The organism is Limosilactobacillus avium, assembly GCF_947381485.1.
GTDB classification, from domain to species: Bacteria; Bacillota; Bacilli; order Lactobacillales; family Lactobacillaceae; genus Limosilactobacillus; species Limosilactobacillus avium.
The window spans coordinates 114,390-172,060 of the sequence record NZ_CANCWN010000001.1; the positions used below are offsets into that span (position 1 = coordinate 114,390).

The 57,671-nt window shown below is 48.8% G+C and carries 56 protein-coding genes and 1 riboswitch (2 of these 57 cut by a window edge); of the genes, 49 read left to right on the forward strand and 7 right to left on the reverse strand.

The window, feature by feature from the left end:
- Positions 1–836 carry the 3' portion of an aspartate--tRNA ligase gene (aspS, locus tag QOS01_RS00600; RefSeq protein WP_283620632.1) on the forward strand. 952 nt of this gene lie to the left of the window's left edge, so only the last 836 of its 1,788 coding nucleotides appear in the window; the start codon falls outside the window, past its left edge; the stop codon is at positions 834–836.
- Between the two features lie 58 nt (positions 837–894).
- Here aspS and QOS01_RS00605 read toward each other — a convergent pair whose 3' ends face one another.
- From QOS01_RS00605 to QOS01_RS00615, 3 genes are read right to left on the reverse strand one after another with little or no spacing between them, the layout of a single operon-like run.
- A complete protein-coding gene (locus tag QOS01_RS00605) occupies positions 895–1,350 on the reverse strand; it encodes a GNAT family N-acetyltransferase (RefSeq protein WP_283620633.1) in 456 nt (151 codons plus the stop codon).
- A 59-nt stretch (positions 1,351–1,409) separates the two neighbouring features.
- Positions 1,410–2,150 (reverse strand): amino acid ABC transporter ATP-binding protein, encoded by a 741-nt coding sequence (locus tag QOS01_RS00610; protein WP_283620634.1) that lies wholly within the window; start codon positions 2,148–2,150, stop codon positions 1,410–1,412.
- A complete protein-coding gene (locus QOS01_RS00615) occupies positions 2,140–3,663 on the reverse strand; it encodes an ABC transporter substrate-binding protein/permease (protein WP_283620635.1) in 1,524 nt (507 codons plus the stop codon). Before QOS01_RS00615 ends, QOS01_RS00610 begins: the two co-directional genes overlap by 11 nt.
- Positions 3,664–3,968: 305 nt before the next feature.
- On the opposite strand from QOS01_RS00615, the gene rpsU reads away from it, so the two are divergent.
- The 18 genes from rpsU (at position 3,969) to pepT (ending at position 23,209) form a co-directional block, all read left to right on the forward strand.
- Entirely contained in the window at positions 3,969–4,160 is a 192-nt protein-coding gene (rpsU, locus tag QOS01_RS00620) for a 30S ribosomal protein S21 (RefSeq protein ID WP_047770440.1), read from the forward strand.
- 62 nt (positions 4,161–4,222) lie between these two features.
- On the forward strand, positions 4,223–4,672 hold the full coding sequence (locus QOS01_RS00625) for a GatB/YqeY domain-containing protein (RefSeq protein WP_283620636.1): 450 nt from the start codon (positions 4,223–4,225) through the stop codon (positions 4,670–4,672).
- A 118-nt stretch (positions 4,673–4,790) separates the two neighbouring features.
- The gene (gene bsh / locus QOS01_RS00630) at positions 4,791–5,768 is read left to right on the forward strand and encodes a choloylglycine hydrolase (RefSeq protein ID WP_283620637.1); all 978 of its coding nucleotides are present in this window, start codon (positions 4,791–4,793) and stop codon (positions 5,766–5,768) included.
- Between the two features lie 209 nt (positions 5,769–5,977).
- Complete coding sequence (locus QOS01_RS00635; RefSeq protein WP_283620638.1) at positions 5,978–7,213, forward strand: argininosuccinate synthase; 1,236 nt, start codon at positions 5,978–5,980, stop codon at positions 7,211–7,213.
- Positions 7,203–8,585, forward strand: a complete 1,383-nt coding sequence (gene argH, locus QOS01_RS00640) for an argininosuccinate lyase (protein ID WP_283620639.1) — start codon at positions 7,203–7,205, stop codon at positions 8,583–8,585. Before QOS01_RS00635 ends, argH begins: the two co-directional genes overlap by 11 nt.
- Positions 8,586–8,743: 158 nt before the next feature.
- Positions 8,744–9,751, forward strand: a complete 1,008-nt coding sequence (locus QOS01_RS00645) for a PhoH family protein (protein WP_283620640.1) — start codon at positions 8,744–8,746, stop codon at positions 9,749–9,751.
- 2 nt (positions 9,752–9,753) lie between these two features.
- Positions 9,754–10,233 carry an rRNA maturation RNase YbeY gene (ybeY, locus tag QOS01_RS00650; protein WP_283620641.1) on the forward strand — a complete coding sequence of 160 codons (480 nt, stop codon included), beginning with the start codon at positions 9,754–9,756 and terminating at the stop codon, positions 10,231–10,233.
- The gene (locus QOS01_RS00655; protein ID WP_283620690.1) at positions 10,217–10,612 is read left to right on the forward strand and encodes a diacylglycerol kinase family protein; all 396 of its coding nucleotides are present in this window, start codon (positions 10,217–10,219) and stop codon (positions 10,610–10,612) included. The genes ybeY and QOS01_RS00655 overlap by 17 nt, the downstream gene beginning before the upstream one ends.
- A 10-nt stretch (positions 10,613–10,622) precedes the next feature.
- Entirely contained in the window at positions 10,623–11,528 is a 906-nt protein-coding gene (gene era / locus QOS01_RS00660; RefSeq protein WP_283620642.1) for a GTPase Era, read from the forward strand.
- Between the two features lie 21 nt (positions 11,529–11,549).
- Positions 11,550–12,335: a DNA repair protein RecO gene (recO, locus tag QOS01_RS00665; protein ID WP_283620643.1), complete on the forward strand. Its 786-nt coding sequence runs from the start codon at positions 11,550–11,552 to the stop codon at positions 12,333–12,335.
- A 284-nt stretch (positions 12,336–12,619) separates the two neighbouring features.
- On the forward strand, positions 12,620–13,618 hold the full coding sequence (gene glyQ / locus QOS01_RS00670; RefSeq protein WP_235803798.1) for a glycine--tRNA ligase subunit alpha: 999 nt from the start codon (positions 12,620–12,622) through the stop codon (positions 13,616–13,618).
- A 1-nt stretch (position 13,619) separates the two neighbouring features.
- The gene (glyS, locus tag QOS01_RS00675) at positions 13,620–15,695 is read left to right on the forward strand and encodes a glycine--tRNA ligase subunit beta (protein WP_283620644.1); all 2,076 of its coding nucleotides are present in this window, start codon (positions 13,620–13,622) and stop codon (positions 15,693–15,695) included.
- A 139-nt stretch (positions 15,696–15,834) separates the two neighbouring features.
- Positions 15,835–17,712, forward strand: coding sequence for a DNA primase (gene dnaG, locus QOS01_RS00680; protein WP_283620645.1), 1,878 nt, complete (start codon positions 15,835–15,837; stop codon positions 17,710–17,712).
- Between the two features lies 1 nt (position 17,713).
- Positions 17,714–18,856 (forward strand): RNA polymerase sigma factor RpoD, encoded by a 1,143-nt coding sequence (gene rpoD, locus QOS01_RS00685; protein WP_283620646.1) that lies wholly within the window; start codon positions 17,714–17,716, stop codon positions 18,854–18,856.
- A gap of 235 nt (positions 18,857–19,091) precedes the next feature.
- Positions 19,092–20,276, forward strand: coding sequence for an aminotransferase class I/II-fold pyridoxal phosphate-dependent enzyme (locus QOS01_RS00690; protein WP_283620647.1), 1,185 nt, complete (start codon positions 19,092–19,094; stop codon positions 20,274–20,276).
- Positions 20,277–20,422: 146 nt separating this feature from the next.
- The gene (locus QOS01_RS00695; protein WP_283620648.1) at positions 20,423–21,124 is read left to right on the forward strand and encodes a tRNA (adenine(22)-N(1))-methyltransferase; all 702 of its coding nucleotides are present in this window, start codon (positions 20,423–20,425) and stop codon (positions 21,122–21,124) included.
- Positions 21,117–21,944 carry a Nif3-like dinuclear metal center hexameric protein gene (locus tag QOS01_RS00700; protein WP_283620649.1) on the forward strand — a complete coding sequence of 276 codons (828 nt, stop codon included), beginning with the start codon at positions 21,117–21,119 and terminating at the stop codon, positions 21,942–21,944. Before QOS01_RS00695 ends, QOS01_RS00700 begins: the two co-directional genes overlap by 8 nt.
- A gap of 14 nt (positions 21,945–21,958) precedes the next feature.
- Positions 21,959–23,209: a peptidase T gene (gene pepT / locus QOS01_RS00705; RefSeq protein WP_283620650.1), complete on the forward strand. Its 1,251-nt coding sequence runs from the start codon at positions 21,959–21,961 to the stop codon at positions 23,207–23,209.
- A gap of 67 nt (positions 23,210–23,276) precedes the next feature.
- On the opposite strand, the gene QOS01_RS00710 is transcribed toward pepT, so the two are convergent.
- Positions 23,277–23,480, reverse strand: a complete 204-nt coding sequence (locus tag QOS01_RS00710) for a DUF2929 family protein (protein WP_047770015.1) — start codon at positions 23,478–23,480, stop codon at positions 23,277–23,279.
- Between the two features lie 119 nt (positions 23,481–23,599).
- Here QOS01_RS00710 and dnaE point away from each other — a divergent pair, with 119 nt between their 5' ends.
- From dnaE to QOS01_RS00795, 17 genes are all read left to right on the forward strand, one after another.
- Positions 23,600–26,947, forward strand: coding sequence for a DNA polymerase III subunit alpha (gene dnaE / locus QOS01_RS00715; protein WP_283620651.1), 3,348 nt, complete (start codon positions 23,600–23,602; stop codon positions 26,945–26,947).
- A gap of 168 nt (positions 26,948–27,115) precedes the next feature.
- Positions 27,116–28,537 (forward strand): pyruvate kinase, encoded by a 1,422-nt coding sequence (pyk, locus tag QOS01_RS00720; RefSeq protein WP_283620652.1) that lies wholly within the window; start codon positions 27,116–27,118, stop codon positions 28,535–28,537.
- Positions 28,538–28,671: 134 nt separating this feature from the next.
- A complete protein-coding gene (locus QOS01_RS00725; RefSeq protein WP_283620653.1) occupies positions 28,672–29,553 on the forward strand; it encodes a CvfB family protein in 882 nt (293 codons plus the stop codon).
- Positions 29,553–30,440, forward strand: a complete 888-nt coding sequence (locus tag QOS01_RS00730) for a tyrosine-type recombinase/integrase (RefSeq protein WP_283620654.1) — start codon at positions 29,553–29,555, stop codon at positions 30,438–30,440. Before QOS01_RS00725 ends, QOS01_RS00730 begins: the two co-directional genes overlap by 1 nt.
- Before the next feature lie 12 nt (positions 30,441–30,452).
- Positions 30,453–30,809, forward strand: coding sequence for a reductase (locus tag QOS01_RS00735; protein ID WP_283620655.1), 357 nt, complete (start codon positions 30,453–30,455; stop codon positions 30,807–30,809).
- Positions 30,802–31,590 (forward strand): segregation and condensation protein A, encoded by a 789-nt coding sequence (locus QOS01_RS00740; RefSeq protein WP_283620656.1) that lies wholly within the window; start codon positions 30,802–30,804, stop codon positions 31,588–31,590. Before QOS01_RS00735 ends, QOS01_RS00740 begins: the two co-directional genes overlap by 8 nt.
- Positions 31,553–32,158: an SMC-Scp complex subunit ScpB gene (gene scpB, locus QOS01_RS00745; RefSeq protein WP_283620657.1), complete on the forward strand. Its 606-nt coding sequence runs from the start codon at positions 31,553–31,555 to the stop codon at positions 32,156–32,158. Before QOS01_RS00740 ends, scpB begins: the two co-directional genes overlap by 38 nt.
- On the forward strand, positions 32,158–32,874 hold the full coding sequence (locus QOS01_RS00750; RefSeq protein ID WP_283620658.1) for a pseudouridine synthase: 717 nt from the start codon (positions 32,158–32,160) through the stop codon (positions 32,872–32,874). Before scpB ends, QOS01_RS00750 begins: the two co-directional genes overlap by 1 nt.
- A 118-nt stretch (positions 32,875–32,992) precedes the next feature.
- A riboswitch (FMN riboswitch) is annotated at positions 32,993–33,112 on the forward strand.
- Between the two features lie 88 nt (positions 33,113–33,200).
- Positions 33,201–33,779, forward strand: a complete 579-nt coding sequence (locus QOS01_RS00755) for an ECF transporter S component (RefSeq protein ID WP_283620659.1) — start codon at positions 33,201–33,203, stop codon at positions 33,777–33,779.
- 107 nt (positions 33,780–33,886) lie between these two features.
- Positions 33,887–34,918, forward strand: a complete 1,032-nt coding sequence (locus QOS01_RS00760) for a helix-turn-helix domain-containing protein (protein ID WP_283620660.1) — start codon at positions 33,887–33,889, stop codon at positions 34,916–34,918.
- On the forward strand, positions 34,911–36,353 hold the full coding sequence (locus QOS01_RS00765) for a RecQ family ATP-dependent DNA helicase (RefSeq protein ID WP_283620661.1): 1,443 nt from the start codon (positions 34,911–34,913) through the stop codon (positions 36,351–36,353). Before QOS01_RS00760 ends, QOS01_RS00765 begins: the two co-directional genes overlap by 8 nt.
- A gap of 86 nt (positions 36,354–36,439) precedes the next feature.
- Positions 36,440–37,018 (forward strand): SAG1386/EF1546 family surface-associated protein, encoded by a 579-nt coding sequence (locus QOS01_RS00770; protein ID WP_283620662.1) that lies wholly within the window; start codon positions 36,440–36,442, stop codon positions 37,016–37,018.
- Between the two features lie 20 nt (positions 37,019–37,038).
- Entirely contained in the window at positions 37,039–37,725 is a 687-nt protein-coding gene (gene cmk, locus QOS01_RS00775; RefSeq protein ID WP_283620691.1) for a (d)CMP kinase, read from the forward strand.
- Positions 37,726–37,797: 72 nt separating this feature from the next.
- Positions 37,798–39,039 (forward strand): 30S ribosomal protein S1, encoded by a 1,242-nt coding sequence (rpsA, locus tag QOS01_RS00780; RefSeq protein ID WP_283620663.1) that lies wholly within the window; start codon positions 37,798–37,800, stop codon positions 39,037–39,039.
- Positions 39,040–39,122: 83 nt separating this feature from the next.
- Positions 39,123–40,436, forward strand: a complete 1,314-nt coding sequence (gene der / locus QOS01_RS00785) for a ribosome biogenesis GTPase Der (RefSeq protein ID WP_283620664.1) — start codon at positions 39,123–39,125, stop codon at positions 40,434–40,436.
- 192 nt (positions 40,437–40,628) lie between these two features.
- Positions 40,629–40,904: an HU family DNA-binding protein gene (locus tag QOS01_RS00790; RefSeq protein ID WP_047770053.1), complete on the forward strand. Its 276-nt coding sequence runs from the start codon at positions 40,629–40,631 to the stop codon at positions 40,902–40,904.
- A 177-nt stretch (positions 40,905–41,081) separates the two neighbouring features.
- On the forward strand, positions 41,082–42,344 hold the full coding sequence (locus QOS01_RS00795; RefSeq protein ID WP_283620665.1) for a tetratricopeptide repeat protein: 1,263 nt from the start codon (positions 41,082–41,084) through the stop codon (positions 42,342–42,344).
- 53 nt (positions 42,345–42,397) lie between these two features.
- Here the strand turns inward: QOS01_RS00795 and QOS01_RS00800 are convergent, their stop codons facing one another.
- A complete protein-coding gene (locus QOS01_RS00800; RefSeq protein WP_283620666.1) occupies positions 42,398–43,225 on the reverse strand; it encodes a phage integrase N-terminal SAM-like domain-containing protein in 828 nt (275 codons plus the stop codon).
- A 148-nt stretch (positions 43,226–43,373) separates the two neighbouring features.
- Here QOS01_RS00800 and QOS01_RS00805 point away from each other — a divergent pair, with 148 nt between their 5' ends.
- From QOS01_RS00805 to QOS01_RS00820, 4 genes are read left to right on the forward strand one after another with little or no spacing between them, the layout of a single operon-like run.
- Entirely contained in the window at positions 43,374–44,582 is a 1,209-nt protein-coding gene (locus tag QOS01_RS00805) for a CCA tRNA nucleotidyltransferase (protein ID WP_283620667.1), read from the forward strand.
- A 14-nt stretch (positions 44,583–44,596) separates the two neighbouring features.
- On the forward strand, positions 44,597–46,495 hold the full coding sequence (locus tag QOS01_RS00810; protein ID WP_283620668.1) for an ABC-F family ATP-binding cassette domain-containing protein: 1,899 nt from the start codon (positions 44,597–44,599) through the stop codon (positions 46,493–46,495).
- Positions 46,496–46,513: 18 nt separating this feature from the next.
- Positions 46,514–47,476 (forward strand): thymidylate synthase, encoded by a 963-nt coding sequence (locus QOS01_RS00815; protein ID WP_283620669.1) that lies wholly within the window; start codon positions 46,514–46,516, stop codon positions 47,474–47,476.
- Positions 47,477–47,487: 11 nt separating this feature from the next.
- Complete coding sequence (locus QOS01_RS00820) at positions 47,488–47,985, forward strand: dihydrofolate reductase (protein ID WP_283620670.1); 498 nt, start codon at positions 47,488–47,490, stop codon at positions 47,983–47,985.
- On the opposite strand, the gene trhA is transcribed toward QOS01_RS00820, so the two are convergent.
- Complete coding sequence (trhA, locus tag QOS01_RS00825; RefSeq protein WP_283620671.1) at positions 47,965–48,603, reverse strand: PAQR family membrane homeostasis protein TrhA; 639 nt, start codon at positions 48,601–48,603, stop codon at positions 47,965–47,967. The genes QOS01_RS00820 and trhA overlap by 21 nt on opposite strands.
- Before the next feature lie 193 nt (positions 48,604–48,796).
- Here trhA and QOS01_RS00830 point away from each other — a divergent pair, with 193 nt between their 5' ends.
- The 9 genes from QOS01_RS00830 to QOS01_RS00870 all read left to right on the forward strand — a co-directional run bounded on the left by QOS01_RS00830 (position 48,797) and on the right by QOS01_RS00870 (position 57,359).
- A complete protein-coding gene (locus tag QOS01_RS00830) occupies positions 48,797–49,639 on the forward strand; it encodes a DegV family protein (protein ID WP_283620672.1) in 843 nt (280 codons plus the stop codon).
- Between the two features lie 114 nt (positions 49,640–49,753).
- The gene (locus QOS01_RS00835) at positions 49,754–50,671 is read left to right on the forward strand and encodes an SGNH/GDSL hydrolase family protein (RefSeq protein WP_283620673.1); all 918 of its coding nucleotides are present in this window, start codon (positions 49,754–49,756) and stop codon (positions 50,669–50,671) included.
- 8 nt (positions 50,672–50,679) lie between these two features.
- A complete protein-coding gene (locus QOS01_RS00840; protein WP_283620674.1) occupies positions 50,680–51,279 on the forward strand; it encodes a YpmS family protein in 600 nt (199 codons plus the stop codon).
- Positions 51,280–51,297: 18 nt separating this feature from the next.
- Positions 51,298–51,522 (forward strand): YozE family protein, encoded by a 225-nt coding sequence (locus QOS01_RS00845; RefSeq protein WP_283620675.1) that lies wholly within the window; start codon positions 51,298–51,300, stop codon positions 51,520–51,522.
- A 10-nt stretch (positions 51,523–51,532) separates the two neighbouring features.
- Positions 51,533–52,405, forward strand: a complete 873-nt coding sequence (gene ylqF / locus QOS01_RS00850) for a ribosome biogenesis GTPase YlqF (RefSeq protein WP_283620676.1) — start codon at positions 51,533–51,535, stop codon at positions 52,403–52,405.
- Positions 52,398–53,165, forward strand: coding sequence for a ribonuclease HII (locus QOS01_RS00855; RefSeq protein ID WP_283620677.1), 768 nt, complete (start codon positions 52,398–52,400; stop codon positions 53,163–53,165). The genes ylqF and QOS01_RS00855 overlap by 8 nt, the downstream gene beginning before the upstream one ends.
- 49 nt (positions 53,166–53,214) lie before the next feature.
- The gene (dprA, locus tag QOS01_RS00860) at positions 53,215–54,075 is read left to right on the forward strand and encodes a DNA-processing protein DprA (RefSeq protein WP_283620678.1); all 861 of its coding nucleotides are present in this window, start codon (positions 53,215–53,217) and stop codon (positions 54,073–54,075) included.
- Positions 54,076–54,203: 128 nt separating this feature from the next.
- Complete coding sequence (topA, locus tag QOS01_RS00865) at positions 54,204–56,339, forward strand: type I DNA topoisomerase (protein ID WP_283620679.1); 2,136 nt, start codon at positions 54,204–54,206, stop codon at positions 56,337–56,339.
- 144 nt (positions 56,340–56,483) lie between these two features.
- Positions 56,484–57,359 carry an aldose 1-epimerase family protein gene (locus QOS01_RS00870; RefSeq protein ID WP_283620680.1) on the forward strand — a complete coding sequence of 292 codons (876 nt, stop codon included), beginning with the start codon at positions 56,484–56,486 and terminating at the stop codon, positions 57,357–57,359.
- A gap of 68 nt (positions 57,360–57,427) precedes the next feature.
- Here the strand turns inward: QOS01_RS00870 and plsY are convergent, their stop codons facing one another.
- On the reverse strand, positions 57,428–57,671 hold the 3' end of the coding sequence (gene plsY / locus QOS01_RS00875) for a glycerol-3-phosphate 1-O-acyltransferase PlsY (RefSeq protein ID WP_283620681.1). The gene runs 383 nt beyond the window's last position; the window shows 244 of its 627 coding nt (coding positions 384–627); its start codon lies off the right edge, out of view — the gene reads right to left on this strand; the stop codon is at positions 57,428–57,430.

Below are 57,671 nucleotides of genomic sequence, written 5' to 3' on the forward strand. Positions count from 1 at the left end.
ACGGTGGCTTTGTCCGGGCCATCTGTGTGCCTGGTGGTGCTGATAAGTACTCCCGGAAGGACATTTCCAAGAAGGAAGAATATATCAAGCGTTATGGTGCCAAGGGATTAGCCTGGGTTAAGGTAACTGCTGATGGCTACAGCGGTCCCGTTGCCAAGTTCTTAAATGACAAGGCTGATCAAATTAATGCTGAAATGGGCGCAAACGAGGGGGACCTGATTCTCTTTGTAGCGGCTAGTTTCCACGTTGTTTGTGACTCTTTGGGTTACCTGCGGCGGGCAATTGCCAAGGAAATGGACATGATTAAGCCGGGGCAATGGAACTACCTCTGGGTTGTTAACTGGCCAATGTTTGAATATGACGAAGGCTTTGGGAAGTGGATCGCTGCGCACCACCCGTTCACCATGTTGAACGAAGAAGACCTCCACTACCTTGAAGACGGCGAAGATCCGCACAAGGCACACGCCCAAAGTTATGACATTATCCTGAACGGCCAAGAAATTGGTGGTGGGTCAATCCGTATCCACGATCCAAAGGTCCAAGAAAAGGTTCTGAAGGCCCTGGGTTACACCAAGGAACGTGCTGAAGCGCGCTTCGGCTTCTTACTGAAGGCCCTGACGATGGGGATGCCACCAGAGGGTGGACTGGCATTTGGCCTGGACCGGTGGGTAATGCTGCTGGCCGAAGCTGACAATATCCGGGACGTCATTCCATTCCCAAAGAACTCCAAAGCCGTCGAACCACTGACGGCCGCACCAGGGAAGGTTAGCCAACAACAACTGGATGACTTGAAGATCAAGTTTGACGATGACGTTGATTACCACCTCGATAAATAAGAATACTAAAGGGACTACCGTGCTGGGCTTCACGGTAGTCCCTTTAACATGTTTAAAGTCAAGCAATATTCGTTTTGAGAACGATCATGTCCCGTAAGCGAAGGCGGTTTTCAAAAATTGGCTTAACGTAATTATCAGTGAAGAAGTCGCTTTTAATCGCCACCGGCCGGAAGCCCACCTTTTGGTAAAGGTAGAGCTGCTTAAAGCTTGTTGATCCGGTACCAATGATTAGCTCATGGTAGTGGTGTTGGTGAGCGTACTCCTTGGCAAAAGTAAGTAAGAATGTGGCTAGTCCACGGTTTTCAAATTGGGGTGAAACGGCCAGGTTTTTAATCTCTAATTGGGACGTACTGGCTGGTAGGAGGACGAGGGTCGCAAGCAATCGTGGACCCTGCCGAAGCTCAAATACGGCCCCGTGCTTCAGATAAGCAGTCACTAGCTTCCGACTGGGGTCTGCCCGCAAGAATAGTTGCCAGTGGGCAGCGGTGATCTTATTGGCCTTAATTACTTTCATTAACTTCTCCTTTAACATAAAAAGAGGTTGGGCATCTTATGTCCAGCCTCTTTAATGATTTATTTAAGAACTTTCTTCAGGAATTCCTTTGCCCGGTCACTAGTTGGGTGACTGAAGAAGTCCTCCGGCTTGCCGCTTTCCTGGATGTAGCCATCGGCCATAAACCAGATTTGGTCGGCCACTTCCTTGGCAAAGCCCATTTCGTGGGTAACAACGACCATCGTCATTCCAGAATCAGCCAATTCTTGCATAACGTTCAGTACTTCGTCAACCATTTCGGGGTCCAGGGCACTCGTCGGTTCGTCAAACAGCATCACTTCGGGATCCATTGCCAAGGACCGGGCAATGGCAACCCGCTGCTTTTGACCACCAGAAAGGCTGTCCGGATAGACGTTCGCCTTGTTTTCAAGGCCAACCTTTTTGAGGAGTTCCATTGCGGTCTTAGTAGCTTCTTCTTCGCTTACCCCCTTAACCTTGATGGGGGCAATCTTGATGTTGTCAACAACGGTCATATTAGGGAAGAGGTTGAAGCCTTGGAAGACCATCCCCATCTTCTCCCGCAACTTATCTAATTCAGGATCGGAAATGTTAGTCAGGTCCTGGCCCTCAAAAAGGACCTTACCAGCGGTCGGCTTTTCAAGGACGTTCAGGCACCGGAGAAAAGTACTCTTCCCGGCACCGGAAGGACCAATCACACAAATTACCTGTCCCTTGTCGACTTCTTCAGAAATGTCTTTGAGGACTTCGTTACCATTAAATTCTTTTTTCAAGTGTTGAATTTCAATCATTTTAGTGGGCATGTTTCATTCTCCCTTCGAAGTAGTTCAGGATTCTTGTCAGCGTAAACGTCAGAATGAAGTAGATCATCATAGTGATGAATAGTGGTAAGACACCCTTGTAAGTATCAGCTTGAACTAACTGGGTCTGGTACATCAATTCACCAACACCAATTGTGGAAACCAATGAACTATCCTTTAACAGGGTAATAAATTCGTTCCCCAGTGCGGGCCAAATGTTTTGTAGTGCCTGTGGCATGATGATGAATCGGAATGTCTGCTTCTTCGTCATCCCAAGGCTTCGTGCGGCTTCAGTTTGGCCGATTGGCAGGGACTGAATACCAGAACGAATAACTTCGGCAACGTAGGCACCAGAGTTGACCGATACGGCGATAATCCCGGCAACTAGGGCAGGAAGAGATTGAATGATTGCACCAATGCCGAAGTAGACGAACATAATTTGAACCAGCATTGGTGTTCCCCGAATAAATTCAATGTAGCAAACGGCAATTCCGTGGAGGATCTTGTTTTGTGACAACCGCATCAATGCAAACAGGGTCCCGAGAAGGAAACCAAAGAAGACAGCGATAACGGTGATAATCAGGGTGTATTCAACCCCTTTAGCGAAGAAGGTCCAGTATGAAGCGACGGTGTTGTGCTTCTTATAAGACTTCATGTACTTAGAAGCTTGTGGTAACCATTTCTTATTAATGAGATCCTTCTTCTGCACCTTGTCAATCGTCTGGTTAGCAGCGGTCTCTAAGGACTTGTCACCCTTGGCAAAGGCCATTGCCTTCGCACCAGAGTTGCTGCTTGCAAGGTGAGAGTTAAAAGTTGCTAAGTTAGAATTATTATTTGCGTAAGCCCGGGCAGTTGGTTCATCTAATAAGACCCCGTCAACCTTATGTGATTGGAGGGCAATTACTAAGGATGATACCTTTGCCAACCCCCGCATGTGGGCGTATTTCATTTTTTGCTTGGCGAGATTGTATTGTGTTGTCCCGTTTTGAACTCCAACTGTTTTTCCCGTAAAGCTCTTTGCGGACTTGTACTTACTCTTATCGGCCTTGTTAATCAGGAAGAAGTTATTTCCCTTGTAGTAAGGCTTAGAGAAGTCAACATTCTTTGCCCGTTCGGGAGTGACATTCATTCCGGCAATAACTGTATCGACTTTGTGGGTTTCAAGGGCAACCAGCAAGGAATCGAAGTCCATGTTCTTAATAACCAACTTGACTCCTAAATCCTTAGCGAATTGTCTAGCTAACTGCATTTCAAAGCCGACATACTTAGTTTTCCCATTTTGCTTGGTAGTAAACTCAAACGGTGGGTAATCGGCACTGGTCCCCACGACCAGTGTCCCCTTTTGTTTAATCCTTTGTAGTGAATCATCGGTCGCTGCATTGGTCGAGCTTATAGTAGAACTAGAACTCGAGCTTGTGCTGCTTGAACTAGTTGCGGCAGCAAACGCATTGAGCGGCGCGAGGAACACTGAAACACAAAGAATACACAGCATTAATAATTGCTTGAAGTGCTTCATAATTCTTAATCTCCTTTGCCAATAGAATTCAAATAATTATTGTAAATGAATATACACCCTATTCAGTATTTATGCAATACTGTTTCGAAAATACGGCATAAATATTCACTAACTAAGGGTGGTCGTTAAGGACTAAATATTTTTTCTTCATTAAATATGGGGAAAGATAATTAATTTAAAAATAGTTATTGATAAATACAGAGTAAATGTTGACACTGGGGGTGGAATTAGGTACAATACCTTTTGTAGTGAAAGGTGTAAGTAGCCTTGAAACGTAACTTTAAGCTCGGAGGGAGGGAATCAAAATGTCAAAAACAGTCGTTCGTAAGAATGAATCTTTAGACGACGCTCTTCGACGCTTTAAACGTTCAGTTTCGCGCAATGGGACTTTGCAAGAATACCGGAAGCGTGAATTCTACGAAAAGCCTAGTGTTCGGCGTAAGTTAAAATCTGAAGCAGCACGGAAGCGCAAGAACAAGCGTGGTCGTCGCTACTAAAATGTTTGCTCCTACCTTCGATGCGGTGGGAGCTTTTTTCTTAATATGAGGGGGACCTGAAGATGGCATTATTAAAGCAATTATCAGCAGATATGATTACGGCAATGAAGAATCGTGATAAGGAAACCTTGGCGGTTGTCCGGATGTTGAAAGCAGCGGTTCAAAACGCCCAGATTGAGGCTGGCCATGACCTGACACCTGACGAAGAGGTAGCGGTCATGTCACGGGAATACAAGCAACGCAAGGAGTCACTGGCCGAATTTGAAAAGGCTGGTCGCCAAGACCTGGTGGACAAGACGAATGCTGAACTTAAGATTGTGGCCAAGTACATGCCAAAGCAACTTTCCGAAGACGATGTATTAAAGATTGTCAACGACACAATTGCCCAGGTGGGTGCCACGAGCATGAAAGACTTCGGCAAGGTCATGGGAGCAGTGATGCCGAAGGTTAAGGGCCAAGCCGATGGGAAGGTTGTTAACCAGGCTGTTAAGAAAGCACTGAGCAACAAATAATTTTATGCTTAATTAAGCCAATCACCCTGATGGATGGTTGACTTTTTGCTTTTTAAATCACCATTTTTATGATAAAAGAGTAAAATAGAAGTTACTAAAGAAAAAGAGGGTATTTAACATGTGTACATCGATTCTCTATACTGCGGGCGACCATTACTTTGGTCGTAACCTAGATTTGGAAGTCTCATTTGGTCAAGAGGTGGTTGTTACCCCGCGCGACTATCCATTTGATTTTCGCAAGATGCCAACTTTAAACCACCACTACGCCATTATCGGGATGGCCCTGGTCAAGGATAACTACCCCTTGTACTTTGACGGGGCCAATGAAGAGGGCCTGGGGATGGCTGGTCTAAACTTTGCCGGGCTGGCCCACTTCTTCCCGGTTGAAGACGGCAAGGATAACGTCTCACCATTCGAATTTATTCCCTATGTTTTGGGTCAATGTAAAGATGTTGCCGAGGCAAAGAAACTACTTGCCAACCTTAACTTGGTAAATATCAACTTCTCTGACCAACTCCAGCTTTCCCCGCTCCACTGGTTGATCGCCGACCGACAAGGAGCATCGATTGTTGTTGAATCCACTCAGAGCGGTCTTCACGTTTACGATAATCCAGTGGGTGTTTTAACCAATAACCCCGAGTTCCCATCCCAGATGACGAACCTAGCAAATTACCAGAGTGTTTCGCCAGCTGACCCGGTTAACACCTTGATGCCAAAGAAGGAACTCAAGACATACAGCCGGGGTCTCGGCTCCCACATGCTGCCAGGGGGGATGGATTCCGAAAGCCGTTTTGTTAAGGAATGCTTTACCCTACATAATGCACCGGCGGGTGGCAGTGAGTTGGAAAATGTTACCAACTACTTCCACTGCCTGCATGCGGTAGAACAGCAGAATGGGCTCGACGAGGTTGCACCGGATACTTTTGAATACACAATCTACTCCGATGGGATCAACCTGGCTACGGGGACCTTCTACTACACGACCTATGAAAATAACCAGATCAATGCTGTTCAGATGCACAATGTTGATTTGGACGCCAAGGAACTTGCCCAGTTCCCACTGGTTAAGGAACAAGCCATCAATACCCAAAATTAAATAAGAATATTTAAAAAGCGGTTTGATTATTCGTAAGCACGGGTAGTTAAACCGCTCTTTGATTATTTAAATGTCGTCATTCCAGCTTGACTATACATTATTTTGAATAAAATACAGAAAATTTACAAAAATACTTGATATATATTCAATAACGGTGTATATTAATTGCAATTAATAAATATGCAAATAAATGAATGGAGACGATAATAATGAGTAAAGAAAAAATTGTTTTAGCTTATTCCGGTGGCCTTGACACCTCTGTTGCAATTGCCTGGTTAAAGAACAAGGGCTATGACGTAATTGCCTGCTGTATTGATGTGGGCGAAGGCCTTGACCTGGAAGCCATCAAAAATAAGGCGGCGGCAATTGGTGCCTGGAAGTCAGTTGTGATTGATGCCAAGCTGGACTTTGCGGAACAGTTTGTTCTTCCCGCATTGCAAGCCCATGCAATGTACGAACAAAAGTACCCACTGGTTTCGGCACTTTCACGGCCACTGATTGTCCAGAAGTTGGTTGCCACTGCCAAGCAGTACGGGGCTACTGCAATTGCCCACGGTTGTACCGGGAAGGGGAATGACCAGGTCCGGTTCGAAGCTGGTATTCATGCCCTGGCTCCTGAAATGAAGATTGAAGATCCTATCCGGGACTGGCACTGGTCACGGGAAGAGGAAATCCAATACGCAAAGGACAATAATATTCCCGTGCCGATTACCAAGGCAAGCCCATACTCAATCGATCAGAACCTGTGGGGACGGGCCAATGAATGTGGGATTCTTGAAGATCCTTGGGCAGCGGCTCCTGAGGATGCCTACGAACGGACAACCCCAATCGAAGAAACTCCTGACCAGCCAACCGTAATGGAAATTACCTTTAAAGAAGGGGTCCCAACCGCCCTTGATGGTGAAAAATTACCCCTGGACCAGTTGATTATGAAGCTTGACAAGATTGCTGGTGATAACGGGATTGGCCGGATTGACCACGTTGAGAACCGGTTAGTTGGTATCAAGTCACGGGAAATTTACGAATGCCCCGCCGCAACCGTCTTACTTGCTGCCCACAAGGACCTTGAAGACCTGACTCAAGAGCGGGAAGTTGCCCACTTCAAGCCGGTAATTGAAGGCAAGATGGCTGAAATCATTTATAATGGACTGTGGTACTCACCTTTGATGAAGGCGTTAGTATCGTTCATTGACGAAACACAAAAGGTGGTTAACGGTGTTGTCCGGGTAAAGATGTTCAAGGGGAACGTCATTTGTGAAGGACGGAAGTCACCAAACTCCTTGTACGACAAGAACTTGGCAACTTACACCTCTGCGGACGAGTTTGATCAAGAGGCCGCAACTGGCTTCATTAAGCTCTGGGAATTACCCGACAAGGTCTATGCCCAGGTCCAAGAAAAAGCTAACCACCATTCACAGAAAGGGGAAGTAACGGATGCCTATTAAGAAGATGTGGGGTGGCCGGTTTGAAAAGGGCGGCGACCAGCTCGTCGACCAATTCGGTGCCTCCATTTCCTTTGACCAGGAGATGGCAAAAGAAGATATTATGGGCTCACTGGCCCATGTGAAGATGCTAAAGAAGACCCAGATTTTACCTGGGGCGGACGCTGACAAAATTATTGGCGGGTTAAATGATTTAATGACCGAACTTGAGGAACATGGCCTACCGTTTGACGTGGAGAATGAAGATATTCATATGAATATTGAGGCCCTCTTGACCAAGAAAATTGGTTCAGTTGCCGGTAAACTCCATACCGGACGGAGTCGTAATGACCAGGTGGCAACCGATTTCCACCTTTACGTTAAAGAGCGGCTGCCTAAGATCATCTTCGCCCTCAAGGATCTTCAACAGGCCCTAGTCAACCTTGCCGAAAAGAACGTGGAAACCATCATGCCGGGTTATACCCACATGCAACACGCCCAGCCAATCTCTTACGGTCAATACTTAATGGCTTACTTTCAAATGTTTCAGCGGGATGTGGAGCGCTTTACCTTTAACAAGCAGCATACCGACCTCTCGCCGCTAGGGGCCGCGGCCCTTGCCGGGACGACCTTTCCGATTGACCGGGAAATGACGACGGCACTCCTCGGCTTCAAGAAACCGTACGCTAACTCGTTAGATGCCGTCAGTGATCGGGACTTTGCACTGGAGTTTTTGAGTAACGCCAGTATCTTGATGGTGCACCTTTCCCGCTTATGTGAGGAGATTATTTACTGGTGCAGTTATGAGTTTAACTACATTGAATTATCGGATGCCTATTCAACCGGTAGTTCCATCATGCCCCAGAAGAAGAATCCGGACATGGCAGAGCTGATTCGGGGGAAGAGCGGCCGGGTGTTCGGCAGCTTGATGGGACTTTTGACCACCATGAAGGGTCTGCCACTGGCGTACAATAAGGATATGCAAGAGGACAAGGAAGGGGTCTTTGATACTGTCAAGACCATTCTACCGTGTTTGAAGGTTATGACCGGGATGATTGAAACCCTGCATGTCAATAAGGATAAGATGGCCCATGCCACCCACCACGATTTCTCCAACGCCACTGAGTTGGCTGATTACCTAGCAACCAAGGGGATTCCGTTCCGGCGGGCCCATGAGATCGTTGGTGAGTTGGTCCTCAAGGGGATTAAGACCGGCACCGATCTAGCAGACATTCCGCTAAGCGAGTTTAAGCAGATTGACCCGCGGGTCGAAGACGATGTCTACCAGGTCTTGAAGCCAGCCGTTGCAGTTCAGCGGCGGAACTCGCTCGGTGGGACCGGCTTTGACCAGGTTAAGGCCCAGATTTCTGCCGCCAAACAAATATTAAATAAGTGATATATAAGATTAAAGGCCCTGATGACTTACTTGCCGTCAGGGCCTTTTGGTGTCTTCTTGAAGGCGGTTGGGTGCGCTTTAGTTATTAACCCGGGGGAAGCTATGATATAATCAATCTGAAAAAGCGTAATTTAATCGTTAAAGGAGAATTGAATAATTTGGCAGAAAGTACGCAAGAATATGAACAAGTATTTCAAATTGACCAGCCAGTAATCGAGGTTGGTATTTTAGGGCCCCAGGATAAGTTTGTCAGCCTGATTGAGCAGGGGATGGAGGTTACCCTAAACCCCTTTGGCGGCAATTTGAAGGTTAGTGGACGTCGGGAGGACGTTAAACTGACGATTGACGTCTTCCATGCCCTGGTAAACCTTCTTCAACAGGGAATCCACCTGCACAGCACCGATATTGTCAGCGCAATGAAGATGGCCCACCGGGGAACACTAGAATACTTTGCGGACCTTTACAGTGAGACCATTATCAAGGATCGCAAGGGGCGTGCGGTCCGGGTTAAGAACTTTGGCCAGCGCCAGTACGTCAACGCAATGAAGCATAATGACATCACGTTTGGGATTGGCCCGGCCGGAACGGGGAAAACCTACCTGGCAGTTGCGATGGCGGTAGCGGCCTTAAAGCGCGGTGAAGTTGAACGGATTATCGTTACCCGCCCGGCCGTTGAAGCTGGGGAGAGCCTCGGCTTTCTTCCTGGTGACTTGCAGGAAAAGGTTGATCCATACTTGCGGCCAATTTACGATGCCCTAAACGATATCTTGGGTTCTGACCATACCCAGCGCCTGATGGAACGAGAAATCATTGAAATCGCCCCATTGGCATACATGCGGGGACGGACATTGGACGGTGCCTTCGTTATTCTCGATGAGGCGCAAAACACCACCAACGCTCAGATGAAGATGTTTTTAACCCGTCTGGGATTTGGCTCTAAGATGGTCGTTAACGGTGATATCTCACAGATTGACCTGGCCCATGGTGTGCGGAGCGGGCTGGTGAGTGCGCAGCGCATCTTGAAGGATATCCAGTCAATCAAGTTTGTTCGCTTCAGTGCCGAAGACGTTGTTCGGCATCCAGTTGTCGCCCGAATCATCACGGCATATGAAGAGCACGCAACCAAAAAAGTAAGCAAGGATAAAAAGACGTCAAAGGAGGAATAGTGGTGGACCTGACAGTGTATGATGAGACTGGTGGCCAGGTAAGTGAGGATCAATTGGCCCTGGTTAAGGACGTTTTGCAATTTGCTGCCCGTAAGTTAGCCCTTAAGGACAACACCGAAATGTCAGTAACCCTGATGACTAATCCCGCAATCCGCAAACTTAACAAACAGTACCGGGGAGTTGACCGGGCAACCGACGTTTTAAGCTTTGCTGCGGAGGAGAGTGGGGACGAAACCCCCATCATCATGGACCCAGCGTTGGCAGCCGAACTACCGGAGAACCTCGGCGACCTCTTTGTCTCAATTGATAAGGTCGCAGAACAGGCTAAGTTTTTGGGCCATTCAAGCGACCGAGAACTGGGCTTCCTGGTTGTCCATGGATTCCTTCATTTAAACGGCTATGATCATGAAAAAACGGCCGATGAGAAAAAAATGTTTGCATTACAACGGGAGATACTAGATGAGTATGAGCTCAAGAGATAAGCACCAAGTAACCAAAAATAATCACCTCCTGCAGGCGATGAGCCACGCCTTTGATGGAATCATCACGATGCTGCGTGAGGAACGTAACATGCGTTACCACGTCCTGGCCGCATTTTTGGTCGTCCTCGTCGGAATATTCTTTCATATTCGGGCGACAGACTGGCTATGGCTCCTCCTGGTGATTTTTTTAGTCTTTGCCGCTGAATTCCTAAACACCGTCACTGAGGCTGTCACCGACCTCTTGGTGAGCCACCACTATGATGTTGAAGTAAAGAAGGCAAAGGACGTGGCCGCCGGGGGTGTCTTGATTGCGGCGTGCTTTGCCGTCTTAGTGGGTCTGATAATATTTGGCCCATACGTTATGCAGTTATTGAAGTAGGGAGAAGAAAATGGATAATCCAAACTATAAATCAGGTTTTGTTGCGCTAATTGGCCGGCCCAACGTTGGTAAGTCAACCTTATTGAACTACATTGTTGGTCAAAAGGTCGCAATCATGAGTAACGTTGCGCAGACGACCCGGAATAAGATCCAGGGGATCTACACGAGTCCCGAAGCTCAGATCGTCTTTATTGATACGCCCGGTGTCCACAAGCCGGTTACCAAGCTCGGCGATTTCATGGAGCGGTCGACCCTCTCCGCTTTAGACGAGGTCGATGCCGTGGTTTATGTCGTCAGTGCTAGTGAGAAACGGGGCCCCGGTGACAACTTTATTATTGAAAAGTTACAGCAGGTTAAAAAACCGATTTACTTGGTTGTTAATAAGATCGACCAGGTCCACCCCAACGAACTACCCGACATCGTTGACCAGTACAAGGATGATCTTCCCTTCAAGCAGATCATTCCGGTCTCTGCCCTCCAGGGGAACAACGTGAATGAGTTAATCAACCAGTTAGTTAAGGGCCTCCCCCACGGCCCTCAGTACTACCCAGATGATCAGATTTCCGACCACCCCGAACGCTTTGTCATCGCCGAAATGATCCGGGAAAAAGTATTTATGCTGACCAGGGATGAGGTTCCCCATTCCGTTGCCGTCGACGTCACTTCTGTTAAGCGTGAGGACGAAGAGCACGTCCATATTTCCGCTAACATTGTTGTCGAACGGCCGGGGCAAAAGGGGATTATCATTGGCAAAAAGGGTCAGATGCTCAAGAAGATTGGGACAATGGCTCGTAAGGATATTGAGCGCCTGCTTGGTGACCATGTCTTCCTCCAGCTGTGGGTCAAGGTTGTGCCGAAGTGGCGCGATAAGTCGGCAATGCTTAAGGACTATGGCTACCGCAATAAGGACTACTAATCACTTCAAGGGGGCTTAATGATGGCCCGGGAGACCACTGATTTTACAGGGATAATTATCTACCGGCGGGACTACCGGGAGCGGGACCTGCTCGTCAAGATGTTGACGGATAAAATTGGCCCGGCAATGTTTTACATCCGTGATGGCAAGAAACGGGGCTTTCGCATGGCGAGCGACTTTTTGCCGTTTACGCACGGAACCTATATTGGAGCGCTCGACAATCAGGGGCTTAGTTTTGTGAACACGGCGAGTGAAACGCACCAGTACCAGGGGATTGCTACCGACCTGCGGCGTAATGCCTACGCCACCTACATTCTTTCCCTGGTTGACCATGCCTTCACAGATGGCCAGGGGATTGGCGGTTGGTTTAACCAGGTGGCGGCGGCCCTTGACCTAATTAACCGGGGACAAGACGAGCAGGTTGTTACCAATGTAATCGAGACCCAGCTGCTGACGGTCTTTGGGGTTGCCCCGACCTGGGACCGGTGCGTTATTTGTGGCGAACGCCACCGTCCTCTTGATTTTTCGGAACAGTATGGTGGAATGCTGTGTGACCGTCATTGGTACCTTGACCAGCGGCGCTTTCACCTTGACCGCCGGACTGCCTATTATTTGCAGCAGTTTGCAGTCCTAAACCTCCAGCAGGTGAACACCATTAAAATTAACTCCTTTACCAAGGAGCGCCTTCAGTACGTCTTGGATACCCTTTACAATGACCAGGTGGGCCTCCGCTTGAAGAGTAAACGATTCATCAACCAGATGAACCGTCTGGAACAAAAAATGGGTAAATTGTCGACTGACGATTGACAATTTGAGAAAGTTTATCTATCATAAACAATGTTTATTGGTAACACTTAATTTGAATATTGGTTGACGTTGACGGAGAAAAGCAACGGTTACGCCTTTATCAAGCGAGTAGGGGAGAGTGAAAGCCCTACTAAAGGTTCCGTTGTAGGCCCTCTACCAGTCATCTTTAACTAAGCTGTTTTGCAGAAATGCAAAAAAGCAGGGTGGAACCGCGATGTAATCTCGTCCCTGCAGTTACTATTCCGTAACTGTAGGGACTTTTTGATATGAAGGGAAGTATTCAGATGACAACAAAGAAGCTGAGTGTTCAGGATATCATCTTCACGCTTGAACAGTACTGGGCAAAGCAGGGCTGCATGCTGATGCAGGCCTACGATACGGAAAAGGGTGCCGGGACAATGAGCCCATACACCTTTTTACGGGCAATCGGCCCAGAACCATGGAACGCTGCATATGTCGAGCCATCCCGGCGGCCGGCTGACGGTCGTTATGGTGAAAACCCGAACCGGCTTTACCAGCACCACCAGTTCCAAGTAATCATGAAACCATCACCGGATAATATTCAAGACCTGTACTTGGGGAGCTTGAAGGAACTCGGAATTGACCCGCTTGAACACGATATTCGGTTCGTGGAAGATAACTGGGAGAACCCATCCATGGGTTGTGCCGGTGTTGGTTGGGAAATCTGGCTTGACGGCATGGAAGTTACCCAGTTTACCTACTTCCAAGTCGTTGGTGAACTGCCGATGAACCCAGTGGCTTCAGAAGTTACCTATGGTTTGGAACGGCTCGCTGAATATATTCAAAATGTTGACTCTGTTTACGACCTGGAATGGGCGGACGGGGTCCTGTATGGTGATATCTTTAAGGAGCCAGAATACGAGCACTCCAAGTACGCATTCGAGGAAAGCAACCAGGATATGTTGCTGGCAGCCTTTAACGATTACGAAACCGAGGCTAAGCGGCTCATTAAACTGGGCTTAGTTCACCCGGCATATGACTATGTTCTGAAGTGCAGTCATACCTTTAATCTCTTGGATGCCCGGGGAGCAGTTTCCGTTACTGAACGGGCGGGTTACCTCCACCGGATTCGGATCATGGCAAAGTCAATTGCGAAGGCCTTTGTCGAAGAGAGGCGGAAACGGGGCTTCCCATTGATTCACGACGATAAACTACGGCAAAAGACACTCGATGAGTACACCAAGAAGGCTGAGAAGGCCAAGCAACGCGCGGCTAAACAAGCAGCCAAGAAGGCTAAAAAAGCGCAGAAGGGGGACAAGTAAGATGGCTAATTCATATTTACTAGAAGTGGGCGTTGAAGAAATGCCTGCGCATGTTGTTACGCCAAGTATTAAGCAACTTCACCAGCGGGTAGCTGATTACCTGAAGGAACAACGGATTTCATTTGATGACATTCAAGAATATGCAACCCCACGGCGGCTGGCCCTTTTAATCAGTGGCCTTAGCGACAAGCAACCAGATGTTGATGAATCCGTCAAGGGCCCTGCTAAGAAGATTGCTCAGGATGCTGATGGTAACTGGACGAAGGCGGCAATCGGTTTTACCCGGGGCCAAGGGGCCAGCGTTGATGACATCGAATTTAAGGACGTCAAGGGTGTTGAATACGTCTTTGTTGAAAAGCACATTGCCGGAAAGCCAGTTGCCGAAGTGCTGAAGGGCTTACCAGACGTGATTACCGCAATGACCTTCCCAACACTGATGAAGTGGGGTTACCACAACCTACAATTTATTCGCCCAATTCGGTGGTTGGTTTCCCTGCTTAATGACCAGGTGGTCCCGTTTAAGATTCTTGATGTTGAGGCTGGTCGGACCACCTGGGGACACCGTTTCTTAGGGCATGACATCGAATTACAAAAGGCCACTGATTATGTCGATGCCCTGTACAAGGATTACGTAATCGTTGACCCAGTTAAGCGTAAGCAGGTAATTAATGACCAAATTGATGCCATTGTTGAAGAACACGACTGGGTAATTGATAAGGATCCAGACCTCTTGGAAGAGGTTAACAACCTGGTGGAATGGCCAACTGCTTTTGCGGGATCCTTTGATAAGAAGTACCTGGTGCTGCCAGATGAGGTCCTGATTACTTCCATGAAGGATAACCAGCGGTTCTTCTACCTTCGCGACCATGACGGTAACCTCTTGCCAAACTTCATTGCCGTCCGGAACGGGAACAAGGAATACCTAGAAAACATCATCAAGGGGAATGAACGGGTCCTGGTTCCGCGACTTGAAGATGCTAAGTTCTTCTACGAGGAAGACCAAAAGCTGACGATTGACCAGTACGTTGACCGCCTGAAGCGGGTTAGCTTCCATGACAAGATTAGTTCGATGTACGACAAGATGCAGCGGACAGCCGTGATTGCACAGTTAATTGGCAAGCGGCTTAACTTAACGGATGATGAGCTGGCGGACCTTGACCGTGCTGCCCATATCTACAAGTTTGATCTGACCACCCAAATGGTCGGCGAGTTTGCCGAACTTCAAGGGGTAATGGGTGAAATCTATGCTAAACTCTTCGGCGAAAAGGACGACGTTGCAACTGCTATTCGGGAACACTATATGCCAATTTCTGCTGAGGGTGAGCTACCACAGACCAAGTTAGGAGCTGTCCTTGCAATTGCCGATAAGCTTGATAGCATCTTGAGCTTCTTTGCAGTGGGGATGATTCCTTCTGGTTCAAACGACCCGTATGCTCTGCGTCGTCAGGCATTTGGAATTGTGCGGATCATTAATGACCGGAATTGGCACTTGCCATTGCTCGGCATCCAAGCAGCCATTATCAAAGCCCTTGCTGCGGCTAACATTAAGACTAGTTTTGACCTTTCAAAGAATGCCGATGCTGTTCGTCAATTCTTCTTAGATCGGGTCAAGCAGGCGCTGAGCGAACGGAAACTTCGTCACGATATCATTGATACCGTTAGTGATACGAAGGTTAATGACCTGGCGAACATCTTTGCGGCGGCCCAGGCAATTGATGAGCATAAGGATGATGGTGACTTTAAGGCCGCCATTGAGGCTCTGACCCGGGTCCTGCGCATCGCCAAGAAGGGTAACCAAGGTTCAGCTGCCCAGGTTAACCCTGAACTATTTGAAAACCCGTCCGAACAAAAGCTTTATGATGCGGTTAATGACCTGGAAAAGCAGGCTAAAGACCGGACGGTTGCGGAGAACTTTGCTGCATTACGTTCCTTAGAACCAGTGATTACCAGTTACTTTGACGAGAACATGATTATGGACAAGAACGAAGATATCCGTAACAACCGGCTCACTCAGCTGGGGATTCTCGCCCGGCTTGCTGGCGTTATGGGGAACCTAAACGATTTAATTGTTAAGTAAGCTTTTTGATTGTTTTACCGCTGACTTGTGGTATCATATATATTAAGTGAATTATGTGTTGATAAGTAGAGGAGGGTCGCATTCCGTATGGTTGCGACCTTTCGTTACTGTACGCAGATTAATCAAGTGGGGTGGTTCAATGGCGCGCATACCACGTGATACAATCGATCGGGTACGTAATTCGGTTGATATTGTTGACGTAATTGGGCGGTACGTTCAGTTAAAAAAAGCGGGGAAGAGCTTTACCGGCCTATGCCCCTTTCATGAGGAGCAGACCCCGTCGTTCTCAGTGAACGAAGAGAAGCAGTACTACCACTGTTTTGGCTGTGGACGAAGCGGAAATGTTTTCCAATTTCTAATGGATTACCTGCATATTGGCTTTGTTGAGGCGGTGCAAAAAATTGCCAAGGACAGCGGAATTGACCTGCCACAGCAGTACCAAGAGTCAACCGGTCAGGCCACTTCCCAATTTGCTAATAGTGAGGCTGGCCAATTGATCGCCCTGCACCAAAAGGCCGCCCAGCTCTACCACCACATTCTGGTTAATACCCCTGCTGGCGCTGTTGCCCGGGCCTACCTCAAACGACGGGGAATGACCGATGACCTGGTGGAACAGTTCCAGCTTGGTTATGCTCCGGAGCAACGGGTATTGAAGGCATTTTGTGACCAGCAAAAGATTGACTACCAGATTCTCCGTAAGTCGGGATTGTTTACGGAGGACCAGGTGGGGGAACTACACGACCGCTTTGTTGACCGGGTGATTTACCCGATAAAAAACCAGCGGGGGCAAGTAATTGCCTTTTCTGGGCGCCTACTCAGTACTGCAAACAATGACCTGCCAAAGTACTTGAACAGTCCGGAAACCCCAATCTTTAATAAACGGCGGACGCTTTTTAACCTTGACGTTGCCCGTAAGGATGCAAAGCAAACGGGCAAGATGTACCTGTTTGAAGGTTTTATGGACGTCATCTCAGCATACGGTGCCGGTGTCTTAAACGGGATTGCCTCAATGGGGACCAGTTTTACTGAGGAACAGGTGGCCATTATCCAGCGGTCAACGCCCCAGCTTGATATTTGTTATGATGGTGATAGCGCGGGGCAAAATGCGATTGACCGGGCAATTAAGTTGGTTGACCAGGAAGCTACCGGCAATATGGTCACCAGGATTGTCCAACTGCCGGCGGGAATTGATCCCGACGAGTACGTCCAAAAATATGGTGGTGAGAAGTTTAAGCAGTACCTCAGCCAGCACGAAGAAACGGTGGTTGACTTTTACCTGCGCTTCTTCCGTAATGACCGTAACTTAGGCCAACAGAGTGAGTTGATCAATTACCTTGACCAGTCGTTAAAGGTGATTGCGAAGGTAACATCGCCGGTTGAACAAGATATGTACTTGGGACGGCTTGCTGATGAATTTTCCCTTGATAAGGCGGCGCTCAAGAGTCAGCTGACCCAGCTGTCGGAAGAACTGGGGATTCATCCGCAAACACCGGGACAGAGTTACCAACAGCGGGTGGTATCACGCCAAGAGTACGCCCAGCCCGCAAGCCAGGAGTCGGAAAAGGCAGTCAGTCGGACGGAACTGGCCGAACGAATGCTCCTGTATTACATGCTTCATAGCCAAGAGGTGTGGGCGCACGTTACGGCGGAAGATGACTTTCATTTTGTTCATGAACGTTATCAGACACTGTACCTGTTAGCAGCAAGCTATTTTACGGAGCATGGGGACTATTCGGTGGCGGACTTCTTGAACTACCTGAACGAGGATGACCTGCGCAACACCCTCAGTTTGATCGAGCAGTTGAATGTCAACCCGGTAATTAAGATGCCGGTAATTGACGATTGTGTGCGGATCATCATGCACCAGACGCCGCTCGCCACACAAATTGACCAGGTACAAAGAAAGCTGAAGGAAGCTAATACTTTGAACAATAATGAGTTGGTGATGCAGCTAACGGTTAAGTTAGTTGGCCTATTGAAAAAGCAGCAACAGTATAAAGCAGAGGAGACTAATTAATATGGCAAAGAGTAAGAAAAAGAATCTTGTTATTTCAAACAGTGATGATTTTGACCAACAAGAATACGATACTGCTGTTGGGAAGCTGATTCGTCAGTACAAGAAGAAAAAGGAAATCCGCTATGACGAATTAACAGAAAAGCTGGCAAAACCATACGAGCTGAACGCCGATGGTATCGATAACCTGTTGCAAAATGTCGAGGATGCCGGTATCAGTGTGGTTGACGAAAACGGTGACCCTGATCCCCGGGCACTTAAGGCAACGGAAAAGCTGTCACAGAAGGCAATGAAGGATACTTCTGCGCCAACCGGGGTTAAGATCAATGACCCTGTCCGGATGTACCTCAAGGAAATTGGCCGGGTCAACCTCTTAACGGCGGACGAGGAAGTTCAACTGGCCCTGCGGATTGAGCAGGGAGATGAGGTTGCCAAGCAGGAACTGGCTGAGGCAAACCTCCGGCTGGTGGTTTCCATTGCCAAGCGTTACGTTGGCCGGGGGATGCAGTTCCTTGACCTGATTCAAGAAGGTAACATGGGGCTGATGAAGGCCGTTGAAAAGTTTGACTACCGGCGGGGATTCAAGTTCTCAACCTACGCAACTTGGTGGATTCGGCAGGCGATTACCCGGGCAATTGCTGACCAAGCCCGGACAATTCGGATTCCTGTCCACATGGTTGAAACCATTAATAAGCTGATTCGGATCCAACGGCAACTGCTCCAGGACCTTGGCCGGGAACCAATACCGGAGGAAATTGGTGCTGAGATGGACATGCCAACCGAAAAGGTCCGGAACATCCTTAAGATTGCCCAAGAACCGGTTTCATTGGAAACACCAATTGGTGAAGAGGACGATTCCCACCTGGGTGACTTTATTGAAGACCAAGATGCCACAAGCCCGGCTGACCATGCCGCTTACGAAATGATGAAAAAACAGTTGGAAAACGTCTTGGATACGTTAACTGACCGTGAAGAAAACGTCTTACGGCTGCGGTTTGGCCTTGATGATGGCCGGACCCGGACCCTCGAAGAAGTAGGGAAGGTCTTTGGTGTCACTCGTGAACGGATTCGGCAGATTGAAGCCAAGGCCCTGCGGAAGCTTCGCCACCCATCACGTTCTAAGCAACTCAAGGACTTCTTGGAATAAGCCGTCCTAGTTAATATATACGTAAAACAATTGAACAGGTGCCTAAATAGCTAAAAACACTATTGGGTGGGCACAGATAAGCCTTCAGTTTACAGATCTTTTCTCTAAACTGAAGGCTTATTTTATTTTTAAAATAAGATTAAAATATTGTTAGAAAATCCTTGACGCATTTTTCACATAATAATAGAATTAAAGCAAGTTGTTTATAGTTTGTTTGTACAAAAGGAGAACGAATATGCCTGAATTATCATCAGATCTTTATGGTACCGTTAGTCATAAGTTGAATGCTTTGAAGCCCTCGGGGATTCGGGCATTCAATAAGGAAGTCTCTAAGATTCCGGGAATTATTAAGTTGACCATCGGGGAACCCGATTTCAACGTCCCGGAACACGTTAAGCAGGCGGCCATTAAGAGTATTGAAAATAACGATTCCCACTATGCACCGCAGGCCGGTAAGCCGGAACTGCTCCAGGCGATTAGTAACTATATCCAAAAGACACGCCAGGTAAACTACAATCCGGATGATGAAGTCGTGGTTACGGTGGGGGCAACTGAGGCCCTCGACTCGACCTTCTTTGCGCTCTTCAATACTGGTGATAAGGTAATCGTTCCTACCCCAACCTTTGCCCTTTACTTCCCGTTGATTTCAATGACGGGCGCCACCGGGGTCCAAGTTGACACCTCTGCTGATAATTTTGTCCTGACCCCCGAACGGTTAGAAAAGACGCTCGAAAAGGAGGGTGACGGTGTCAAGGCAGTCTTGCTGAATTACCCAACTAACCCAACTGGCCGCGAATATCCAAAGGAAGTCTTGGAGGGGTTAGCAAAGGTAATTGCCAAGCACCACCTCTACGTAATTGCGGACGAAATATATAGCGAGCTAGTTTACGATGTCCAGCACTATTCAATCGCATCAATTATTCCAGAACGGACGATTCTGATCTCCGGACTCTCAAAGTCACACGCGATGACCGGTTATCGGATTGGTTATGTTGCCGCTCCAGCAAAGATTGCGAAGAAGATTTTGCAGATGCACGAATACCTGGTTACCACGGTTACGGATAACACCCAGGTAGCGGCTGCCGAAGCCCTCACGAACGGTCTGGATGACCCAATTGCCTTCCGGAAGGCATACCAGCGGCGCCGGGACATGATCATTGCCGGGCTAACCAAGGCGGGCTTTGAAATGGCAACTCCCCAGGGGGCCTTCTACATCTTTGCTAAGATTCCGCAGTTCTTCGGAATGGATGATGAAAAGTTTGCTCGGAACCTGGCTAAGGAAGCCAAGGTGGGGGTTACACCTGGTAGTGCTTTTGGTGCTGGTGGACAAGGCTATATCCGTCTCTCATATGCTTCATCCGATGAAGATATCAAGGAAGCATTACGGCGAATCAGTGAATACGTTAAGCAACTTAGCTAAAAATTAACAAGAAGAAAAGCACTTAGGACCTGGCCGTTTTGGCCCAGGACCCTAAGTGCTTTTATATTGGTGACTGACTACCTTGTTCAAGTCCGCTGATCCTTTTGGTATACTGGTAAGTGAATAAGAAAAAAGGAAATGATAACGTGGACGAGAAACACCTTTCAAAACGGCTCACCCAGGTGGCGGCATTTGTTCCCCAGGGTGCCCGAATAGCCGACATTGGGTCGGACCATGCCTACCTCCCAGCGGCTTTGGCCCTATCAGGGCGAATTCAATTTGCGGTTGCCGGTGAGGTTGCTAACGGCCCCTATGACAACATGGTTAAGGAAATTACCGAAAATGGTCTGACAAAGACAATTATTCCCCGTCTTGCCAATGGTTTAGCTGCAATTCGGCCAACAGATAAGGTCGATACGGTTGTAATTGCGGGGATGGGCGGCGCTTTGATTGCGGACATCCTGGAAAAGGGACGGGCCCAATTAGCAGGTGTTAAGCGCCTAATCTTACAGCCGAACGTTGGTGAATACCGGTTGCGGCAGTGGCTCTTAAAAAATAGCTACCAGATTATGGACGAACGGTTAATTGAAGAAGATGACCACATCTACGAAATCATTGTGGCGGAGCCGTCGGTGGTTCCCTTCACTTACAGTGAGTATGAGCTAATGTTTGGCCCCTTCCTTTTGGAAAAGAAGGGACCCATCTTCAAGCAAAAGTGGCAAGAATACCAGCAACGCCAGAACGGGGTCCTTCAGCAGATGGCGGGGGCAAAGCAGCCACCACAAGCGAAGATTAACCAGCTGAAGAAGCAATTAACAATGGTAAAGGAGGCTATTCAGGATGACTAAGGGAACAGACTTAATCAAACGCTTTGAAAGATTTGCCAGCCCGGCACTGGCGGAGAACTGGGACCATGTCGGCTTGCAGATTGGGGATCCGGACCAGGCCATTCATCGGCTAATGACGACTTTGGATGTACGCCCCGAAACGGTTGATGAGGCCGTCAGAAAAGGGGTTGACTTTATTTTTGCCCACCACCCAGTGATGTTTCATCCTGCTAAGGACTTGGACACGCGTAACCCCCAAAATGCAATGTACGCCAAAATCCTTGCTAACCATATCACGGTTTACGCGGCGCACACTAACCTGGATACTGCCAACGGTGGGATGAATGATTGGCTGGCAACTAAGCTGGGCCTGACTAATTGCCAACCATTGGTGCCGGCCGGTAGTGACCCGGTAAGCAAGGAACCCGTTGGAATGGGCCGGGTGGGCACCATCAACGGGGCAATGAATGCGCGTGAGTTTGCCGAATTTTGTCAGCGGCTTTTCAAGGTCCCTGGTCTCCGCTTGATTACCAACCCTGCTGATGCCGAAAAGCCAATCCACCGGGTCGCCGTTTTGGGTGGTGCCGGTCAGGACTTCTATGAGCAGGCTGTTCAAGCGGGGGCGGATGCTTACGTAACCGGGGATGTTAGCTACCACTTTGCGCATGATATGATTGCTAATCACCTAACTGTGGTTGACCCTGGTCACCACATTGAAGCAATTTGTGAACACCAACTTGCCCGCCTGTTTAAGCAGTGGCAAGAGGAAAACGGTTGGGAATTTGATATCTGTGAAAATACCATCAATACCGACCCGTTTACCTTTATCGTTAACCAGTAAGGAGGACTTTTTCTATGCCTGTTGAAAAATATGATGGCCTACTAGACCGCTTCTTAAAGTATGTCAAAACCGAGACCCGTTCCAATCCGGCGTCGTCAACTATTCCGTCAGACCCTAAAGAAACGGCTTTTTTGAATGAATTGGCGGGTGAGCTGCGGGACTTGGGGGTTGAAAATGTCCACATCAACCAGCAGAGTTCTTATTTGATGGGAACTATTCCAAGCAACGTTGATCAGGATGTTCCGGTAGTTGGCTTTATTTCCCACGTTGACACGGCCGACTTTAATGCCCACAATGTGAATCCGCAGATTGTAAAAGACTATGATGGCCATTCAGATATCCAGTTAGACCAGGATGGCAAGTACCAGTTAACGGTGGCCGACTTCCCTTCGCTGAAGAAGTACCAGGGTGATACCCTGATTACCACTGATGGCTCAACCCTCCTTGGTGCTGATGATAAGTCCGGAGTGGCCGAGATCGTCACGATGGCCGCTTACTTCCAGGCGCATCCGGAAGTTAAGCATGGTGAGATCAAGATTGGTCTGGGTCCAGATGAGGAAATCGGCACTGGCGCCGACCACTTTGATGTGGACGACTTCGGGGCGGACTTTGCCTACACCGTTGACGCGGGACCATTTGGCGAGCTTGAATACGAAACTTTTAATGCCGCCCAGGCGGAAATTGAAATCGCCGGAAAGGACGTTCATACGGCGGTGGCCAAGGGAACGATGGTCAACGCTATCCAGGTAGCAATTGACCTCCATGACAGCTTGCCAAGGCACGAACGGGCTGAAAGAACAGCGGGGCGGGAGGGCTTCTTCCACCTTTACAAGTTCAATGGCACCGTTGACCATGCCTCAATGACCTACTTGATTCGTGACCATGACCGGCAGACCTTTGAAGAGCGCAAGCACCTTTTGCAAAGAATCGTCGATGGCCTGAATACTGAGCTTGGCGAGAAGCGGATCACGATGAAACTTTATGACCAGTATTACAACCTCAAGGATGCCTTAAAGGACCACATGGACGTGGTCGACCTTGCTAAGCGGGCAATGGAAGAGCTCGACATTAAGCCTGATATCTACCCAGTGCGGGGTGGAACTGACGGGTCGACAATTTCTTACATGGGCCTGCCGACGCCGAACCTCTTTGCGGGGGGCGAAAACATGCATAGTCGCTATGAGTATGTATCCCTACAAACGATGGAACGGGCACTAGATGTCTTGCTCAAGATCAACGAATTGAACCTAGCTGACCACCAGTAATCGTTTTTTACGAAAAAATAAGGGACCACAATGTTCGTGGTCCCTTATTTTTAATAAAAGCTGATTTTTACTTTTCTTGTTTAGCAGGGTCAGCCTTGCCGGTAATGGCATTTACACAGTTAACGGCGATGATGGCCATGACGGCACCGATGATTGCCATTAACTTGTAGTCAGGTGTCATCCCTTCAAGTTGGGAAGTGATGTATGCTAACACTTCAGCGAGGATCAGTCCCCACAGTGCAGCAATAATGTTCTTTGATAAGGTCTTCATGAATTTCATCCCCTCTGTATAAACCTTATTTTAGCACAATTAGGAGAGAAACACAGGGGTAAAAAGTCACCAGGAAGGCGAACTTTTGTTATAATTTTCTCAGGAAAGGAGTGGCCATCGTGGATTACGTACCATTACAGGTGCACAGTAGTTACAGTCTTTTAAACAGTCCCATCCAGATTAATGATCTGGTTCAGGCCGCTAAAGAGCGCGGCTATTCGGCATTGGCTTTGACCGATGAAAATATTTTGTATGGGGCCGTTGAGTTTTATAACGCCGCCAAACAGGCCGGAATTAAGCCCCTGATCGGCCTCGAGCTGACAGTGCACCTGGCGGATATTAACCAGACCCGCCTGCAGCTCACCCTACTGGCCAAGAGCCAGCTTGGGTATCAAAACCTGATGGATATTTCGACAATCCACCAAACAAGGGACCGCGAGCAGTTACCACTCTCCCTGGCTACCATTAGCAAGTACTTAGGGGACCTCATCGTCCTGGTCCCAGTCCAGGTGGGGGTATTCGGCCTCCTCCGTCAGGGAAACAGTTGGCTGGATGAATTTCAAGAACCAATTGCCCAAAATAATTTCTATCTGGGGGTTAACCTTAGCTTAGACAGTGTTGAGCGGGCCGCGTTAAGCGATTTTGCCCGCGAAAACAGCATATCACTGGTGGCCACTGCCCCGGTTGACTATCTGAACCCAACAGACCTTTTTGCTACCAAAGTCCTCCAGGCAATTGGCCAGGGGGCCCAGCTGAAGGACCTTGCCGACCAATCCAAGGAGGTGGGGGGGAACTTCCTGCCGCCCCAAAAACAGGTGATTGCTGACTACCAGCGTGCTGGCCTGCAGGACGCAGTTGCGGAAACGAGTCGGATTGCTGCTCAGTGTGACGTTACCATGCAGTTTAAGTCGCCGGTCTTACCGCATTTCCCAACTCCAGATGGTGAAAGGGCGGGGAAATATTTGCGGGACCTGTGCCTTGCCGGGTTAAAAAAGCGCCCCGTCGCTAACGGCTTCACAGCCGCCGACTACCAGCGGCGGCTGGACCGGGAACTGAAGGTAATTCACCAGATGGGCTTTGATGATTACTTCCTGATTATCTGGGATGTAATGAACTTTGCCCACCAGGCCAAAATAACGACCGATCCCGGGCGGGGGTCAGCGGCGGGGTCCCTAGTGGCCTATGCCTTGGCCATTACCGAGGTTGACCCGTTAGAGTACCACTTGCTCTTTGAACGGTTCCTGAACCCGGAACGGGCCCAGATGCCCGATATTGACCTGGACATTCCCGACAACCGCCGGGGAGAGGTTCTCCAGTATGTCCACCATAAGTATGGTCACCAGCGGGTCGCCCAGATTATTACTTTTGGGACGCTTGCGGCCAAGCAGGTTATTCGTGACGTCAGCCGGGTCTTTGGCTTGACCCAGTACGAATTGACGACGGTCATGGCAACTTTACCAAAGAGCTTACACTTTAGCCTGCAACAGGCAGTTGCGGAGTCGCAGCGGTTGCGTAACCTGTTAACTGACCAGCCGAAGATAAAGTTGCTCTTTGACGTGGCCCAGAAACTGGAGGGCCTTCCCCGCCACTATTCAACACACGCGGCCGGGATTGTTCTTTCCGAAGAACCGTTGCATGAAATTGTCCCCCTGCAAGCGGGGAGCGACGGCCTTTTGATGACCCAGTTCCCTAAGGATACGGTGGAGGCCCTCGGGCTATTGAAGATGGACTTCTTGGGCCTGCGCAACCTGTCAATCATGGATGACACAATTAAGTTAATTAAAAAGCGCCAGCCGAACTTTAGCCTGGCAGAGGTACGATTGGATGACCAGGCGACGATTCATCTGTTCCAACGGGGAATGACGGACGGGGTCTTCCAGTTCGAATCGGCCGGGATTCGCAACGTCTTAGTTAGCCTCCATCCGGATTGCTTTGAAGACATCGTAGCGGTAAACGCCCTCTACCGCCCGGGACCGATGGAAAATATCGCCCACTTTATTGCCAGAAAACACGGTCAAGAGGCGGTTAAGCTCCCTGATAATGCCCTGCAACCCATCTTGGGACCCACCTATGGAATCCTGGTCTATCAGGAACAGGTAATGCAGCTGGCTTCCGCAATGGCGGGCTTTACCCTTGGTGAGGCCGACCTGCTGCGGCGGGCAATGAGCAAGAAGAAAAAGCAAACGATGGCGGGCATGCGGACTAAGTTCATGGCTGGCGCTGAAAAGAAGGGTTACCGTCAGGAACTAGCAAGCCAGGTGTTTGACTACATCGACCGCTTTGCCAACTATGGTTTTAACCGGTCCCACGCGGTTGCCTATTCCAAACTTGCCTTTGAGATGGCCTACCTTAAATGTCACTATCCCGCAGAATTTTACACCGCCCTGATGAATGCGGAGGGGAACGTGGCCAAACTTCGCCAGCACATTACCAATGCCCAAAAGATGGGCGTGAAGGTTAACGGGCCCAAGATCAACGTGAGTCAGCAGGACTTTACCATCAAGGACCAGGAGATATACTTTGGCTTTAGTGCCATTAAGGGGGTCCGCCGTGACTTCGTTGGCGACTTCCTTGAGGAGCGCACCCAAAACGGCCCCTTTACGGACATCCGCAATTTTATTAACCGCCTGCCGAGTAAGTGGCAAAAGGAGGAATTAATTGCCCCCTTAATTTATGTCGGGGCCTTTGATGGCCTGGGCTATAACCGGGCGGAAATGATTGCCAGCTTGCCCAAGCTGTTGTCAGGAATCGAACTGTTGGGGATGCTCGGTGATTTTGCCGCAGACCCAAGCCTCCAGTCCTCGATTAGTCGCCAAGCCGAGTTTCCGTTGACGACCCGGTTAGCCAAGGAAAATGAATACCTGGGGGTTTACCTGTCAGGTCACCCGGTCAGTCAGTACCGCGACCTGGCGCAGCGGTTAAACGTCACGCCGGTTAAGGCGGTTCAACCTGGTCAACCGGTGACCCTGATTGTTTTTGTCAACCGGGTCAAGACAATTTACACCAAGAAGGACCACCGGCAGATGGCCTTTATCACGGCTTCAGACGAGAGTGGACTGGTCGATATCACAGTCTTTCCCCGCCAGTACCAGGAATACCAGCAACTGCTTACCAAGAACCAGGTGCTGGTGATCACTGGTCACGGTGAGGAACGTCCCGGTCACGGCTTACAAGTAATTGCTAAGACGATTCGGGACGCAAAGCAAGTCCGTCAGCAATTCATCCCCCATGCCCGGTGGGTGCTGCGAATCAACCCGGTGAAGAACCAGCCGGCAATATTAAAAGCACTCCACCAGTTCATGGCCCAACACCGCGGGCGAGTTCCGGTCCTCCTCTATTACCCGGAGACGGATGTTAAAATGTTGGAGCCCGCCAGCCGATGGCTTAATACCAGTGCCGCAACTCAGCAGGGCTTAAAACAAATTTTAGGGCCGGCAAACGTTGTTCTTCAGCAATTAAAACATTAAATATTGATTAGAAATAATAATAATTTGGCGATGGCAGCGCTTTCCTGGGAAAATTTGCACAAAAATTACAGACACCAATTTTGAAAAGTGCTATTATACAAGTGTGCAAATGAGGGATGCAAATGGCAGACCGCAGTTGATGCATAAATGCAAAGGAGAGATTCATTTATGAAGAAAACCAAGATTGTAAGTACGCTTGGTCCTGCAAGTACTGATGTTGATACAATCGTTAAGTTGATCCAAGCGGGCGCAAATGTTTTCCGCTTCAACTTCTCACACGGTGACCACCCAGAACACCTGGGCCGGATGCAAAACGTTAAGAAGGCCGAAGAAATCACCGGCAAGCACGTTGGTATCATGCTTGATACTAAGGGTGCTGAAATTCGGACTACCGTTCAAAAGGAAGGTAAGATCGAATACAACATTGGTGATGAAGTACGGATTTCAATGGATGATTCTATTGAAGGTACGCATGACAAGATTGCTGTTACCTACCCAGGCCTGTACGATGACACCCACGTTGGTGGTCACGTTCTCTTCGATGATGGTCTGATTGACATGCAAATCGAAGAAAAGGATGACGCTAACAAGGAACTGGTCTGCAAGGTATTGAACCACGGTGTCCTTGGTTCCCGGAAGGGTGTTAACGCTCCTGGTGTTTCTATCAACCTGCCAGGAATCACCAAGAAGGACTCCAGCGACATTCGCTTTGGTCTTGACAACAAGATCAACTTCATTTCCGCATCCTTCGTTCGGAAGCCACAAGATGTCCTTGACATTCGTGAACTTCTCAAGGAAAAGAACATGGAAGACGTTCAAATCTTCCCAAAGATTGAATCACAAGAAGGTATCGACAACTTTGAAGCAATCATTGAAGTTGCTGATGGTCTGATGGTTCCTCGTGGTGACATGGGGGTTGAAATTCCTGCTGAAAACGTGCCAATCGTTCAAAAGCACATGATCAAGCGGTGCAACGAATTAGGTAAGCCAGTTATCACTGCTACCCAAATGCTGGACTCCATGCAAGAAAACCCACGGCCAACTCGTGCCGAAGTTTCTGACGTTGCTAACGCCGTCTTTGATGGTACTGACGCAACCATGCTTTCTGGTGAAAGTGCCAACGGTGACTACCCTGTAGAATCTGTTGCCATGATGAACGCCATTGACATTAAGGCTGAAAACCACCTTTGGGAATTCGGTACTGAAACCTTTGACTGGGATAAGTCTGACGTAACTGAAACCATTGGTTCCGCTGTATCCAACGCTGCTAAGGACTTAGACATCCACACCATCGTTGCTTACACTGCTTCTGGTTACACCGCTAAGATGATTTCTAAGTACCGTCCAAACGCCGACATCGTTGCCCTTACTCCTAACGAACGGGTTGAACGCGGCCTGATGATCAACTGGGGTGTTCAACCTTACGTTGTTGACGAAATGAAGGACACTGATAAGATGTTTGACCTCGCTGCTCAAAAGGCCGTTGAACTTGGCTTTGCTAAGAAGGGTGACAAGATCATCATCGTTGCCGGTGTTCCGCTGGGTGTACCAGGCGCAACTAACATGATGCGTGTTAAGACGATTGACTAATCAATAGTTAATTTGAGATAAAAAGAGCTAGGCATTGCTTAGCTCTTTTTTGTGTAAAAAGCAGTTCTGGTCAAACCAAGTGTGGCCGTGTAAAATAATAGGCAGTACTATAAAAATAAAGAACGGGGTAAAATATGAATTCAGCATTAGGAAAAGTTGTTTCCGCGGTGATGATTGATGAAAATGAGCAGGACTACTTTGTCCAACCGGACCGCAACGGTCAGACTTACCGGCTACCTAAAGTGGAGAGCCCGCAAGTCCTTCACATTGGGGGCCAGGTCCGCGGCTTCGTTTATGAAAATGAAGATCACCAGTTACAGATGACCTGTGCGCATATACCAACGGTCCAAGTTGACCACTATGACTATGGCACGGTTGTCAGTGTCCGTCGTGACCTGGGAGTATTTGTCGACATTGGTCTCCCCAATAAGGATATTGTTGTTTCCCTGGATGATCTACCAGAACTAAAGCACCTCTGGCCCCAGCCCGGTGACCGGCTATTAATGGCCCTGCAGGTCGATAGTAAGGACCGAATTTGGGGGAAATTAGCAGACGACGCAATCTATAACACGATTTCCGTGGCGCCTAGCAAAAGACTCCTAAACCGGGATATGATGGCTACCGTTTACCGTCTCAAGCTGAATGGGACCCATGTGATCACCGATGATTACCACCTGGGCTTCATTCATCCTAGTGAGCGGGACCAGGAACCCCGGCTTGGTCAACGGGTTAAGGCCCGGGTAATCGGTCTGTCCGCTCATGGTAGTTTGAATCTCTCACTCAAGCCCCGTGCATACCAGGCCATTGGTGAAGATGCCCAGATGCTTTTGACAATGCTTGACCACAACCTAAACCACCGGCTTCCCTACACTGACAAGACAGATCCCCAGATTATTCGTCAGGTCTTTGGCATTTCCAAGGGCCAGTTTAAGCGGGCGGTGGGACACCTGTTAAAGGAACGGCTAGTTAAGGAAGAAAATGGTCAGCTGATTCTTTTGGAAAAGAATGACCAGTAATGGACGATGTTGTAGCTACTTACATTCAGTATTTAAAAAACGCGGGGTTAGCAGCAAATACCCTGGAAAGCTACCAACGGGATTTGAAGCAGGCGGCGGCTTTTTTTAAAGGGGACCACCAGATCACAGAGTGGGAAAAAGTTGACCAATATGCCATCATGGACCTCATCACCAATCTGAAGGACCGGGGCCGGTCGGCAGCCACTATCAATCGCCTTCTCTCGGCACTGCGCCGCTTTTACCGCTACCTGATTCGTCACCGGGGACTGCGGTTTAATCCCCTGGAACTGGTGGATAATGTTCAACCAGCAACTCCCCAACCACCGGAAATCCTGACGGAGGGTGAAACGCAACGCCTTCTGCAGGCCCCGGATAAGACGACCCTCCTGGGTTGTCGTGATCATGCAATGTTACTAGTGATGGCCGCTACCGGAATGCGGGTTAGCGAGCTCGTCCAGCTGTCGCTAAAAGACTTGCACTTAGACATTCAGATGGTTCGGTCTGGGGCCGGTAGTAAGCAGGAACGGCTGATCCCCTTGAGTACAGCGGCCAGTGGTAGTTTACAGGAGTATTTGACCAGGGTTCGCGAAAAACTGGCGGGACCAGATGAGGACGCTGTCTTTGTGAATGCACATGGCCACCGCCTCACTCGCCAGGGGGTTTGGAAGAACCTCAAGCAGTTGGTCAGGGTTGCCCAGATTGACGAGACGGTTACTCCCCAGACGCTCCGCTATTCCTTTGCGGTGCGTTTACTGAACAACGGGGCCGACAGTCGCCTCATTCAGGCAATGCTTGGTAACAGTGAAATGCGGATGCTGAAGCCCCATTTGAAGATGAGTCCCCAGGAACTGGTGAACAGTTACCGCCAGCACCAGCCACATTTATAAAGGAGTGATTACTTGCTAGTTCGCTACCGGAAGGATTACGAAAAAATTGCCATGGGCCTGCTTTCGCTGTTGCCTGAACTGCATAACTATGATCGCTTTACCGAGGAACTGCACAACGCGGTGACCCGGCATTTCCCCATTTACCTGTGGAAGGACGAAGAGGATAACCACTTCATTGCCGTTGTGATTCTCGAGGAGGGGGAGAGCTATGTCCTACTCCGGCAGATCTCCTTCACCCCGAGTGAACGGTCAGGCAGAAACGTTTACGCGCTGCTGGATGCCATTAAGGAGCAGTACCCGCAAAAAAGACTGATGGGGACACTAGTAACGCAACCGCTGATAACAGTTTGGGAGAAGAACCATGAGTAAACCACTGACAGAACATCCTTACCAACCGGTAATCAAGATTCCTGACTTTGAGGGCCCCCTGGACCTTCTTTTACACTTGATCAAGGAAAACAAGATGGATATTTATGACATTAAAATCGTCACCATTACTTCCCAGTACATGGACTATCTTCACCAGCGTCAGTCACACCGCTTGGAGGTGGCTGGTGATTATTTCGTGATGGCGGCGACCTTGATGAACATTAAGAGTCAGATGTTACTGCCTAAACCACCCGTGGACGAGGAAGAAGCTGAGGAGGACGAAATTGATCCCCGCCAGGAATTAGTTGACCAGCTTCTCGAATACCAACGCTATAAGAAGGCGGCGGGGGAGTTAAAGAATAAGGAAAGCTTCCGCCAGCAAGAATTTACCCGTCCGGCAATGCACGTCCCGCGCGAATTAATTGCGGCGCACGTTGAACCGGGAGTAACAATTGACCAGCTTCAGGCCGCCTATGCCCAGGTTCTTAAGAACCACCGCCTCAACCAGCCCCTGGTAGAAACGGTCGCGGCAGAGAAGGTGAGCGTTGCCCAACGGATGGGGGACGTGGTAAAGCTGGTGAAGAAGGGACCGGTCCGGTTTACCACCCTGTTTGAGAACGACCGGACACGTGACAGCCTGGTCACCACCTTCCTTGCCATCCTGGAACTGAGTCGGCACCGGCGGATCAACTTGCAGCAAGCGGAACTTTTTGGACCAATCATACTAACGGAGGGACCCAAGATTGACGAACAATCAGTTGACAAATCAGGCACAGATTGAAGGACTATTGTTTATTAGTGGGGATGAAGGAATTACCCTGGGTGACTTGGCCAAGATTACTGGCTTTATGAAACCCGCAATCCGGAAACTACTTAGTGACCTTGCCCAGCGCTACCAGGCGGATCCACACTGTGCCCTCGTGCTTTTGAAAAGTGACGAAACTTACCGGCTCGCCACAAAGCAGGCGTTGGCACCGGTAATCAAGCACTATTTTGAGGTCCCATTGACCGTCCCCCTAACGACGGCCCTGTTGGAAACGTTGGCGATTGTCGCCTACCGGCAGCCGATTACCCGGTTAGAAATTGACGATATCCGTGGCGTACAGAGTTCGGGATCCTTACAAAAGTTAATGGTCCGCGGCCTGATTGATACCAAAGGCCGGTTGGATGCTCCCGGTCGACCGTTTCTGTACGTTACCACCACGAACTTTCTGGACTACTTTGGGCTAACTTCGCTGGATGACCTGCCACCGTTGCCAGCAGAAAGTGAACTCGCCCCCGACCAGGTAAGTGGGGACCTGTTTTTGACGGCTTTGCAATCACGTGAGAAACGTCAGGAGGATAAGTAATGGAACGTTTACAAAAGGTAATGGCAGAGGCTGGTGTGGCCTCCCGCCGTGCATCGGAAAAGCTAATTGCCAGTGGCCATGTTCAGGTTAATGGCCAGACTGTGCGGACACTAGGTACCAAGGTCAGCAGTAGGGACAAGGTGGAAGTCGATGGGGTCCCCATCCACCGTGAAAAACACGTTTACTTCCTGCTGAATAAGCCCCGGGAGGTAATCTCGTCTGCCCACGATGAAAAAGGGCGGCGGACGGTTGTTGACATTTTGCGTGAAGAAGGCGTTGACGAACGGATCTATCCAGTGGGGCGGTTGGATTACGACACCACAGGTATTTTGCTCCTTACAAATGACGGTGCACTCGCTAACAAACTCATGCACCCCAAGTTTGAGGTTGCTAAGACCTACATTGCCAAGGTTGAGGGCCTGGTTTCTAACAATGACTTGAAGCAGCTTCGCTTGGGAGTCAAGCTTGATGGGCGCAAGACCAAGCCGGCTAAGTCGCGCTTGAAAGAGAGTGACCGGGTCAAGAAGACGAGTATTGTTCAATTAACAATTCACGAGGGGCATTACCACCAGGTTAAGCGCATGCTGGAAGCAGTGGGGCACCCGGTAATTAAACTCCACCGGGAAAGTTATGGCTTCTTGAACTTGCAAGGAGTTCAACCCGGTGAATTCCGGGAGCTCCGGCCGGAAGAAGTGAAAAAGTTAAAACAACTTTAGGTAGAGACGTTTACTCTTTCACAAGGAGGCAATTGGCGCTAACATCTGATTAGGGTCAAGGGTGAATGCGTTGACATGATGACCAATCGCCGGTATAATTTAATTAGAAAATATTACGAATTGTCTTCAAGGCAGGGTGTAATTCCCGACCGGCGGTGACAGCCCGCAACCCGTGTGAACGGTTGAATTTGGTGAAATTCCAATGCCGACAGTAAAGTCTGGTATAGAGAAGATTTCTATAATGAAAGCGTTGTTGACAACTTGTTGACAGCGCTTTTTTCATAGGGAAGCCAACTGAAGGCAATCTCATTGGAGGTTGTTTATTTATGACAGTTTCACATCAACGAATTCAACGGATGGTTGGTGTTGCCTGCTTAGGGGCCCTCGGCTTTATTTTGATGTTATTTGAGTTTCCAATCATTCCGGTGGCGTCTTATTTGAAAATTGACTTTTCGGATATTCCGGTTCTCCTCGGTGGATACATCTACGGACCCTTTGCAGGGGTGGTAATCGCGTTTATTAAGTGCTTGATTCACGCAATGGTTCATGGCTTTTCGGTTGGTGAACTAATTGGAATCTTTGGTGACTTCGTTTCTTCCTTGGCCATCCTGTTACCGTTCTGCTTTGTCTGGCTGCAACGCGTCTGGTCCTTCAAGCGGCAAATGGGGATGGGAATTTTGTTTTCGACCATTACCTTAACCGTTGTAATGTCGTTGCTTAACCTCTGGGTACTGACCCCGTTATACATGGCCGTTTGGAACTGGCGCTCTTCACTTCCGGTGGCGCAGCTGGTCGCAATGGGCGTTTTGCCATTTAACATTATTAAGGGCCTACTGGTATCCGGGGTCTTTGCCCTGATTGCTAGTCACTTGCGCCAGTGGCTCTTTCGTCATCAATTAAAATAAGTTCGCATGCCCCGCTAGTGATGATTTATGGCTAACGGGCTTTTTTGATGCGCTTAGAAATTGCTACCGTATTATATTATTAGTAGATAGGAAAGGAGGAGTAGGCGGTGAATGACTTTTTACTTCACTTGTGTAGCTATCACCAGCCACGGCGGGTTCGGGTGATTGAAAACGTCTGCCAAAACCACCCCACAGTTGCCAATTTGTTCTGGGCTCAGCAGTACTCCCTTATCAACTGGCTGGGCTGCCGGCGCGATCTGGACCGTGCCGAGTTTAACGATGAACTCACCGCATTGGAAAAGGCGGGCTTGATCAGTTTACATGATAATCAGGTCCAGCTAACGGCCGCTGGCGTGAGCTACCAGGAAGAAAATCCCGCCTATGAGCCCCATTTCTTTGACTGGTTCTGGCTAGCCAACACCAGGCGGGTTGAGCAGCGCTTCCTTTTGGGAATCCAGGTCGTTTCTGAACTTGCCTACCACAACCGTCGCTACGTCCCCGTGCACGTTCCCTATTCAGAGCAGGGGGCGGTAAAGGCCTGGTTTCACCGCTATGGTTCCGCGCGGCTTGTCCACCAGGTTGCCCGCGAGCTTGAATTGCTGGGAACGGCCTTTGAAGGGGAAGATGAACAGTTAGTGACGGCTTTCTTTGCTGGTTTGGTAGGGCACGACGGCAGTGGGCAGACAATTGCCCAGGTTAGCCAGGAGTTAGGCCTGAACATCGGTGAAACGATGGTTATCAACCATGACGCCCTCCTCGGGATCAGCGCCTTTGCTAAAAACACCACGGGGCCAGTCGCCCGGCTGCTCCAACCCCTCCTCGCTTCCTCACCCCTTTCAACCAGCTGTTGGCAGACAATCAATATGCTAAGACAGGGGCAGGGGTTGGCAGCGATTGCCCAACGCCGTCACCTCAAGCTGGGAACAATCCGCGAACACGTTCTGACTGCGGCGATTTTGGCCCCCCAAGTCTACCAATGGGAAAGACTACTCCCGTCGCCAGACAAAGATTATTTAAAGCACAAGTACGAGGGGCCCGTTGCCAGCTGGCAATTTACTAGTTGGGGCCACGATGAGAATCGCGACTTCTTCTGCTTTCGCCTCTACCAGATCCTCCAGGGGAGGGAAGAAGATGGATGAGAAAAAAATCTACCAGGAATTGCGGCACCGCTTTGGCTTTACCGAATTTCGCGACGGTCAACTAGTAACTGTTAAAGCTATCATGGCCGGTCACAACACGTTGGCCGTCCTGCCGACTGGTGGTGGGAAGTCCCTTTTATACCAGTTACCAGGCTACCTGATGACCGGAACGGTATTGATTGTTTCGCCATTGATCTCCTTGATGCAAGACCAGGTCGACCGTTTGCACCGCCGGGGTGAGAAGGGGGCAATCATGCTGACGGGTCAAGTCTACGGCGCTGATCGTCAACGGCTACTCCAGAATTTAGCTAATTATCGGTTCATCTTTGCTTCGCCGGAGCTTTTGACTAATCAGGCGGTCGTTAAGGCATTGCAGCGAGTGCCGGTTTCACTATTGACCATCGACGAGGCCCACTGCATCTCACAGTGGGGCCCCGATTTTCGGCCCGAGTACCTAATGCTCAAGCAACTCCGTCAGGCTTTAGGGGACCCGGTTACTTTGATGTTAACGGCCACGGCAACACCGGCTGTTCGCCGTGATATCATTCAGAAGGTTGGCCTGGTAGGTGATCAAGTGGTGACGGTAAAGCGTTCGGTCAACCGGCCGAACATCTTTTTAGCCGTCGGCCAGTGTCAAAACGGTGAGGAAAAGAGGGCCCGTTTGCTGCAGATAATAACCCAGCTCGGTGGTGCGGGGATAATATATTTCAGTAGTCGGCGCTTAGCCAATGAAATGGCTAGCTGGCTGAATACGCAGACCAAAATAGGGGTGGCTGCCTACCATGCCGGAATGGCTTCGACGGACCGTTTTCGTATCCAACAGCAGTTTATGAATGACCGGGTCAAACTGATTTGTGCAACCAGTGCTTTTGGAATGGGGATTGATAAGGATAATATCCGTTTCGTGATTCACTACCACCTTCCCGATAGCCTAGAGAATTATGTCCAGGAAATTGGCCGGGCGGGTCGTGACGGTAAGCAAAGTGTTGCTGTTATCCTATACACCCCTGGGGATGAGCAATTGCCGCGGCAGCTGCTGACGGTTGACCTTCCGCCAGCCGACCTGATGCAGGCCGTTCAGCGGGGAAAGGTAGATGAAAAGGCACTAGGGCCCGACTACCAACTCTTTTCCTTTTACCTTAAGCACCATTTTACGCCCGCCCAGGTTGAGCTGGCGTTTACCCGGCGGAAGAAGCGCCGCCTTGCCCAACTTCAGATGATGACCAACTATGTTCATTCTGCTGAATGCCGCCGGAACTTTATTCTCCGTTATTTTGATGAACCGTCCACTACACAGGAAAGGTGCTGTGATCACGAGTTAGCGGACTGGCTGGAAACGGGAATATTACCAAAGAGAGTTCCGCCTTCTCTTAAGTCACCGTCGTTTGACTGGCATTGTCGGCTGGCTTCATTGTTAAATCTTGTTAAAAATTAGCTCCGCCATTTTTTGCCATCTAGACAATTAGCAATTCAGTGCGCTACAATCAGAATGTTAACTTTGCGTAGGAAGGAGGAGTGAGAATGAGTGATCATCGGCAGGAGAGCCGGCAGCAGAACGATGAACTTTGGGATAAGAAGTTCAATGATAATGAAGACCGTGACAGTAGTGGTCACCTATCCCGGACGGAACGGCGGAAGCAGGAATCGCACAGTTCAACGATTACCACCGTTTTGATTGTATTGATTATCCTGTTGGCCGCTACACCATTGATATACTGGCTCAACAACAAGCAGTCGTTTAACCACCCAGTACGAACAGAACAAACCGCTAAATCGGCCGTGAGTAGTAAAAAAAAACCAACTCATCATTCTTCATCAACCTCTAGGGTAAGTAAAAAGACGACGGATGATCGGCAGACAACGGTTAATAGCCTGTCTAGCACCAGTCAAGAGTCACAGACAAGTTCAAGCGTTCAACAGTCTTCTAGCAGCAGCCAACGGACCCAGTATTCATACAACCGTTACGCAACTGTTCAGCGCGGTGATAGTGTTTACCGGATCGCTGCACGAAATGGAATGTCGGCGCAGGAACTAGCCCGGATGAACAACGTGTCCGTTAATACGCCGTTGCGACCGGGACAGCAGATTAGGGTACGATAATTGAGGAGTGAATAATGAATATGCAGAATGGAATTCAAGTTGCAATCGATGGACCGGCTTCTGCGGGGAAGAGTACGGTTGCTAAGTTGGTTGCTAAACGCTTTAATTACGTTTATTGTGATACCGGTGCCATGTACCGGGTTGTAACCCTTGCCGCCTTGCAGCAGGGAATCGCAATGGATGTGACCAAACAGATCGCTGATTTAGCCCGCCAAATCACGATTTCGTTTAAGCCGGGCGACCCGGAGCAACGGGTTTTCCTCAATGGTGAAGAGGTTACCACAGCAATCCGTCAGGGTGAAATTGATAATAACGTTTCCGCGGTTGCAGCGATTCCGGCAGTTCGCCAAGAAATGACGAACCAACAGCGGCAGATTGCCCAGACAGGGGGAATCGTGATGGACGGTCGCGATATTGGTTCCACCGTTTTACCCGATGCTCCCGTGAAGATCTTTATGGTTGCAACGGCTCACGAACGGGCACGGCGGCGTTACGTTGAGAACAAGGAGAAGGGGATTGCAACGGCTTCCCTGGCGGAGTTGCAGCACGAAATTGAACTTCGTGACCAAAAGGACTCTTCCCGGAAGGTGTCCCCCCTTGTGCAAGCCCCGGACGCAATCCGCTTGGACACAACAAAGTTAACGATTGACGAAGTCGTTGACAAAATTAGTGATATTATCAAAAAAACTCTCAACGAATTATCGTAAACACTGGAAAAGCGGGAGCTTTTCTAGTAGAATAGTGTTCAGAGTTGATTGTTGCAAGGAGGATTTTTTTTAATGGCTGAAAACAACGAAAACAAGAACGATATGTTAAAAGCGCTCGACAGCATTGAAACCGTCAAGGTGGGCGATGTTGTTAAGGGTGAAGTATTGGCAATCGATGATGATCGCCAAGCTATCGTTGGTATCAAAGATGCAGGGGTTGAAGGTGTCGTCCCTGCTAAGGAATTATCAACCAAGCCAGTTGAAGACATCAATGATGCAGTTAAAGTAGGTGACGAATTAGACTTAGTTGTCATCTCCAAGATTGGTAACGATAAGGAAAATGGTAGTTACTTACTTTCTCACCGTCGTCTTGAAGCCCGTAAGGTATGGGATGACATCCAAAAGAAATTCGACGATGGTGAAACCATCACTGCAAAGGTTACCCAAGCAGTTAAGGGTGGTTTAGTCGTTGATGCTGGAGTACGTGGTTTCGTTCCTGCTTCAATGATCACTGATCACTACGTTGAAGATCTTAACCAATTCAAGGGCCAAGAACTTGAATTCAAGATTATTGAAATCGAACCAAGCGAAAACCGCCTGATCTTGTCTCACCGTGAAATCGTTAAGGCAGAACACGAAAAGGCTGCTCAAAAGATTTTTGCTGAACTGCAACCAGGTGACGTTGTTGAAGGTAAGGTTGCCCGGATGACTAACTTCGGTGCCTTTGTTGACCTTGGTGGCGTTGATGGGCTGGTTCACGTTTCCGAAATTTCTTACGAACACGTCGACAAGCCTTCTGATGTATTGTCCGCTGGTCAAGATGTCAAGGTTAAGGTATTAAACGTTGACCCTGACCATGAACGGATTTCCCTGTCCATCAAGCAAACTCTTCCTGGACCATGGGATGACATCGAAGAAAAGGCCCCAGCTGGCTCTGTATTAACAGGAACTGTTAAGCGCCTGACGAGCTTCGGTGCCTTTGTTGAAGTCTTCCCTGGTGTTGAAGGTTTGGTTCACATTTCCCAAATCTCCCACAAGCACATTGCTACCCCAGCTGATGTTCTGAAGCCTGGCCAAGAAGTTAAGGTTAAGGTATTAAATGTTGACCCAGAACGTCAACGTTTAGGCTTATCCATGAAGGCTTTGGAAGAACGTCCAAAGGGTGAAGAAAACGACAATGGTGAAAACTACCGTGGTCGTCGTCGTTCCCGTCGGAACAATAACCGGTCCGCAATGAACAACGCTCCTGAAGAAGAAAGTGGCTTCTCCATGGGTGACTTGATTGGTGACCAATTAAAGAACTTACGTAAGTAATTTCTGAAAATACTAAATATTTTAAGGAGGAAGTGGCACTTTTGTGGTTACTTCCTTTTTATTCTTTGAAGGAAGGTGAAATAATGTCTAATCCTGTAGTTGCGGTGGTTGGTCGGCCCAACGTTGGTAAATCAACCCTCTTCAACCGGATTGCCGGCCAGCGAATCTCCATTGTTGAGGATACTCCGGGGGTTACCCGTGACCGGATCTACGCTCATGGTGAATGGCTTGGTAAGCATTTTAACATGATTGATACCGGGGGAATCGAACTATCCGACCAGCCGCTACTAACCCAAATTCGTCAACAGGCCGAAATTGCGATTGACGAGGCAGATGTTATTATCTTTGTTGTGGATATTGAGAGTGGGGTTACGGATGCCGACGAGCAGGTAGCTCGGATTCTTTACCGTTCTGATAAGCCGGTCGTTTTGGCCGTAAATAAGGTTGATAATCCAGAGCGGCGGAGTGACATTTATGACTTTTACTCGCTTGGCCTGGGCGAACCCTATCCGGTATCTAGTGTCCACGGTGTTGGCCTTGGGGACCTCCTGGACGCGGTGATTGGTAGTTTTCCCGAAAATGCAGCCAACGATACGGACAACAGTATCCGCTTCAGCTTGATTGGCCGGCCTAACGTGGGTAAGTCCTCAATGGTTAACGCCATCCTGGGTGAAAACCGGGTGATTGTGTCAAATGTTGCGGGGACGACCCGGGACGCCATCAACACTCGCTTCCAATCTGCTGATGGTCAAGAATTCACCATGATTGACACGGCGGGGATCCGTAAAAAGGGCAAAATCTACGAAAATACTGAGCGCTATGCCTTGATGCGGGCAATGCGGGCGATTGATGATAGTGATGTGGTCCTGGTGGTTTTAAACGCGGAGGAAGGAATCCGGGAAATTGATAAGCATATCGCGGGATACGCTCACGAGGCTGGCTGTGGGGTTATCATCGTTGTAAATAAGTGGGATACGATTGAAAATCGGGACCACCGGACGATGACTGACTTCACAAACCTGATTCGTAGCGAATTCCAGTACCTGAGCTATGCGCCGATTATCTTTGTTTCTGCTAAAACTAAGCAGCGTTTAAATAAACTCCCTGCCCTAATCAAGGAGGTTCACGCCCACCACGAGCGGCGGATTAAGTCCTCGGTCCTTAACAACGTGATTATGGACGCAATTGCGGCTAACCCGACACCAACGCAAAATGGTAAGCGGCTGCGGATCTTCTACGCCACTCAGGTAGCGACTGCACCACCAACCTTTGTTGTCTTTGTCAACGATCCGGAATTGATGCATTTCTCTTACGAGCGCTACCTTGAAAACCAGATTCGACAGGCTTTTGACTTTACGGGGACACCGCTTCACCTCATCAAGCGACAGCGGCAATAATAAAACCCTAAAAAATATTAAAATTGCCCTGGAAAGTTGGCAAAACCGCTTGCCAGTAGGGTTTCACTATGCTAATCTTAACATTGAAATGATACGAACTCCTCGTAATTATTTCGTTAATTTTGGACCACTCAAAATTAACATTGTGAGTTAGTGTAATTAACTTGCACTAATTGTGGGAGGTGAAAACACATGGCAAACAAAGCAGAATTAGTAAGCAACGTTGCTGCTGCTACTGGCTTGACCAAGAAGGATGCTACTGCTGCTGTTGACGCTGTCTTCAGTTCAATTCAAGCATCACTGGCCAAGGGGGAAAAGGTTCAACTGATCGGCTTCGGTAACTTCGAAGTTCGTCAACGTGCCGCACGGAAGGGCCGTAACCCACAAACTGGACAAGAAATCCAAATTCCTGCAAGCAAGGTACCAGCATTCAAGCCTGGTAAAGCTTTAAAGGATGCTGTTAAGTAATTAACAGATCAAGTGGGGGAGCATGTACTATCATGTTCCTAAATCCAAAGAGACTCTTAGTATTCAATTAGCGAATGCTGGGGGTCTCTTTATTTTCCCGGTTTAAATTACCACCGCCAAACTTGATCTATGCTATAGTAGAAGCCAGGATAATTCGATGAGGAGACTCGATAATAGATGACTTATTCAGAAAAAATGTTAGAAGAGATTCAAGCAGGACAGTTAACCGCCGCCAAGGCGTCATTTCGGCAGGCACTAGCAAATGACGATGATGACATGCTCTTTAGCCTGGGAGAAGAACTATACGGCCTGGGCTTCCTGCGACAGGCACGGCGGGTCTACCTGACGCTTCTACAGCGTTACCCTGATGAGGACCAGTTACGCACCAATCTGGCAACCATCGCCATTGATGAGGGCCATAATGATGAGGCCCTTTCCTACCTGGCCCAGGTTAAGCCCGACTCCCCGGCATATCTGGAGTCTTTGCTGGTGGCAGCCGACCTTTACCAGACCGAAGAAGAGTTTGAGGTTACGGAGCAAAAGCTGAAAGAAGCGTATTCAATCGCTCCGGACGAGCCGGCAGTGGGGTTTGCACTGGCGGAGTTTTACTTTTTAGTCCGTCGGTTTGATGAGGCGATTGCTTACTACTTCGACCTGATTAAACACGGTTATACGGAGTTCGCTAAGGTTGACATTGCCGGTCGGCTGGGGATGTGCTATGCCCAAAGTGGCCAGTTTAAGCAGGCCCTGGGTTACTTGAAACAGGTCAAACCAGAATACCAGACCAATGACCTGCGTTTCCAAACTGGGCTTACCCAGTTGCACCTCAAGCAATATGACGATGCAATTAAGAGCTTGGAAGCGGTAATTAAGGAAGATAACCAGTATGCATCTGCCTACCCGGCGCTGGCACAGGCATTTGCCGTCCAAAACAAGTATTCCCAGGCTCTCAAGGCCGTCCAAGAGGGACTGAGTGTTGACCAGTATAATGAGCGGCTGTTTGCCCAAGCAGCCGAAATTGTCAGTCACCTTGGTAATAATAAGTTGATGCGAAAGTACCTAGATAAGGCCCATGCCCTGGCCCCCGACAACCTAACGATTACCCTCCAGCTCAGTAACTTTCTCCTGCACCAGCATGATGACCAGGAAAACGTCGACCTTCTCTTGCCCCTGGTAAAAGAAGATGAGGTTGACCCGCAAATTTATTGGAACCTATCGCGCTCCTACCAACGTTTGGAGAATTTTGACCTTGCTGGTAAGTACTACCAGGCCGCCAGTGAAACCTATAGCGACAATTCAGCCTTCTTGCGGGAAAGCATTGACTTTTACCGGGAAACCGGTCAACAGGATAAGCTGCTAGCTGCCCTGCACCATTACTTAGAACTTGAACCGACCGATACGGAGATGCAGGACCTGCTGGATGAATATGAAGAATTTTGATGAATAGTAAAAGCCACCGGCCTCAATTGGGAGTTCGGTGGTTTTTTATAACTTTATTGGTTGGCATGGAGTAAGAGACGTTGGTAATAGAGCAAGGAGGCCGGGTCAAGCTTGAGGGCGTCCTCCAAATCACGATCACTTAGCTGCCGGTGGTGGGCAAGGAAAAGCAGGATATAACTCTGGTGGAGGTACTTAGGGGCCAGACTAAAGCCTAAGTACTGCTCATCCTTCTTGAGAAACTTATGCAGGGCCGCGTTGCTTAGCCGGGGGTTTGCTGGGGCAAAGCGCTGCTTCAAGAAGAGGTCGTGACTGTTTTGTAGGTCCTGTTGGGGACGAATGAAGGTATTGAATGCCTGACGAAACTCTTCTTCACCTGGCCCGGACAGGGTGAGCTTATCCCAGACCTGGTAAAAGCCCGGTGCTAAAAATTCTCCGACGGTAAAGCCACACTTGCTCAGTAAGAGGGTCAGACGGGTGTAATAGTGCACGTGCTCGTCGACCAAGATATCGGGCAGCTTGGCAAGCCACTTGGTAGAAACCTGCTGGTTGGGGGTAACCGCGTGACCGTGCAAGGTCAGTGTCGGGTAGCTGTTAATCAGCTGGTGGGTGAAGAGGTAGAGGAAGTACCGGTTCAGCTGGGAGAGGATCTTGTTAAAGGTGGTCATGGTAATTCGGCGGTCCGTACGTAAAAAGGACAGGTAGGCGCGGACGTCCGCCTCGGTAAGGTTCGCCAGGACCGGGTGCTTAGCAAACTCGGGTCGGTTAGCCAGGAGGTAACTGAAGAGGTTGGTAATCGTTGTATCGTAAGTTTTAATGGTTAAGGGGGCCAGTTTCTGCTGGCGTAAAAACTGGTGGAACCTGGTTTGATAGGGATAGTCCATCGAATTCCTCCTTGTAAGCAATAATTTACTTTAACTACATTATAAAAAACAATCACCAAAAAAGAAACAGAAACGTTCACATGGCTAAGGGTCTTTTGCTATAATTTATACTGATTATTTCATAAAATGGATGTAAGGATTTGATTGAATGAAGATTGAACAACTACCACCGATCTTTGAACCGGCGCGCCCTGTTTTACAAAAAATTGAAGCGGCGGGATACGAAGCCTACTTTGTGGGTGGCTGTGTTCGTGATACGATTTTAGGCGACCCCATTCACGATATTGATATCGCGACTAGCGCCTACCCAAGTGAAATTAAACAGATCTTTGACCGGACCGTTGATACGGGAATTGAGCACGGGACGGTCATGATCCTGGACCACGGAACAGGTTACGAGACGACCACCTTCCGGACGGAATCAGGCTACCAGGACTACCGGCGTCCTGATCACGTTACCTTTGTTCGTTCACTTGAAGAGGACCTGAAGCGGCGTGACTTTACGATTAACGCCCTGGCGCTGAAAGAAAACGGGGAAGTAGTTGACCTCTTTGACGGTATTAAGGACCTGAAACGGCATGTTATCCGGGCCGTAGGGGACCCAGAAGAACGTTTCCACGAAGATGCTCTCCGGATGATGCGGGCGGTTCGCTTTGCTAGCCAATTGGATTTCAAAATTGATGGGCCAACTTTGCGGGGAATTAAGGAAAATGCTTCCCTAATGCAAAAAATTGCTGTAGAGCGAATTCAAGTTGAATTTGAAAAGATGTTCCTTGGCCAAAAGCCGGCGGCCGGCCTGAACTATTTCTTAAAGTCTGGCCTCTACAGGTACTGTCCAGGCCTTGCCGATTCAGCAAATAAGTTAGGGGGACTAAACCGGACGTTTGCGGGGATGAAGAACATCAACCAGGTTTGGGCCCTGGTTACCTACACCCTTGATCTAACCAATTTTACGGCTCTGACTGCCTTCCTTAAATCCTGGAAGACTGCTAATGACACCATTCGGCAGGTAAAGAAGATTTTGCCCTTAATTGAAGCTCTTCGTTGGCGGCAGGTGAGCGCCTGGATGCTGTACAAGGCAGGGTGGGAGGCCTTTGCCGATGCTAACCGGGTTGCGGGCGTCTTTAACTGGCAGTTGCCATGGCCTGACGCTAAGGAAAAGTATCAGCGCCTTCCAATTAAGAATGCGCGTGACCTGGCCATTAATGGTCAGACCCTGATTAAGGAGGCTGGAATAAAACCAGGCCCCCAACTTGGTAAGGTTCTGAACCAGGTCACACGGGCAGTCGTTGAAGGGAAACTACCGAACGATAAAGAAACGCTCATCAACCGGGCACAAGAGATTGAAAAAGAATAAGAAGGGTTAATTAGATGCAGACAATGAAAGCAGAAGGCCTGACCAGTACCTATGGTGAAAAGGTACTGTTTGACCATATTGACTTTATTATTAACGAAAATGATCGAATCGGTTTAATTGGGGTTAACGGCAGCGGGAAAACCAGCTTACTTAACGTGATTGCTGCGGAAGTCAGCCCAGAAAGCGGCCAGATTACGACCCCAAATGACTACACAATTGGGTACCTAAAGCAACAACCCCAACTGGACGAAAGCAAGACAATCATGGAAGCGGTCTTTGCCGGTGATCAGACGATTTTTAAGACAATTCGCCAGTATGAGGAAGCGTTAAACAAGTTTAGTGCCCACCCTGAAGACCCCCAAGCCGTTGATCGTTACAATAAAATGCAAAACCGGATGGACCAAGAGGACGCCTGGGAGGCGGATAGTCGTATCAAGACCATCCTTACCCAGCTAAAGATCAAGGACACCAGCCAGAAAATTGCCGACTTGTCTGGTGGCCAACGCAAACGGGTGGGCCTTGCCCAAGTACTGATCCAGCAACCGGACCTCTTACTTTTGGATGAACCGACTAACCACCTGGACCTTGACTCAGTTATCTGGCTCCAGGACTTCCTGGCCAGTTATAAGGGCGCTGTCCTGGTAGTAACCCATGACCGTTACTTTTTGGACCAGGTAACAAACCATATCTGGGAATTGTCCTTTGGTAAGTTATACCAATACGATGGTAACTATCAGGATTTCGTGGCCAAGAAGGCGGCCCGGGTGGCCCTTGCAAAGGAAACTGAACAGAAGAATCAGCAACTCTACAAGAAGGAGTTAGCCTGGATGAGAACGGGTGCTAAGGCCCGGTCGACCAAGCAGAAGGGACGGATCAACCGTTTCCACCAGCTGGAAAATAAGGTAGGGAACCTCAAAACAGATGAGGACATCTCAATTAACCTTGGTTCCCAGCGGCTGGGCAAGGACGTGATTAAGTTTAAAGGTGCTAACCTAAAGTTGGGTAACCACCAGATCTTACAAGACTTTGACTGGCTTGTTCAGGCTGGCGACCGTATTGGAATTACCGGCGAAAACGGCGCTGGGAAGACCAGCCTGTTAAACGTGATTGCCCAGCGTGTTCCCCTGGACAGTGGGGTCTTGAAGATTGGGGAAACGGTCAAGCTCGGCTACTACACACAGCAAACAGAGGGAATCGATGACAGCAAGCGGATGATCAGCTTCCTATCAGAAGTTGCGGAGAGCGTAACCGATAAGGATGGCAACAAGCTCAGCGTTACCCAGCTATTGGAACGCTTCCTATTTCCCCGCTTTATGCACGGAACACTGATCCGGAAACTCTCTGGTGGGGAGAAGCGTCGCTTGTACCTGTTAAAGATCTTGATGCAGCAGCCAAATGTTTTACTCCTGGACGAACCGACAAACGACCTTGATATTAGCACACTGACGGTTTTGGAGGACTACCTCGATAGTTTCGCCGGGACGGTGATTACGGTTTCCCATGACCGTTACTTCCTGGATAAGGTTGCCGATGACCTGTTGATTTTCCACGGTAATGGCGATATCCAGCGCTATACCGGTCGGTTCACAGACTACCTGAAGGAAAAGCAGGCAGATCATGAACGTCAGCAAACAGAGAAGAAGCCCGTTAAAAAAGAAAGTAAGTCAGCTCCCACAAAGGAGTCTTCTCAAAAGAAGACCAAGCTGACGTATGCAGAAAAAATTGAGTGGGACCAAATTAACCAGGACCTTGATAAGCTCAGCCAGCAGCATGATAAGTTAGAACAGGAAATGGCCGCTAATGCCAACGACTACCCTAAACTGGCAGAACTACAGAAAAAGGTCAATGAGGTTCAAAAGCAGATTGATCAGAAGACGGAACGCTGGGAATACTTGAGCAACTATGTTGACTAATTAGAGGAGGAATTAACGGTGGCAGAAAATCAGAATGAACAGCAGTACCTGAACCTTGCCCGGTATGTTTTGGAAAACGGGCACGAAAAGTCTGACCGGACGGGGACAGGGACCAGGTCAGTATTTGGTTACCAAATGCGGTTTGACCTTTCCAAGGGCTTCCCAATTTTGACAACGAAGAAGGTTCCCTTTGGCCTGATTAAGAGTGAACTTTTGTGGTTCTTACGCGGTGATACCAATATCCGCTTCCTGCTTCAGCACCACAACCATATCTGGGACGAATGGGCATTTAAGAAGTGGGTGGAAAGTGATGAGTACCATGGACCTGATATGACGGATTTTGGTCACCGCTGGCTGAAGGACCCCGAATTTAAGAAACAGTACCTAGCTGAAAAAAAGGAGTTTTGCCAACGGGTTCTTGATGATGATGAATTTGCCAAGAAGTATGGTGATCTTGGTCTAGTCTATGGTAGTCAGTGGCGAGCATGGAAGACTAGTAAGGGTAAAACCATTGACCAGATTGCCAACGTTATTCACCAGATTAAGACAACGCCAAATTCACGGCGGATGATTGTGTCGGCATGGAATCCTGAGGATGTGCCGTCAATGGCTCTCCCACCGTGCCATACAATGTTCCAGTTCTACGTTAATGATGGAAAGCTTAGTTGCCAACTCTACCAACGAAGTGCGGATATCTTCTTAGGGGTTCCATTCAACATTGCTAGTTACGCCCTCCTTACCCACATGATTGCCCACCAGTGTGGTCTTGAGGTCGGTGACTTTATTCATACCTTGGGGGATGCCCACATCTACCTTAACCACCTTGACCAAGTAAGCGAGCAGCTGCAAAGGACTCCCCACCCGGCTCCAAAGTTGATTTTGCCAGCTGAGGCTAAGCCTATTGACCAGTACGAAATGACGGATATTAAGCTTGATGGCTACACTCACGAGCCCGCAATCAAGGCGCCAGTTGCTGTCTGAGGTGAAAAGGAATGAAGAAAATTACCTATGTTTGGGCAGAGGATTTGGACGGTTGGATTGGCAAAGATGGCTCCCTCCCATGGCACGTCAAGGCCGATATGCAGCATTTTAAACGGGTCACGGCTGACCACCCGGTAGTGATGGGGCGGCGGACCTTTGATTCAATTGGCCGTCCCCTTCCCGGTCGGCAAAACATTGTTCTGACCCACCGTGAGATTGAAGATAAACGGGTCGTTTCCTTTCAAAACCTGGCAGATTTGAAAAAATGGATTAAAGAAAATTCGGCCCCAGTGGTTGATATCATTGGTGGTGGCCGCCTCTTTACCGAACTTATGCCGTTGGTAACGGTGCTTCACCGTACCATTATCAATGGTCATTACGAAGGGGATACAAAAATGCCACCGGTCAACTATGACCAGTGGCATTTGCAGGACCGCCAAACGGTGACCAAGGATGGTCAGCCAGTTTGCTGGTTTGAAGAGTGGCAATTAAACGTAAAAGAGAATTGAAAAATACATCAGACCCGTCCCAACCAGGACAAAGAAGTGCCAGATGAGGTGGGTGTAGGCAGTTGGCCGGCTATACAGGAGGGCACCAATTGTAAAGGTGATCCCCCCAGCAAGCAAGAGGCCAAAGCCCACCGGTCCGAGGGCATTCCAGAGGGGGAAGAAGGCAAAGATGCAAAGCCACCCCATCAGGACATAAACTAAAGTCGAGAGGGTACTCTTGTGTTTAAGCCAGATACTTTTATAGACAATCCCGATGACGGCTAACCCCCAAATGACACCAAACATTGTCCAGCCTAGCCATCCCTTGATGCTGACAAGGCAGTAGGGGGTGTAAGTTCCGGCAATCAGGACATAGATCATACAGTGGTCAAATATCTGAAAGACGTGCCGGGCCCGGGTAAAGACAAGGGCGTGAAACAGGGTTGACGAGAGGTAGAATAAGACGAGGATGCTGCCATAGATTGTAAAGGTAACCACCTTCATGGCACTCCCACTATGGACGGCCCGAATTATGAGGAAGACCAGACCAGCAATTGCCAGACCGGTACCAATCCCGTGGCTAATGGCGTTACCAATTTCAATTAGTAGTGTTTTCTTATCAATGTGTTGCTTACTCACTGGGCAAGACTCCTTTCGGGCTGATAAATGCATTATTTAAGGCTTTTTGGTATACTAAGACTATAAAAATCACCAATAGGTATTTAAAATTTACGTTTATTGACTATAATGTTCTTATAAACGAATACATCTAGTTATCAAAACTAGATTAAAATAAACCACCGATAATTGTCAAGAGGGAGTGGATTTTTCCATGTCTAAAGTAAAAATAGTTTGTGATTCTTCCGCCGGTTTGACAGAAGAAGACATTAAAAAGTATAACATTACAATCGTACCACTTACGGTTATGATTGATGGTACAATTTATGTCGAGCGCGAAACCATCAGTAATGATGAGTTTCCGCAGCTGATGAAAAATGCTAAGTCTTTACCAAAGACGTCCCAGCCACCGATTGGTAAATTTGTTGACGCCTTTGATAAGCTTGGAGAAGACGGTAGTGAGGTCCTCTGCGTTACCATGATGGAATCAATCAGTGGGACTGTTCACGCTGCCGAACAAGCGGCAACAATGTCAAAGACGAAGGTGACGGTCTACGACTCCCAAACTACTGACCAGGGGATGGCCTTTCAAATTGTTGAGGCCGCAAAAGTCCTTGAAGCTGGCGGTAGTGTTGATGATGCGGTTGCTAAGATGAAGGATGTCCTTGCCAAGTCGAAACTTTACCTGGCAATCGATAACCTTGACAACCTGGTTGCCGGTGGCAGAATTAGTAAGTTCGCTGGTGCCCTATCCAGTCTCCTCAACATCAAGGTGATGCTCCAAGTTGCTGGTGGTCAGATCCACATTATTATGAAGGGCCGCGGAACAAAGGCAATTCATAAGGAATGGGACCGGATCTTAAAGGAAATGGCCGATGGACCAAAGCCGGTTAAGGTGGGAATCTCCCACGTTGAAGGTAATAAAGAAGTTGAACGTCTGAAAAGCGGCGTAGAAAAGATCTACCCTGACCAGAAGATTACGGTCCGGGAAACGGTGCCGATCATTGCTACGCATACTGGAATGGGTGCATGTTGTTTGCTTTACTACACTGAATAGGGATAAAGCTTTTTAGCTCAGTGCCCACTGTTTGTGTCAACAGAATTGAAAGCTATTTGAGGCCGGAGAAAACACTGTTTTCCCAGCCTCTTATTATTAAGGAGGAACGAGCAAGTGCGAAAACGATGGTGGATAATTGCCGTAATCCTGGTTTTAGCGGTGGTCGCTGGCGGTGTCTGGCAGAATCATCGTCAGTCATCACCCGTGACGAAGACGACTGCCCAGCCACGCTATGTTGAAAAAAAGAGTGTCCGCCTGGTGGCAGTTGGTGATTCTTTGACCCATGGCCAAGGGGATGAGGAAAAGAAGGGCGGCTACGTTAGCATCATCAAGCATAAGATTGAACACCACTACCGTAAAACGACGGTAAGCACGAAGAACTACGGTGTCAGTGGTGACCGGTCTGACCAAATCCTGGCCCGTCTTAACTCCCAGCCAAAGATGCGGGCGAACCTCCGGAAGGCAGACGTAATCACGATGACGGTGGGTGGCAACGACCTGATGCAAGACCTTGAGGCCAATATCATGAACTCCCCCAAGACGGTTGACAAGGACGTTGACCAAGCAAAGAAGGTTTATGTCCGGCACCTCAACCAGTTACTCACGGCAGTTCGCAAACAGAATCCCCATGCACCGGTGTTTATTATGAGTATATATAATCCCGTTTACACCTACTTCCCGGACGTGGATGTGATTAACGATTCAATCGTGAAGTGGAACCAAACAACCCAAAAGGTGATGGGAAACTACCACAAGATGTATTTTGTAAATATTAACCACCTCATGTCATGGGGACAATACAAGACGGCGGACCAGCGTCAGCAGTTAATCCAGCAGGAAAAACAGGCTAACCAGGGAAAGGTTTCCCAGACCCGGCTGGTCAACATCATGCGGAACCGCGACCATAACTTAAACGAATATATCTCAACGGAAGATAACTTTCACCCGAACCATCGTGGTTATCAGCAGATGGCCAACCGCCTATTTAAATCAATGAAGGACCACAATAGTTGGGAATACGTAAAGAGGTAAAATAGCGAATGAAAAAGGAAACGAAAACGAAATCAATCAACTGGTGGAAGTGGGCGTTTATTGTCCTCGTTCTGGTAATTATAGTGGCGACCGGGACGGTAATCCACCGGGCCACCGCGCCGGCGCCCAGTCCCGCAGTTAGCAAGCCGGTTAAACCCAGTGATACTTCAGTCACCATTGAGTTGAATCGCCACCAGGTCAACGCCCTAGCGGCTAACTACCTTAACCGCTTCTTGAAAGGACAGAAGATTAAGTACAGCTTCCTGGTTGGTAAACAGTACGCCACTTTGACGGGTGATACCAAGTTTCTCGGTGCTAAGATTCGCTTTGCCATTAACTTTGTCCCGGTTAAGCAAAGCGATGGCAATGTCCTCTTGCGGGCTAAGGGCCTTTCTGTCGGGCGGGTTAATATCCCCATCAAGTTTGTGATGGGCTATATTGCCAAGAATTACAATATTCCGGACTGGGTAAAGATCAATGCCCAAAAGAAGACCGTCTTATTGGATCTGAACAAGTACAGTGAGAAGCGGGCATTAAAGTACCAGGCACAAGAAATCAATATGACAGAAGGACGGTTTAAGTTCTTGATAACCGTCCCAACTAAGTGATCAAGAGGAGGATATCGCATGGTTCGTGATAGTTTTTACCGTTATTTAATGACCCAACGTAACCCTAATTCTGCTGACGAAATTGAGCAGTTCGCTAATAACGCCTTTTTAGACTCGACGTTTCCTAAGCAATCAACCGACTTTGACGAGGTTTCGAAGTATTTGGAAGAAAATGCGGACTACCTACCATCAATGACGATTTTTGACGCCGCATGGCAAAAATACCTAGAAGAGAGAAATTAGGAGGGATAAAATGGCGACAATTCAATGGTTTCCTGGACACATGGCAAAGGCTTTGCGACAGATTCGTGAACAAATGCCCCTCGTTGACATTGTCTTTGAGTTAGTGGACGCACGGGTGCCATATTCTTCCCAAAACCCAGAAGTGGCATTAGCAGCCGGCAATAAGCCCCGGCTTTTAATAATGACCAAGACGGACTTGGCTGATCGTGACCGTCTGCAAGAATGGTTAGCGTACTTTGAGGAAAAGGGCCAGCCGGTTCTTGCCCTCGATTCACGGAAGCAAAACGTGGCAAAGATTGTCACCAAGAAGAGCAAGGAGATTTTGCAAGATAAGTTGGCCGAAGAAAGGGCCAAGGGGTTAAAGAAACGGCCCATTCGGGCAATGTGTGTCGGGGTGCCGAACGTTGGTAAGTCGACCTTGTTAAACCACTTGGTTAAAAAGAACGTAGCACAGACGGGGAACCGTCCCGGCGTAACCACCGGGCAGCAGTGGCTGCGGTCATCAGCTGAGTTGGAACTTTTAGACACCCCCGGAGTCCTGTGGCACAAGTTTGCCAGTCAGAAGCAGGGGGTCATGTTGGCTCTCTCGGGGGCAATCAAGGATAGCCTTTATCCTAAAGATGATGTTGCCCTGTTCGCCTTGAAATACCTCCGCCTTTACCAGCCCGAAATGTTGAAGAAACGCTACCGGCTAACCGACCAAGACCTGGCAGAAAAGGTTAGCGACCCCGACTTGCTGTTAGTGATTACTCAGAAGATGGGCTTTAGGGATGACTACGACCGGGCCAGCGAACGGTTGATCTTTGACCTACGGAAGGGAAAACTCGGGCCCATCACTATGGAGATTCCCGCAGACCTAAATGAGGATGGCATCAATGAGTAAGCAGACAGTAAGTGAGATTTCGCAGCTCTTAGATACAATTGGTAGCCTGAATGACCCGCGCCTCAAGGCTTGGCAGGCTGATCCCCGGAAGGGTGTTCAGCAGGCCTTACAGCGCCACCAGCGGCGCATTAAACGGCAGGTCAGGGCCTATCAGGCATTCAAGCAGCGGTTTAAGTATGAGAATGCCCTCTGGAAAAGCGGGGTGCGCTACGTTGCTGGAATGGACGAGGTCGGCCGGGGCCCCCTGGCCGGTCCAGTTGTCACCTGTGCGGTAATTCTAAGCCCTGACTTTGACCTGGTTGGGGTGACCGACTCCAAACAGCTGACTCGTCATGAGCGGGAACAACTTTATTTACGGATCGTTGACGAGGCCGTCGAAGTCAGCATTGCGGTTAATGACCCGCAAACAATCGACCGGCTTAACATCTACGCGGCAACACAGGATGCGATGATGCGGTCCATCAAGAGTTTAAACCACCAGCCGGGCCACTTGATCGTTGATGCTGTTCCACTACCCTTTGATTATCCGCAAACGACTTTAATCAAGGGTGATCAAAAGAGTATCAGTGTTGCGGCGGCCAGTATTGTTGCTAAGGAGTACCGTGACCACCTAATGCTTGATTACGACCGGGTTTACCCAGGTTACGGCTTTGCGGAAAACATGGGTTATGGCACCAAAGAACATTTAGCCGGACTAAGGAAATATGGTGTCTCGCCAATTCACCGGCGATCGTTTAAACCGGTTCCTAAATTTTTATAGTGCAAATGAAGAAGAGTCTCGTATCTATTAGGTAGGAGGCTTTTTTATTATGAAACAAATACGTGAATTTCTACTACGATTGAACCTATGCCGTGGGATCGGCTACAAGACAAAGTATCGCTTATGGCGAGTTGCCGACCAGTACGAATGTTACGATGACATCAACGAACTACTTACCCACATTCGGCTGAGTGACCGGGAACAAGAAGCATTGGTGAATAACTGGCCAAGTAAGGAACTAGATGCGGCAGTTGCCCGTAACCAGGCTTTCCCCTATGTCACCATTGCGGATGACCAATACCCGGAACAGTTACGCGAGATATTTGCCCCACCAATCGTTCTATACTACCAGGGAAACCTCAGCCTGCTCCAGTTACCCACGTTAGCAGTGGTTGGTGCCCGGGATATGTCGGCGTACGGTGAAGCGGTGTTACGGGGGATGCTTCCCCACATTGTAAAGCGGCAAATTGTCACCGTCAGTGGACTGGCGAAGGGAATTGATGGAATGTGTCACCTCATCACCCTTGAGCATGGCGGGAAGACGATTGGAGTCATTGGCTGTGGATTGGACCAGGCGTACCCCCGGGAGAATGCTCACCTACAGGCCAAAGTCGCAGAGGCCGGCCTCGTCCTCACGGAATACGGACGCGGTGAACCACCAGTGGCCTATCATTTTCCGGAAAGGAACAGGGTAATTGCGGGCCTCTGCTCGACGGTCCTGGTGGTGGAGGCTAAGAAAAAGAGTGGGAGCCTGATCACGGCAAACATTGCTCTAGAGGAAAATCGGACGGTCTGCGCGGTCCCTGGACGAATTGATACTTACCGTTCATTAGGCTGTAATGAATTAATTGCCGCGGGTGCGAAACCAATCCTTCGGGCACAGGACATTCTCGAAGAGTACATGCTATGAGTAAAGATCCTTGCATTTTATAATAATTTCTTCTAAAATACGATTTCCATTTGACAGACCATGGTGAAATGGAATAATAATGTTATATATGAAGAAATAAACAAATAAAAATGTGAGGAGCCTCTTTTATGGCAACCAAAACAGCCAAGAAAAGTACTAAGACGACGGCAAAGCGGAAGACAACGCGGCGCCGTTCTAAGATTAAGAAAAATTTGGTGATTGTTGAGTCACCATCAAAAGCAAAGACGATTGGTCGTTTCCTGGGCCGCTCGTATAAAGTTGTTGCGAGTCTTGGCCATGTGCGCGACTTACCGAAGAGCCGGATGGGGGTTGATATTGAAAATAACTACCAACCGGACTATATTTCGATTCGCGGGAAGGGTGACGTTATCAAGGAACTTCGTAAGGATGCGAAGAATGCCAAGGCCGTTTACCTGGCATCAGACCCGGACCGTGAGGGGGAAGCCATCGCCTGGCATGTCTCCAACATTTTAAAGCTTGATGATAATGAGAAGAACCGGGTTACCTTTAACGAAATTACGAAGGATGCGGTTAAAAACGCCTTTAAGGAACCGCGGACGATTAATATGGACCTGGTTGACGCCCAGCAGGCGCGGCGGGTCCTTGACCGGCTTGTCGGTTACTCAATTAGTCCCATCCTCTGGAAAAAGGTTAAGAAGGGACTGAGTGCCGGTCGTGTTCAGTCGGTGGCACTAAATCTGATCATCCAGCGGGAAAATGAGATCCGTAATTTCAAACCAGAAGAGTACTGGACGATTGATGCGGACTTCAAACACGCCCGGGACAAATTTAAGGCTGTCTTTTACGGTGAGAACGGTAAGAAGACAAAGCTGGCCGACAATGCGGATGTTCAAAAGGTCCTTGGTAAGCTGGATAAAAAGCAGGACTTTGCCATTTCAAAGGTCACTAAAAAGGAACGGCGTCGGCAACCCCAGCCACCATATACCACTTCAACGATGCAGCAGGATGCTAACCGGCGACTTAACTTCCGAACCCGGAAGACCATGATGGCCGCTCAAATGCTGTATGAAGGAATCGACATTAAGCAGGGGGCGCCGGTCGGCCTGATCACCTACATGCGAACCGACTCCACGCGGATTGCATCGATTGCTAAGCACGAGGCCTCTAAGTTTATCCATGAGGAGTATGGGGGCGAGTATGCGGCCATCAAACCGGTAAAGGGTAAGTTGCCGGAGGGGGCTCAGGATGCCCACGAAGCCATTCGGCCAACTTCTGTCTACCGAACACCGGCCAAGATGAAGCCCTACCTGAACAATGACCAATATAAGTTGTACAGCCTTATCTGGTCCCGCTTCGTGGCCAGTCAGATGACGCCGGAAGTAATTGATACAATGACGGTCGACCTCCAGCAAAACGGGGTAACCTTCCGGGCAAACGGGTCTAAAGTTAAGTTTGCCGGTTTCTCCAAGGTTTATAAGCGGGGAGAAGAAAAGGACAACCTCTTACCAGACCTTAGTGAAGGTGACCATGCGCGGATGGTCAATGACAACCCCGCCCAGCACTTTACCCAGCCGCCGGCCCGATACACTGAAGCGGCATTGATCAAGACGCTGGAAAGCAACGGGGTCGGTCGGCCATCAACTTATGCGCCAACCTTGGATACAATTCAGCGGCGTTACTATGTCCGCCTCGTTTCTCGTCACTTTGAACCGACGGAATTAGGGGAAATTGTTAATAAGATTATTGCTAAGCAGTTCCCCGACATCGTCAATGCCAAGTTCACGGCAGATGTTGAAGGTGAACTTGACCAGGTTGAAGCAGGGAAACAGAACTGGATTAAGGTTGTCGACAGTTTCTATAAGCCGTTTTCTAAGGAAGTTCAGGATGCAGAGGACAAGGTTGCCAAGATTCAGATGAAGGATGAACTTGCCGGGAGTGATTGTGAAATCTGCGGTGCACCGATGGTAATCAAGATGGGTCGCTATGGTAAGTTCTACGCATGCTCGCGCTTTCCAAAGTGCCGTAATACCAAGGCCATCGTGAAGGAAATTGGTGTGACCTGCCCAGTATGCCATAAGGGGAACGTTGTTGAACGGAAGTCGAAAAAGAACCGCACCTTCTACGGGTGTTCACGGTACCCTGACTGCGATTTTGTCTCCTGGGATAAGCCAATTGGGCGTGATTGCCCTAAGGATGGCCACTTCCTCGTCGAAAAGAAGGTTAAGGGTGGCAAACAGGTTGTTTGTCCAAACGGTGATTATGAGGAAGCCGTCCAAAAGTAGGTAAAAGTCAGTAAAACTGTTTATGTAGTTTTACTGACTTTTACTTACTATGATGTTGAAAGCGCCGTCATTATTTGGTATTGTGCAAGTAAACATTGTTCTATATACTTGATGATAAACGTTTAGCAACAAAGGGGTAATAAAATGATTAAAATTCAAAACAAAGAACTCGCCGTCGAAATCAATGAGCTAGGGGCCCAGCTACATAGCATCAAGCGGCAAGATAACGGGATTGAATACCTCTGGCAGGGCTCGCCGGATAGCTGGGGACGGCAAGCACCAATTCTTTTTCCATTTGTTGGTCGTCTTAAGGATGATCAGTACCAGTTTAACGGCCAAACTTTCCACCAAACTCAACACGGCTTTGCTCGTGACCGCCAATTCACGGTCACGGAACAACTGGATGATCGGGTAATCCTCGAACAACGTGCCGGTGATGATACCAAGAAGGTGTATCCGTTTGACTTTATCCTCAGGGTCACTTATGAACTGGTTGGTGACCGTTTAGCGGTATCCTATAAGGTAATTAATCCGGCCCGCCAGTCGTTAATTTACGAAATTGGTGCCCACCCTGGTTTCAACATGCCCCTTACTCCACAGGGCTCCTATGAAAATGTGGAATTTAGTGTTATCCCAGCGGAAAAATACTCCCGAATTATTTTGGATGGGCCCTACAATGATTCTGGTCATCCCCAGATGATTGATATGACCAAGCCATTCATGCTCAACCACGACCTCTTCAACCATGATGCAATCATCTTTAAGACTTGTGGGAGTGACTTTACCGCAACCCTTGCTGACAAGACTAGTGGTCACGGGGTTAGTGTCGCAACCACAGGAACCCAGTACGTGGGTCTGTGGTCGGCTTACCCAGCAACAGGGAACTTTGCCTGCATCGAACCATGGTGGGGGATTGCTGATAATGTCAATGCCGATGGTCTGCTTTTGCACAAGCAGGGAATGTACCGCCTGGCTCCGGGACAGGAACGGGACTACCATTTCAGCATTCGGCCATTTTAGCGTGATATTATGATTAACAAAAAACGGTCGCCGCATTTTTTGTGCGGTGACCGTTTTTTCACAGGTATTTATTTTGACTGATGGTGCCGGCGGTAGTAGACCAGGCCAAAGGGAACGAGGGATTCCTTCCCGGTGCAGATTCTTTTGATATTGCTCTTGTGGCGGTAGAGAACCACTAGGGTCAAGAAACCAGCAACCAGGGAAAGAATAAGGTCGTGTTCAAACATGGCAATTATAAAGATGGCACTAATGCCGATGATACTGGCCGCACTGGCCATCGAGGTCAGAAGGAGTGTCCCGATGAAAATCAGG

Bases quoted from the DNA above. Each gene is read 5' to 3' on its own strand.
- QOS01_RS00635 (WP_283620638.1), top strand. From the start codon at position 5,978: ATGAGTAAAGAAAAAATTGTTTTAGCTTATTCCGGTGGCCTTGACACC.
- pepT (WP_283620650.1), top strand. From the start codon at position 21,959: ATGCCTGTTGAAAAATATGATGGCCTACTAGACCGCTTCTTAAAGTAT.
- QOS01_RS00765 (WP_283620661.1), top strand. From the start codon at position 34,911: ATGGATGAGAAAAAAATCTACCAGGAATTGCGGCACCGCTTTGGCTTT.
- dprA (WP_283620678.1), top strand. From the start codon at position 53,215: ATGAAACAAATACGTGAATTTCTACTACGATTGAACCTATGCCGTGGG.
- glyS (WP_283620644.1), top strand. From the start codon at position 13,620: ATGGCTAATTCATATTTACTAGAAGTGGGCGTTGAAGAAATGCCTGCG.
- rpsA (WP_283620663.1), top strand. From the start codon at position 37,798: ATGGCTGAAAACAACGAAAACAAGAACGATATGTTAAAAGCGCTCGAC.
- QOS01_RS00770 (WP_283620662.1), top strand. From the start codon at position 36,440: ATGAGTGATCATCGGCAGGAGAGCCGGCAGCAGAACGATGAACTTTGG.
- pyk (WP_283620652.1), top strand. From the start codon at position 27,116: ATGAAGAAAACCAAGATTGTAAGTACGCTTGGTCCTGCAAGTACTGAT.
- QOS01_RS00625 (WP_283620636.1), top strand. From the start codon at position 4,223: ATGGCATTATTAAAGCAATTATCAGCAGATATGATTACGGCAATGAAG.
- QOS01_RS00690 (WP_283620647.1), top strand. From the start codon at position 19,092: ATGCCTGAATTATCATCAGATCTTTATGGTACCGTTAGTCATAAGTTG.
- era (WP_283620642.1), top strand. From the start codon at position 10,623: ATGGATAATCCAAACTATAAATCAGGTTTTGTTGCGCTAATTGGCCGG.
- ylqF (WP_283620676.1), top strand. From the start codon at position 51,533: ATGGCGACAATTCAATGGTTTCCTGGACACATGGCAAAGGCTTTGCGA.
- QOS01_RS00655 (WP_283620690.1), top strand. From the start codon at position 10,217: ATGAGCTCAAGAGATAAGCACCAAGTAACCAAAAATAATCACCTCCTG.
- QOS01_RS00845 (WP_283620675.1), top strand. From the start codon at position 51,298: ATGGTTCGTGATAGTTTTTACCGTTATTTAATGACCCAACGTAACCCT.
- QOS01_RS00740 (WP_283620656.1), top strand. From the start codon at position 30,802: ATGAGTAAACCACTGACAGAACATCCTTACCAACCGGTAATCAAGATT.
- recO (WP_283620643.1), top strand. From the start codon at position 11,550: ATGGCCCGGGAGACCACTGATTTTACAGGGATAATTATCTACCGGCGG.
- QOS01_RS00830 (WP_283620672.1), top strand. From the start codon at position 48,797: ATGTCTAAAGTAAAAATAGTTTGTGATTCTTCCGCCGGTTTGACAGAA.
- QOS01_RS00810 (WP_283620668.1), top strand. From the start codon at position 44,597: ATGCAGACAATGAAAGCAGAAGGCCTGACCAGTACCTATGGTGAAAAG.
- glyQ (WP_235803798.1), top strand. From the start codon at position 12,620: ATGACAACAAAGAAGCTGAGTGTTCAGGATATCATCTTCACGCTTGAA.
- QOS01_RS00700 (WP_283620649.1), top strand. From the start codon at position 21,117: ATGACTAAGGGAACAGACTTAATCAAACGCTTTGAAAGATTTGCCAGC.
- QOS01_RS00610 (WP_283620634.1), bottom strand. From the start codon at position 2,150: ATGCCCACTAAAATGATTGAAATTCAACACTTGAAAAAAGAATTTAAT.
- QOS01_RS00840 (WP_283620674.1), top strand. From the start codon at position 50,680: ATGAAAAAGGAAACGAAAACGAAATCAATCAACTGGTGGAAGTGGGCG.
- QOS01_RS00870 (WP_283620680.1), top strand. From the start codon at position 56,484: ATGATTAAAATTCAAAACAAAGAACTCGCCGTCGAAATCAATGAGCTA.
- bsh (WP_283620637.1), top strand. From the start codon at position 4,791: ATGTGTACATCGATTCTCTATACTGCGGGCGACCATTACTTTGGTCGT.
- cmk (WP_283620691.1), top strand. From the start codon at position 37,039: ATGCAGAATGGAATTCAAGTTGCAATCGATGGACCGGCTTCTGCGGGG.
- topA (WP_283620679.1), top strand. From the start codon at position 54,204: ATGGCAACCAAAACAGCCAAGAAAAGTACTAAGACGACGGCAAAGCGG.
- argH (WP_283620639.1), top strand. From the start codon at position 7,203: ATGCCTATTAAGAAGATGTGGGGTGGCCGGTTTGAAAAGGGCGGCGAC.
- QOS01_RS00615 (WP_283620635.1), bottom strand. From the start codon at position 3,663: ATGAAGCACTTCAAGCAATTATTAATGCTGTGTATTCTTTGTGTTTCA.
- dnaG (WP_283620645.1), top strand. From the start codon at position 15,835: ATGGCGCGCATACCACGTGATACAATCGATCGGGTACGTAATTCGGTT.
- rpoD (WP_283620646.1), top strand. From the start codon at position 17,714: ATGGCAAAGAGTAAGAAAAAGAATCTTGTTATTTCAAACAGTGATGAT.
- QOS01_RS00855 (WP_283620677.1), top strand. From the start codon at position 52,398: ATGAGTAAGCAGACAGTAAGTGAGATTTCGCAGCTCTTAGATACAATT.
- QOS01_RS00605 (WP_283620633.1), bottom strand. From the start codon at position 1,350: ATGAAAGTAATTAAGGCCAATAAGATCACCGCTGCCCACTGGCAACTA.
- der (WP_283620664.1), top strand. From the start codon at position 39,123: ATGTCTAATCCTGTAGTTGCGGTGGTTGGTCGGCCCAACGTTGGTAAA.
- QOS01_RS00790 (WP_047770053.1), top strand. From the start codon at position 40,629: ATGGCAAACAAAGCAGAATTAGTAAGCAACGTTGCTGCTGCTACTGGC.
- QOS01_RS00755 (WP_283620659.1), top strand. From the start codon at position 33,201: ATGACAGTTTCACATCAACGAATTCAACGGATGGTTGGTGTTGCCTGC.
- QOS01_RS00710 (WP_047770015.1), bottom strand. From the start codon at position 23,480: ATGAAGACCTTATCAAAGAACATTATTGCTGCACTGTGGGGACTGATC.
- QOS01_RS00750 (WP_283620658.1), top strand. From the start codon at position 32,158: ATGGAACGTTTACAAAAGGTAATGGCAGAGGCTGGTGTGGCCTCCCGC.
- QOS01_RS00795 (WP_283620665.1), top strand. From the start codon at position 41,082: ATGACTTATTCAGAAAAAATGTTAGAAGAGATTCAAGCAGGACAGTTA.
- QOS01_RS00805 (WP_283620667.1), top strand. From the start codon at position 43,374: ATGAAGATTGAACAACTACCACCGATCTTTGAACCGGCGCGCCCTGTT.
- QOS01_RS00730 (WP_283620654.1), top strand. From the start codon at position 29,553: ATGGACGATGTTGTAGCTACTTACATTCAGTATTTAAAAAACGCGGGG.
- QOS01_RS00820 (WP_283620670.1), top strand. From the start codon at position 47,488: ATGAAGAAAATTACCTATGTTTGGGCAGAGGATTTGGACGGTTGGATT.
- QOS01_RS00725 (WP_283620653.1), top strand. From the start codon at position 28,672: ATGAATTCAGCATTAGGAAAAGTTGTTTCCGCGGTGATGATTGATGAA.
- QOS01_RS00800 (WP_283620666.1), bottom strand. From the start codon at position 43,225: ATGGACTATCCCTATCAAACCAGGTTCCACCAGTTTTTACGCCAGCAG.
- rpsU (WP_047770440.1), top strand. From the start codon at position 3,969: ATGTCAAAAACAGTCGTTCGTAAGAATGAATCTTTAGACGACGCTCTT.